Source organism: Flavisolibacter ginsengiterrae DSM 18136 (genome assembly GCF_059568575.1).
Genome location: NZ_JCANTR010000003.1, coordinates 1 through 57,671 on the forward strand (window position 1 = coordinate 1; position 57,671 = coordinate 57,671).

Genomic DNA, 57,671 nt, shown 5'->3' on the forward strand with positions numbered 1-57,671 from the left:
CCCCGCAGTTTGGAAGGCTGGATGCCAGCTATGGACATATTTTACTGGGCAATGGCAAGGGTGATTTTCAGTGGGTGGAACAAAGAAGTTCTGGCCTCAACATCAAAGGACAGATCAAGGATATCAAAGAGTTCCAAACCCCACAAAACCACCTGCTGCTTATCACCCAAAATGATGAAAAACCCGTACTGCTGAAAATTAATACAACCAAACCCACAGTAAAGTATGTTTTTAAATAGAGCAATTGTAACTGTTCTGGTATTATATACTTTCTTCTTATGCGGATGTTCGGCTAAGAAGAATGTAGACCATGCTTTATTTAAAGTGCTGGATAGTAAAACCACGGGTTTGAAATTTAGCAATGACCTTACTTATAACCAGCAATTCAATTTATTCAAGTATATCTATTTCTATAATGGCAGTGGTGTAGGTGCCGGCGACTTTAATAATGATGGGAAGACAGACCTTTTCTTTGGTTCTAACCAACATGAAAACAAACTATTCCTGAATAAGGGAAATCTGAAATTTAGTGATATAACTGTGCAGGCTAAAATTCCCCAGGATGGTGGCTGGACCACCGGAATAAGCGTCATTGATATCAATAACGATGGTTTACTGGACATTTATATCTGCAGGGTAGGCAATTACGAGATCCTGCATAGTAAAAATGAATTATTGATCAACCAGGGGGTTGACGCGGCCGGAATTCCTCATTTTACAGACAAGGCCCGGGAGTATGGTTTGGATTTTTCTGGCTTTAGCACCCAGGCAGCTTTCTTTGATTACGATAATGATGGTGATCTGGATATGTATTTGTTGAATCATTCTGTTCATGAAAATGGCACTTTCCGTCCGCGTAAGGATTTTATGAACACCTATCATGCGCTTTCAGGTGACCGTATTTTCCGGAATGATGGCAATCATTTTGTTGATGTTACAAGGGAAACAGGTATCAACAGTACCGCTATTGGTTATGGACTTGGAATATCAGTGGCTGACATCAACCTTGATGGTTATCCTGATATTTACATAGGCAACGACTTCCATGAAAATGATTATCTGTACATCAACCAGCGTAATGGAACATTTAAAGAAGTTGGTGAGCAGGCATTGATGCATACCAGCCAGTTCTCCATGGGTGTGGATGTTGCCGATGCCAACAATGATGGTTATCCTGAGATCGTTTCCATGGATATGCTTCCATCAGATCCCTATATTTTGAAACGCTCATTAGGAGAGGATGCTTATGATATTTTTAATTACAAGATCAGTGTTGGATACTCACATCAATATACCCGCAACAACCTGCAATTCAATAGGAAGAACGGATGCTTCAGCGAAGTGGGCTTGTATAGTGGCATAGCGGCTACAGATTGGTCATGGGCACCTTTATGGATGGATTTCGATAATGATGGATTAAAGGATCTTTTTATTTCCAATGGCATTCCCAAAAGAATGAATGATATAGATTATATCAACTTTATTTCCAATGGAGAGATCCAGCAAAAGATCAGGGAGAATGATATGAGCCAGAAGGATATGTCGCTGATCGATAAATTTCCAGAAATAAAACTACCAAACAAGTTTTATAAGAACCAGGGAAATCTTTCTTTCCTTGATGAAGAAAATAATATTGATGGCAATGTGCCTACTTTTTCCAACGGTGCTGTTTATGCCGATCTTGATAATGACGGTGACCTCGACATTGTAGTAAATAATACAGACCAGGAAGTTTTGCTGTATAGGAATACGAACAATGATTCTGCTTCACACAATTATGTTTCCCTTCAGTTAAAAGGTCCCAAAACCAATTTGAATGCTGTTGGCAGCCGGGTTATAGTCTTCGCCAATGACCAGGTAAGAACCTATGAAAAGTTTCCGGTCAAAGGATTTATGTCAAGCATGGAAGGACCTATGCTGGTAGGGCTAAAAAATACGAAACTGGATTCTGCTTTCCTGGTATGGCCTGACCAAACTTTTCAAAGGCTGGACTTCAATATTTCAAATCAAACAATTACCTATCAAAAAGGACTACCACGATTTGACTTTAGTATTTTCTCGAAAGATGATAAATCTGCTTTCAAAGTTGAAAACATTACCAGTTCCATTAAACTTGAATTTTTACACCAGGAAAATCATTTTGTGGAATTTGATCGCGAACCATTGATTCCTCATATGGTCTCAACAGAAGGTCCGGCTTTAGCTGTGGCAGATATCAATAAAGATGGATTGCAGGATGTATTTATTGGTGCTGCCCGTAATAAGGAAAGTGCTGTTTTTCTCCAGCAGCCAAATGGAAAGTTTATTAAAACTGTGCAACCCCAATTATACCAGGATAGTATCTATGAGGATGTGGATGCCTGTTGGGCAGACATTAATAATGATGGAAATCCGGACCTGGTAGTAGCCAGTGGCGGCAATGAATTTTATGGTAATGATCTCCACAATACACCTCGTGTCTATCTCAATGATGGAAAGGCACATTTGACAAAACTGGAAAACGCTTTTTCCAATCTTTTCCTTACTGCTTCCTGTGTTGTTCCTTATGATTTTAATGGTGATGGTTATACGGACCTGTTTATCGGAGGCCGTGCAGTTCCCTGGGAATATGGAAAGATTCCACAATCCTATTTATTGCTCAATAATAAAAAAGGCCAGTTCGTGGATGTTACCCGTCAGTATTCAAAAGACCTGGCAGAAGCAGGCTTTGTAACGAAGGCAATTTGGGTGGATATCGACAAAGATGGAGACAAGGATCTTTTATTGTCACTGGAATGGGGTCCTCTTACAGCGTATATGAACAATAACGGGTCTTTTGTAAAGAAAGAATTGACAAAGGAAAAAGGATGGTGGAACTTTCTCCTTCCTTGTGATATTGACAATGATGGAGACATGGACCTTGTTGCAGGTAACCTTGGTTTGAACAGCCGTTTACATGCAAGTGCGGAAAAGCCCGTTAGGCTTTATTACAATGATTTCGATGGCAATGGCAAAAAAGAGCAGGTATTGACCTATTATATTGGAGATAAGGAAATTCCATTTGCGAACAAAGCCGAATTGGAAAAACAGATACCCTTGCTTAAAAAGAAGTTCCTGTATGCAGGAGATTTTGCTAAAGCAACACTTGATGAATTGTTTAGTAAGGAAAAATTGTCCAATGCGTCTATCCTGACAGCAGATTATTTTTCAAATGCTGTCCTTATAAATGATGGTCACCAGAATTTTAAAATACAAGCCTTACCGTGGAATGCGCAATTGTCGCCATTGAAAGATGGAGTAGTGCTTGATGCTAACAAGGATGGTTTGCCAGACCTTTTTCTGGCCGGTAATTATTATGATAACAACATTGAGATGGGAAGGTATGATGCTGATTTTGGTAGTTTACTAATCAATAAAGGCAAAGGTGTTTTTGAACAACAGGTGTTGAAAGGAAATGAAATAAAAGGGCAGGTCCGTCATATCAGCCCTTTACAGATCAGGGGACGCCAGGCCTATATTCTTGCAAAAAACAGTGACAGTACCGAAGTCATTCAATTTGGAAATCACTAATTTACCGCACTAAGAGAATGGTGCCTTTCTGATTCATCTTATCACCGGATAAGCCGCGCAGTTGCAGGTAATAAATAAACACTCCAGCAGGTAATGGCTGATCATTTAATTTGCCATCCCATCCTTTATTGACGTCTCTAGAACTAAATACCAATTGACCCCAACGGTTAAAGATCTGAAGGGAAACGAAGCGGTTTTTATTTAGTGGGGGTAAGCGAAAAATATCATTACGTCCATCATTGCCCGGGCTAAAAGCATTAGGCATCAGGACAGGCAAATTGCAATCTTCAAAAACAGTTATAGTATCAGTTTTTTCACCACAACTATTTTGAACATTTACCCAATAATTACCAGGCCTTATTACTTTGAAAACACTATCAGTGGCCTGTGCCTGGTTCATCCACTTGTATGTATCATATCCACCTGTAGCTATCAGTGCCAGGCTGTCTTTGCTTTTTAAGCACTGGTCTTCACCGAGTGATAAATGGGATGGATTTTTAGTTACTTTAAGATCATAATACACAATACTGTCACACCCGGCTGGCAATTGATAATTTTCATAAAAAATGCCTGGCGTTGAAACCTGTGTTCCATCATGTAAAGTATAGTGTTCCCCTTCACAGATTTTTATGCTATTCATGCCAGGGTCTATAGTATTCTGGCAGCAGGAAATATTTTCCCGGCAATCAATGGTATGGCTCAGATCAAAGGCCCCATCTTCTATGGGAAAATCTGAAATAGCAAAACGGTTTGGATCCAGGTCTTTAGGATTGGTCTTTATAGTTTGTTGTTCTAAACTGAAAGAATCTATGGTAAGAAATGATGCAGTATTACCGCAGGGAATATATCCTTGTTCGGCTGTGAGTAATAATCGGGAATATAACGATTGAAAATCGCTCATGAAAACTGCATACCCGCTTCCCACGGATGTGAAACAGGTTGCAGGAAAGTTATTGACAGGATCCAAAAGACCCTGTTGCCAGCTTATATTTCCTCCTGGATCTAAACCTGCCAATGCGGCCATGTGATCATTTTTCAACAGGTAAACCTGTTCTCCCCCGGATAATGGTTGAACATCTATGATGGAGGTGTTTTCTGAAGGAAAGTTATAACTTACTGTTCTCACATGGTTTCCTGTCGAATTTAATTCAATTCGAACTGCTCTGTTTAATAGCAGTGGTTCAATTATCCCTTTGGTAACAATATTGCCAGTTAAAGCCAGGTTACCATTTTCCAATTCTTTAATGTTAACCAGGGATGCTGACCCCGCAGTTGGAAGAATAAAACTTTTTTCCCAATTTATTTCTCCCGATTCATTGATGGAAATTGTATGCAGGTACCTTGTAATCACAGGGTTGCCCGGCTGTTGGAGGTCTCTTTTGTACAATATTTCACTGAGGACAAGCGAGTGATCCCTTGTTTCAGTTAGTGCCCTGTTATCACTCAACTTTCCATCATATCCATTGGCAAGTAAAAAACTCCATTTCAATTGCCCGTCTTTGTTAAGGCAGACCAGTTTACCATAAGCATTATAGTTCTTTCCATAATCAGAAGATAAAAAAACCAGCAATTCTCCATTCGCCCGTTCCATAACATTTGTAATGCCCAGTTCAAATCCATTATTGTTTACACCATTCAAGCTTTCAAATTTCTTAGACCAAAGCACCCGGCCAAATTTGTCAATCTTAAAGAGAACACCCAAATTGTTTATATACTCAGACTGGTAGATATACTTATCCTGTATAACTGTTCCAGCAATAACCTGTAAGCCATCACTGGTGTTGATCACATCATTCAATAACAGGTTCTTAAAGTAGGTTGTGTTATTTTGATAAATTGGGTTGTACTGCCTGGAAAATAGTACTGATGCTTTGGAAGAAAGTCTTGTAATATAACCATGGTCATTCCTCGTATTTCCTACTGTTACAATTTCTTTACCTGTTGTAGCAACTGCCTTTACCGGAATATACCAGTTTGTTGCCTTGTAATGAGCGGATAAATACCGGCTGAGACATTGTTGTGCTAAAGTGGCATACGGTAAAATGAAAAGGACAATGAATGGACAGCAGTATTTATGTATTATCTTAATACTCATGGAAGGGTGAACATCCTAACTCTTCAGGCGTATCTTGTAATATACCACAATTCTGAAATATATACGTCTACATCACCGGGTAGTATAGTTTTGTTTTCCATTTAGTAGAGTCAGGTTCTTTCAGCCTGTCGGTTACCAATGATTGAAAGGAAATGGCAGGTGGAGTCCTGTTGTAATCACTAATATAATTCTCCACCTGGTGAATCGCATTATTAATGTTCCCGGGCCCTCCGTTTACTTCTGTTACCAGGATATTGCCGCCACCGAGCATCCACCTGTATTCAATTTTTCCTGAGGATGGCAGTTTTTTATCAACCGGCAGAGCAACCCTTGTAAGAAAATTGATACTATCCTGGGTGTATACATTCAACATGGGATAATCAGTTTGACTGGCATTGTGAGAATGGGCATAGTCCTTCAACTGATTGATCATACCATAGATAAATGAAGGGTCGGGATATCCTTTAGAATTGCCGCTTGTAGAGATCAGTGATGAATCTTTTACCAATGCTTTCACTATATGAATTCCGTAAATATGATCGTCATTGGAATAGTATTGCTTTATATGCCCGAGCAAATCGCCAAGATCATTATTGAGTGCTTTTAAATTGATATATGCCCTGATCCTGTCAATGGGCATAACAGGCAGATCTTCGTTTATATGTCCGCTTATGGTGACATGTGAATCGTCATGCGGGATATAATTGATAGAAGCCGTTGTGGAATAATTACCCTTCTGCACAGACAGGGTAGTGGTGGATAATTGCTTATCCGAAATGAAATAATGGTAGCCTTTATATTGAAAAATTGTCCTGCCATTGCTGTCAACCTTACTGCCTGGCCACCATTCTTTCCAGGTATTTTCATCAAGCAGACCTCTTTGAAGCGTTTTTAAATTGATCGTGGCTTCGGTTTTTTTATCAATAGTAATATTATGAGGTATAAAAAAGTAAACACAAACAATTAAAATCAGTAAGCATGCAACGATCCCGGCCAGCCATTTTATCATAAAAGAAATCTCTTAGGAAATTCAATTTTACGCAAATAAACCTAAATTCATCCATTACAAAACAACCTCGTTCATGAACCGTTGGCTTTTTATCCTTCTCTTTTGTTCGTTTACATCTATTTCTTTTAGCCAGGATCCCTGGAAAATAACAGCAGATTCTATCGATCCTTCACATTATTATGGGGTTACCGTAGCTAATGGAATGATCGGTATTGTCTCTTCTCCTGAACCCTTCAAAGTTAAAGATGTAGTGTTGGCCGGTGCCTATGATCTGTATGGAAGGGGAAGGGTAAGTAATTTCCTTCGCAGCTTCAACCTGCTGAATATGAACCTTGATATTGACGGAAGAAGAATAGGGGCAGGGTCTATCGCCCACATGAAGCAGGAACTGGATATGAAAGCAGCCAGCTTTACTACCTCTTTTGATTATGGTGATAAGGCCACAGTTAATTATACCTACTATTCTTTGAGGCACCTGCCTTTTACGGTCTTAATGGATGTTTCCATCACTGCGAAAAAAGATATCAGCATTACCGGTAGCAGCGTCATGGAAGCACCAGATGCCCTAAGGGATGTGCAGAATTATTATAACGAGATTGACAGGCCGCACGTGGTAATCAGCTTATTGACATCATCTGCCAAATCGCCTACAGGTAAATTATTGATGTGCGCCAGCAATACCTTCCTTTTTTCGGAGCCGCATGGAAAAGAACCCAGGGTGATACATGAAATGTGGGATAATAATATGCACCTGATGAAATTTACCAGGGCTATTAAGGCTGGGGAAACCTACAGGTTTTCTGTGGCGGGTACCTCAATGACCTCCGCCCACCATGATGATCCATTAAATGAAGCAGAAAGAATTACCATTTATGCCAAACTGGAGGGAAGGGATAGGCTCTTACAGTTTCATCAAAAGGCCTGGGACCAGCTTTGGCAGAGTGATATAGCCGTGGAAGGAGACCCGCAATCGCAACAGGATATACACAGCATGTTATACCACCTTTACAGTTTTGTTCGCGAAGGCACTGCTAATTCACCTTCACCCATGGGATTGAGTGGTTTGGGTTACAATGGCCATGTTTTCTGGGATGCCGAACTATGGATGTATCCTGCTATATTGGTCATGCATCCTGAACTGGCCAAAAGCATGGTTGAATACCGATTCCAAAGATTGGAGGCCGCCCGGAAGAATGCCTTCGCTAATGGTTTCAAGGGGGCTATGTTTCCATGGGAAAGCGCTGAATCAGGTGTTGAAGAAACCCCTGTATGGGCGCTTAGCGGACCATTTGAGCACCACATCACTGCTGATGTGGCCATTGCTGCCTGGAATTATTATGCAGTGACCCAGGACAAGCAATGGCTGAGGGAAAAGGGTTATCCCATTTTGTCGGCTACGGCAGAGTTCTGGAGTTCAAGGGTTGAAAGGAATGGCCCAGGCCATTATGATATAAAAAATGTGGTGGCGGCAGACGAATGGGCGGAAAATGTCGATAACAATGCTTTCACCAATGCAGCTGCTAAGGCCAATTTGCAATATGCTACACAGGCGGCTAAATTAGTGGGCATTACTCCTGATCCTGATTGGATGAACGTCGCGAATAATATTCCAATTTTAAAAATGGATGATGGCGTAACAAAGGAACATGCAGCATACAAAGGTGAAGGTATCAAGCAGGCCGACGTGAACCTGTTAGCTTACCCTCTAAAAGAAATTACTGATAAGGGCCAGGTGAAACGTGACCTGGAATACTATTCTTCCCGTGTTCCCAATGAAGGTACACCTGCTATGACCCAGGGGGTATTTGCCTTATTGTACGCACGCTTAGGCGATGCCGAAAAAGCCTACCATTGGTTCAAGGATGCCTATGTGCCCAACCTCAACCCTCCCTTCCGCGTCATTGCAGAAACCAAGGGCGGTACCAATCCTTATTTTGCTACTGGAGCCGGCGGCATTCTTCAATCAGTACTCATGGGTTTTGGAGGTCTGGAAATCACCCCACAGGGAATCAAACAGCTTCCTTCCGTTTTACCTTCCAGTTGGCATAACCTCACTATTAAAGGAGTGGGGCCTCAAAAGAAAACATTTGTGGTAAAATAAAATTTCTTATCTTTTTGTCTGATTTCTAACACTGCTTTATTCTTGAGACGACTTTCTGCTATACTGTTTCTTGCGGTCCTGCTATTCAATTTGTATGGATACAGGGTTATGTTGAATTACCTGCAGGCCAGGGATTCAGTCGTGTTTCAATCCCAACTTGATAAGGAGCAATACAGTGAAGAAGACCTTATCACCATTAAGACTCCACTAAATTTACCTTATTACAGCACATCCACTGATTTTGAAAGAGCATATGGGTCTGTAGAGGTCAATGGGATGGTTTATGAATATGTAAAAAGAAGGGTAAACCAGGATACGCTTGAACTTTTATGTATTCCCAATAAAACCAAAGCGCATTTACAATCCACGCAAAATGCGTTTGTCAAACTATCTGTCGATGGTTCCTCTTTTCCCAATGAAAAGAAATCTGCCGGTACTTTCAAAATTACCTTGCCAGATTACTTTCAGCAAGATTCAGAATACACACTCGCATCTACAATGCTGATCGGTCAGCATTTCTACATTTTCAATACAATAATGATCCATGAAGATCATTCTTCTGTTAAGGGTCAACCTCCGCGTTGTATTGCCTGATAACTCACTATTGCATTTAAAATTCGCATCTGATTTTTTGACCTGACTGTATATCTGTATGCAGATATACAGTGATATTAAATGGCATTAGCCAATTACTATTGAACTATGAAAAAGTTTGCTTACCTGGTAATATTAGCTTCTGTGTTATTTTCCTGCAAGGAAAAAGACTATACAAAATTCACTAACGACCCGCTGCTTTACTGTAAGACCGTAAAGAAATTGAATGATGTTGTATTGTATAACAACTTTTCCCCTGTAGTTGCTTCCCGCAATTATGCCTATGCCAACATTGCTGCCTATGAGTGCATGGTAGCCGGAGACAGCACTTATCAAACACTTAGTGGCCAGATCAAACACCTGCCTGCAATGCCAAAACCATTAGCTGGAGAAAAGATAGATTACCACCTGGCCTCCCTGTTGGCCTTCGTTAAGGTTGGTAACGCTGTTACATTTCCTGAAGGTGTGTTGATGGAGTATTATGATGATCTGAAACAAAAGGCCCGCAATGCCGGCATGCCGAAAGATGTATTGAATAATACGATAGCCTTCAGTGATACAGTCGCCGCTACAGTAATGAAATGGAGCAAAAAAGACAATTACGCCCAGACAAGAAGCTCTGAGAAATTTACAGTTACCCAGGAAGACGGCCGTTGGATACCTACACCACCTGCTTATTCACAGGCTATGGAACCTCATTGGTGCGACATCAGGCCATTGATGCTTGATTCTGCGGGTCAGTTCATGCCACCAGCGCCTCCTGTATATAATATGAAGGACACTAACTCTGCTTACTGCAGGGAAGTAATGGAAGTAAAAAGAACAGTGGATAACCTGACAGATGAACAAAAACATATCGCTGATTTTTTTGATGACAATCCTTTTAACCTTCATGTTACCGGGCATGTTATGTATGCTACCAAGAAGTTCTCGCCCCCTGGACATTGGATGAATATTGTGGGCATAGCTGCGGAGAAATCAAAAGCTGATTTTGATAAAACAGTGGCAGCTTACACAGAAACATCTATCGCCTTATTTGATGGATTCATCGCCTGCTGGAAATCGAAATTCAAGACGAATACCATTCGTCCTGAAACGGTGATCAATAAGTACATTGACCCGGCCTGGCAGCCCTACATCCAGACTCCACCATTTCCATCTTACATCAGCGGGCATTCAGTTATTTCAGCAGCATCAGCTGAAGTGATGTCCCATCATTTTGGTGATAACTTCGCTTATACTGATTCATCTGAAAAGGAATTCGGCATTCCTAACAGGTCATTTAAATCCTTCCGCGAAGCAGCCATTGAAGCCGGCTGGTCAAGGATGTATGGTGGCATACACTTCCGTTCCGACCTTGAACAGGGAACTATTGTAGGAAAGAACATCGGAGAATATATCGTACGCAAACTGCACCTCTTGCGCAAAGAAGACCAATTGTCATACAACTCAACAAAATAACAATGAAACATACACTGCTTATAGCTATAGCTTTTATTATAAATTATACTGCCCAATCGCAAGGTTGTGTAGCCATCCGAAACAATGGCAGCACCTGCACAATGATGGAATCACATGAAACGCAGGGACATTCAGGATGGGTATTTGCTTTAAATAACCGCTATTTTAAATCATATAAACACTTCGTAGGCACCGTAGAACAGAAAGAACGCGTTGAAAAGGGAACTGAGGTGATCAACCATGTATTTTCTACGGAAATGGCGCTGACCAAACAATTGAATGCACGCTGGTCCTTTGGTCTATTTGTTCCCGTCATAAGTAATGCCCGTTCTTCCATGTATGAGCATTATGGTAATACAAGCACCAGTCCCAATGCCCGTCGTTCCACTCATTCTTTTGGCATAGGGGATATGCGGTTTGCAGCCTATTACTGGTTGCTTGATCCTGCCACTGCTACCAGGAAAAATATACAACTTGGACTGGGCATCAAACTGCCTACTGGCGACTATCGTTACCAGGATTATTTTTATAAGAACGATTCTACAAAAGTGCTGGGACCTGTTGACCAGTCTATCCAGTTAGGCGATGGTGGCACCGGTATCACTTTAGAACTGAATAGCTTTTCTTCTTTATCCAAAGAACTTAGTTTGTATTTGAACGGCTTTTACTTGTCCAATCCAAGAGAACAGAATGCTGTATCCACTTCAAGAGGTGGTGCTGTATCAGCTACCAATATTGCTTATGGCACTGATGTCATGAGTGTGCCTGACCAGTACATGGCAAGAGCCGGGGCTAATTATAACCTGGAGCATTTTTCTTTTTCAGCAGGTATGCGTATTGAAGGTGTGCCAGCGGAAGACATCATTGGCGGTAGTAATGGTTTCAGAAGGCCCGGCTATGTGCTTTCTGCAGAACCTGTAGTTGCTTACAGGGTCAATAAAACACAGTTGTATGTATCAGTTCCGGTAGCCGTTGAAAGAAACCGCACACAAAGTGTTGCAGATAAATTAAGGACTACCAAAACAGGTACCTACACACAAGGAGATGCTGCCTTTGCTGATTACACCATCAATTTTGGAGTGTCATTCGCATTAAAATAGTTTATTCTTCAATCAGTCACATTGCCTTGGGGTAAATGTGCCTGATTGAATTAGCTGCCCGGGCAGATCCTGCTTTACAGGAAGCAAGGATACTGCTATTCCACCTGTGACATTATTATCACCTAAAATCTTATGTATGTGCAGTAAGAAATATAAATATGTATTCTTAATTGCCGTTTGCTTAATTGGTGTAGCAAGGGTAAATGCCCAGACAGATGTTGATGCCATCATGATGAACAAGTACCAATTCTGCAATGGATTCATGTATAGCCATTCTTCCTGGAATAATTACTGGGAAGGAACGCTGAAAAGAAGTAATGAAAACCTGGGTACTGTATCCACCCAGGCAGTTATGTATATGGGCGCTTATGGTTTTACAGATAAGTTGAATGTCATAATTGGCGCTCCCTATATCTGGACCAGGGCATCTGCCGGAACCTTTCATGGAATGAAAGGCATTCAGGATGCATCTGCATTCATTAAGTGGAAACCGGTTTCAAAATCTTTTGGAAACAATAAGATCTCGTTGTTTGTCCTGGGAGGTGTTTCTACGCCTTTATCCAACTATGTAATTGATTTTTTGCCTTTCTCTATTGGATTGGGTTCTACCCATGTAACAGCCAGGGGCATGGTAGATTACTGGTACAAAAGATGGACAGTGACAGGTTCTGCATCCTATATACGCCGTAGCAATGTCAAGTTGGACAGGGATGCATATTACGATACAGAATTACATGCTACCAACGAGGTGAAAATGCCTGATGCTGCGTTTTATCAGTTGCGGGCTGGTTATAGAGGAACTTACCTGATAGCTGAAGCTATTCTTTCGAATATGACCACGCTGGGAGGCTTTGATATTACCCGTAATAATATGCCTTTCCCCAGCAACAGGATGAATGCTACGACTGCCGGCGTGAATATTAAATACACGTTGAAGAATTTGAATAATCTTTCCCTACTGGCAGGTGCTAACACTACTTTAAGTGGAAGAAACATGGGCCAGTCGAAGGAATATACAGCAGGTATGTTTTATGCTTTTTATTTCAAAAACAGGAAGCCTGTTCAAACCAATAATTTAGACTAGTATGAAAAAGATTATAAATCTCACTTCCGCAGTAATAGGATGTGTATTATTATTTTCATCCTGCTCAAAAGATATTGCCGGAAGAACAGATGATCTGTCACCATTAACTCCAGCCAATATTGACCTGGATGCTGGTGCATGGAAACCTATTTTATTAGCGGCGCCTACTGAGTTTCCTGTAGCCGCACCCATAGCAACTACCTCACATGATTACATTGCCCAGGTCAACGAGATCAAGAGCTGGCAGGCAGGCATAACGCCTCAACAACAGCAAATGGTCAAATACTGGAGTGCAGGTGCGGTGCTTCGCTGGAACGAAATATTGCGGCAATTGGTAGCCAAACACAATTTGCCTCCCTATCAAAATGCAGATGGCACTTACCCTTTGCCAAATGCCAATAATCCCCTGGCATACCCTCAATTTCCATTTTCTAACCCGCCGTATGCCGCCAGGGCCTATGCCTATATTTCTGCAGCCCAGTATGATGCATTAGTAGCAGCATGGTATTATAAAAAGCAATATAATCGTCCTGCACCTTATACAATAGACCAGGGAATCAATGCCATGTTTTCTAAGACTGCACTTCCTTCTTATCCATCTGAAGATGCAGTAGTTGCCGGGGTAATGGTTGAAATGATGAAACTAATGTTTCCGGGTGACCAGGATTTTATTCAACAGAAAGCTGAAGAACATAAAAGAGCACGGATAATAGGAGGTGGTAATGTGCGCAGCGAAGTAGAAGCTGGTGAAGCATTAGGTAGGGCAGTGGCACAAAAATTTGTTGCGCGTGCCCGTGGTGACAGGGCCGGAGCCGCTGCAGGCAACGCCACCATTTGGGCCAAATTTGAATCTGATTGTGTGGCTAAAGGTGAAACTCCCTGGAAAAGTTTAGAGACACCAGCTCGTCCACCCATGCTGATGATGTTTGGAAAGGTAAAAGCATTTTTGTTTGATTCATTGACGACAGTATCACTTTGCCCCGGGCCGCCACCTTCTACTTCAGGTAGCCAAATGAAAAAGGAACTGGAGGAAGTTTATTCTTATACAAGTTCACCTACAAGAGAGAATATTGAAAAGGTCCATTTCTGGGCAGATGGTGTAGCTACAAGCACACCTCCGGGCCATTGGAATGATATAGCCGCGAACGATTTTATAAAAAAGAATTTCAGTGAAGTACGTTGGGCCCGCAACCTGGCTTTATTGAACATGGCAGAATTTGATGCTGCCATCATTACCTGGAACACCAAGATGATGTACTTTAATCCCAGACCTTCACAGCTTGATCCACGCATCAAGACCTTAACAGGTCTGCCTAATTTCCCTTCCTACATTTCAGGCCATTCCACTTTTAGTGCCGCAGCCGCTACCGTTTTGGGGCATATAATACCGGAGAGAAAATCAGCTTACGAGGCCATGGCCATGGAAGCAGCTATGTCCAGGCTATACGGAGGTATTCACTACCGTAGTGATTGCGAAGTTGGTCTGGTAGTAGGCAGGAATGTTGGAAATTATGCCGTGCAAAGGGCATTGACGGATGGTGCGGAATAATTAAAATTATTAATCACAAAAATATACACAAAATATGAGCGCATAAGCAGCACGTTTAAGAACGTAAAATTTAGAAGATTGATTGAATAGGAAGATGCCGGTTGTCTAGCCGGCATTCCTTTTTTATTCCGCTAGCTGTTCTTGCTACTGCATCATTGACTACAGATCTATTTTATTGTGTATCTTTTGATCCTCTTTTATCTATAAGATATAGCTGTATGAAGAATTCTATTTGCGTGTTTATTGCCTTTTTAACAATGATGGCTGTAGGTGCACAACCAGTTCAAACACCCGATCTGCTTTGGGGCGATCTTTTCAAGGAGGTTCAATTGAAAAGGGTCTTCAAGGATAATAAAACATTTGTTGATGCTGTTCCCAAATATTCAAGAGAACAGATATTAAAGGATTACCAGCTGCAAAAACTATCAGATACATTCAACCTGCTTTCTTTTGTCAACAATCATTTTAATGTACCTGTTGCCAGTTCTGCTAAGGTGGATGAAGGACTTCCCATAGCTGCGCATATTGAACAATTGTGGGATGTGCTGCAGCGAAAAGCTGATGTTAACAAAGCCAATAGTTCCTTATTGCCGCTTCCTGAATCCTATATAGTTCCGGGTGGCCGATTCAGGGAAGTCTATTATTGGGACAGTTATTTCACCATGCTGGGTTTAATGGAAAGTAAAAGATATGGGCTGGTGGAAAATATACTGGATAATTTTAAATACCTCATTGATCAATACGGGCATATTCCCAATGGTAACCGTAACTATTATTTAAGCCGCTCACAACCTCCTTTTTTTGCGCTAATGGTTGATCTGCTGGCGCAGAAAAAAGGGCCTGCTATATACAGGAAATATTATTCCGCATTGGAAAAAGAATATGCGTTTTGGATGCAGGGTGAAAATGACCTGAAGCCTGGCAATGCATTCCGCAGGGTGGTAAAGCTCGATGATGGCACTGTATTAAACCGTTACTGGGATGATAAAAAAGCGCCAAGGGAAGAATCCTATGCGGAAGATGTGGCCACTTTTGAAAAGACCAAAGATTCCATGACCTTCACTAACCTGCGTGCAGGGGCTGAAAGTGGGTGGGACTTTAGTAGCCGCTGGTTTGGTGATACTACACACCTGGTAACCGTGCAAACAACGGACATAATTCCTGTTGACCTGAATAGCCTGTTGTATGCCTATGAAAATATTCTATCCAAAGCTGCCGGAGTGAAAAAGCTACCAGCAAAGGTCAAATATTATAATGCACGAAGTGAAAAGCGGAAAGCGGCTATTCAAAAATATTGCTGGAACAATAAGGAACAGTATTATTTTGATTACAACTTCAAAGAGAAAAGAACCACAGACAAATATACAGCTGCAGGAGCCATGCCATTATTTGCCAATGTGGCTACGAAGGCACAGGCAGAAGGCATTCAGAAAAATATCAGGGAAAAGCTATTAAAGGATGGTGGAATTGCTACTACTGTTTACCACACGGGACAACAATGGGATGCACCTAATGGTTGGGCACCTTTGCAATATATCACAGTGAGGGGGTTACTGAATTATAAATATGATGCCCTGGCTAATACTATTGCGGAGAGATGGATGAATGTCAATGAGAAAGTTTTTGCCACCACAGGTAAGCTTCTTGAAAAATACAATGTAGAGAATACGAACCTGGAAAGTGGCGGTGGCGAATATCCAACGCAGGATGGCTTTGGGTGGACCAATGGTGTTTATCTGAAGTTTTCAGCCCTTTTTAAAGAACATAAGAATACGGCTAAGCCCATGAAGCCTTTTTAATTTTGATGTAAACTCTTATTAAGAATTCTTTTTTCAAGGCAGCATATGTAGCATTGAATTTTCTATTGTTGTTAATAACTGGCAGGTACTCATTTGCCAACCGGTTAAAATCTTTTCTATAACTTCCCCATCCAATTCTATTAATCAACAGACCATCTGTATTCTACATGGGAGATTTTCAAATTAAGGTACAGCCAAAAAATTATGATGTAATTATTGTTGGATCAGGAGCGGGAGGAGGTATGGCCGCTTATATGCTTGCCAATGCTGGGCTGAGTGTGGCATTGCTTGAGGCCGGGCCCAATTATGATCCTGCCAAAAATGTTACCCAGTTAAAATGGTCCTATGAATCGCCCAGGAGAGGTGCCAGTACTAAGTTTCGTCCTTTTGGTGATTTTGACGCTTCGTATTGGGGTTGGGAAATAGATGGAGAACCATATACTAAAGCAGAGGGAACTGAGTGGGACTGGTGGCGATCGCGCATGCTGGGAGGAAGAACCAATCACTGGGGTCGTATCTCGCTTCGGTTTGGACCCAAAGATTTTAAGCGGAAAAGCATTGATGGATTGGGCGATGACTGGCCTATTGGTTATAATGATGTCAAACCTTATTACGACAGGGTTGATAAACTGATCGGGGTATTTGGTACCAATGAAGGGCTGGAGAATGATCCTGATGGAATATTTCTACCACCTCCAAAGCCCCGCCTGCACGAATTATTTATAAAGAATGCAGCCACACAGGCAGGTGTGCGGGTGATTCCTTCAAGGCTTTCCATATTGACAAAGAAATTAAATGATCAGCGTGGATCCTGTTTCTTTTGTGGACAGTGTAACAGGGGCTGCCAGATCTATGCCGATTTCTCATCATCTTCTGTTTTGGTAAAGCCTGCCCTGGCCACCGGCAAAGTTGACCTGTATGCTAATGCCATGGCCCGGGAGGTATTGACCAACAATGAAGGCCTGGCTACAGGCGTTTCTTATATAAGCAAGGAAGATGGCAATGAATACCAGGTGAAGGGTAAAACAGTAATACTGGCGGCCAGTGCCTGTGAATCAGCCAGGCTTTTACTGAATTCCAAATCACCAAGACATCCAAACGGGCTGGCCAATTCCAGCTCCGTGGTTGGCAAATACCTGCACGATTCCACAGGTGCAGCCATAGGTGGTGTGCTTCCTAAATTGTTCGACCGCAAACGTTATAATGAAGATGGTGTTGGTGGCCTGCACGTTTATTCTCCATGGTGGCTGGATAATAAAAAACTCGATTTCCCACGGGGCTACCATATCGAATACTGGGGAGGTATGGGCATGCCGGCTTATGGATTTAGCTGGGGCATAGAAAACCTCAATGGTAAATACCTGGTGAAAGGACAACAGAAAGAGTCGGGAGGTTATGGCAAGTCCTTGAAAGAAGATTACAGGTTCTTCTATGGAGCCGGTGTGGGTATGGCAGGCAGAGGTGAGGCCATTGCCAGGGAAGATAATTATTGTGAAATTGACCCTTCAGTTGTTGATAAATACGGCATACCTGTTTTACGTTTTAATGTAAAATGGAGTGACCATGAAATAAAGCAGGCGAAGCATATGAAGGAGACTTTTAAAGAGATCATGCACAATATGGGAGCTGTAGTAACCTGGGGTGGAGATGATGATGAGAAGAATAATTATGGACTGGAAGTTCCCGGCAAGATCATTCACGAAGCAGGCACTGTGCGCATGGGTAATGACCCCAGGCGTTCTGCCTTGAATAGCTATAACCAGGCGCACGATTGTAAAAACCTGTTCGTGGTTGATGGCGGTGCTTTTGTTTCACAGGCTGATAAAAATATCACCTGGACCATCCTGGCACTTTCCATGAGGGCCTCGGAATACCTGGTGAATGAAATGAAAAAACAAAATATTTAATTGATCAATCGCTCTGTATTTAAATTGAAACTGCAATGGATAGAAGAGAATCCTTAAAGCTCATTGCCTGGAGCACCGTCTCCACCAGCCTGATTGTAGATGCATGTAAGACCAAGGACAAGGTGGTAGAAAAAGCGCCAGTAAAAGAGGCTGCCGCATCTACGGTAGACAGGATGGCGGAAGAAAAAGCGGAATACGAAAAGCTAACGTCGTATCAATTTTTCAATGCGCATGAATTGGCCACTATAGCAGTCCTGGCAGACATTATCATTCCTGCTGATGAAGTTTCAGGAAGTGCCACAGAAGCAAAGGTTCCCGACTTTATAGAATTCATGGTGAAAGATAAACCCGAATTCCAGACACCCATGCGTGGAGGGTTAAGATGGCTCGATGTACAGATGGCCAAACAATACAACAAGCCTTTTAAGGATTGCAGCCCACAGCAACAGATAGCTATGGTTGATGCTATTGCCTATCCTGCAAAGGCAAAACCGGATATGAAACAGGGCGTTAGCTTTTTTAACCTGATGCGCAATTTGACAGCCTCTGGTTTTTATACTTCCGAAATGGGTATTAAGGATGTTGGATATGCAGGCAATAAGCCCAATCAGTGGAATGGAGTGCCCGATGAAGTATTGAAACAGTACCAGCTTTCCTACTCAGATAAAGAGCTGCAAGAATGTGTCAGCTTTAATAAATAGAAACAAGTAATATAAATAGTATGAAACAACTCGTTCTTTCATTGGTGGGCCTTGCTGCTTTTGTAAGCTCCGTTAATGCACAACAAAAGCCAAAACCTGAAGACACCGAGGTATGGAAGCCTGTGCCCGCAGTGGTAACTCCGGGCAAAGCCAATACTGATGCCCCTTCCGATGCTGTCATCCTTTTCAATGGAAAAGATCTGTCTCAATGGGTCTCTACTTCCGATTCAACAAAACCCGCCGGGTGGCTGGTGCAAAAAGGTGTGATCACCGTTAACAAGAAAGCGGGAGATATACAGACGAAGGCCTCATTTACCGATTACCAGTTGCACCTGGAATGGAAGGTGCCTAAAAACATCACCGGTAAAGGACAGGCCCGTGGCAATAGCGGTGTATTCCTGGCTGCCCTGCCGGAGGGTGGATATGAGTTGCAGATCATGGATTCCTACCATAATGAAACCTATGTAAATGGACAGGCTGGAAGCCTGTACAAACAGCATCCACCCCTTGTTAATCCTATACGTCCCCCGGGTGAATGGCAGTTCTATGATGTCATCTGGACCGCTCCTACATTCAATGACGATGGTTCTATAAAAACGCCGGGTCGTGTGACGGCTTTATTTAATGGTGTACTGGTACAGAACAATGCTGAATTATGGGGAACTACTGAATATATTGGTAAGCCTACATATAAAGCACATGGCCCTTTGCCTATTCGCCTGCAAGCACATGGCGATCCCAGTGAACCTATCAGTTTCAGAAATATCTGGCTTCGTAAATTATAACATTAAAACCTGTCTAACGGTAAAGCAAAAGCGATCTGTATGGATTGCTTTTTGCTTTTGATCCCCTGGTAAGTCATAATGCATTCACCTTTATCTTTTCTATTTATATTAGAACCATAATTCCAACGCTATGTTCAAAAAGCTGATTTTATTTGGTTTGATCCATACCATTCTGTTACTGCATATTAATGCCCAACAGCCAGGGCCATTTTTCACTGATATGAAATACCGGATGATAGGGCCCCACCGGGGTGGAAGAACAGTGGGAGCAGTGGGCATACCTTCCCAGCCTAACGTATTTTATATAGGTGTTAATAATGGTGGTGTATGGAAGACAACTGATTATGGCCGGACATGGATACCAATTTTTGATGATCAGCCTACCGGTTCTATTGGTGATATTGCGATTTCACCTTCCAATCCGGATGTAATATATGTGGGTTCAGGTGAAGGATTGCAACGACCTGATCTTTCTGTTGGCAATGGAATCTATAAATCAACCGATGGAGGCCATAGTTGGATCAATACAGGGCTTAAAGAAGGACAACAGGTAGGTGGACTGGCCATTGACCCAACAAATGAAAATCGTGTATTTGCCGCGGTTCTGGGGCATCCATATGGCTCCAATAAAGAACGGGGTGTTTATAGAACCACTAATGGTGGCAAAACCTGGGAGCAGGTGCTGTATAAAGACGAGAATACGGGCGCCATACAAGTTACTATTGACCCGGTAAATCCAAATATCGTGTATGCTGATCTTTGGGCCGGCAGGCAGGGACCCTGGGAGAATGGCGCATGGGATGGACCTGAAAGCGGTTTGTTCAAATCTACTGATGGCGGAACCACATGGAAAAAATTAACTAAGGGATTGCCTGCTACCTCTGTTGGATTGGGCCGTATTGGGTTTACCATTGCGCCAAGTGATCCCAATCGTTTATACGCCACCGTTGATGCGGCGCAGGCCAGCGGCATTTACAGGAGTAATGATGCAGGAGAAAGCTGGGAAAAGATACAACTTGACCCGAGGCTTTGGGGAAGAGGTAGTGATTTTGCTGAGATCAAAGTGGATCCCAAAAATAAAGACATTGTTTACTGCGCTAATGTAATGACATGGAAGTCGGTGGATGCCGGTGCACACTGGTCAGCCTACAGGGGGGCACCCGGAGGCGATGATTACCACCGCATCTGGATCAATCCTAATAATACGGACATACTGCTTATTGCCAGCGACCAGGGCGCCATCATTACTGTCAACGGAGGACAAACTTTTTCATCCTGGTACAACCAGCCAACAGCCCAGTTCTACCATGTTAGCACTGATAATGATTTCCCTTATAATGTGTATGGCGCGCAGCAGGAAAGTGGTTCTGTGGGCATAGCTTCGCGTGGCAATGATGGCCAGATCACATTCAGGGAATGGCACCCGGTAGGTGTAGAAGAATATGGTTATGTAGCACCCGACCCACTTAATTCAAATATTATCTATGGAGGAAAGATCAGCCGCTATGATAAAAAGACAGGCCAGGTGCAAAACATTGCACCCGAAGCCTTACGTTCCGGTAAATACCGTTTCCTGAGAACTGCCCCTGTTGTATTTTCACCTGTAGATAACAAGACCCTGTTCTTTGCAGGTAATGTATTATTTAAAACCAGGGATGGTGGACATTCCTGGAAGGAGATCAGCCCTGATCTGACCCGGGAAAGTTGGGAGATACCGGCAAGCGTAGGTATTTACGCTACTGAATCTTTACAAAAAATGCCACGCCGTGGCGTGATCTATACTGTTGCTCCTTCATCAAAGGATAGTAATACTATCTGGTGCGGTACAGATGACGGTTTAATACAGGTAACCAGGAACGGTGGTAAGACATGGAAAAATGTTACGCCGCCTGCCATTACATCCTGGAGCAAGGTATCGCTGGTGGAAGCCAGTCATTTTGATGTGAATACGGCTTATGCTGCTGTCAACAGGATACGCCTCGATGATTTGCACCCCCATATCTATAAAACCACTGATGGCGGTTCCAGTTGGACTGAAATAATAAATGGCCTTCCTGCCGACCCAATCAATGCGGTCAGGGAAGATCCAAATACAAAAGGTTTATTGTTTGCCGGCTCTGAGACTGCTGTTCATGTTTCTTTTGATGATGGTACCCATTGGCAATCTTTACGATTGAACATGCCTGCCACTTCTATCAGGGACCTTGTTATCAAGGACAATGATCTCGTCATTGGCACTCATGGCAGAAGTTTCTGGATACTTGATGATATTGAGCCCTTGCGCCAGCAGTCAATTAAAAGAACAGCAGGAACATTTTTATACAGGCCGGCACCGGCATACAGGGTACGCTGGAATATGAATACCGATACACCGTTACCACAGGAGGAACCAGCTGGTCAAAATCCTCCTGATGGCGCAATTATAGATTATTTACTTGACCAGGATGCAAAAGGCGAAGTAGTGCTACAGGTGCTGGATAAAAACAATAATCCAGTGCGTACGTACAGCAGCAGGGATACTATGTACAGTATACCTCCCAATAATGTTCCGCCTTACTGGATCAGGCCACAGGAAATCCTTTCAGGCAAAGCAGGGTATCACAGGTTTGTCTGGGATCTGCATTACCAGCCCTTGCCGCAGGCACCATCATTCCCTATAGCAGCCATTTATCAAAATACAGCGCCAGAACCCAATGCTCCATTTGTTATGCCGGGAACCTATATTATTAAGTTTGTAACAGCTGGTAAAACATACACACAGCCTCTTGTGATCAAAATGGATCCAAGGGTCAAGATAACTGCACGTGACCTGGAGTTGCAGTATAAGCTTTCATTGCAGTTGTACCAGTTAAGAAAACAGGTGTTACAGGCAATGACAGATAAAAATGAACTGGAAAACAATTTGAAGGCAGGGACAGCTAATGCAGGTCAAATGCCGGCCTTACTGGAAAAGCTGGTACAGTTTGACAAGCCAGCCAATGGAAGAGAAAAAAACCTCTCACAGTTGGACAATGCACTGGGCAGTCTTGTCAACCTGTTGCAGGATGCTGATAGCGCGCCGACCTTACAGGCTATCACTGCCAGTGATGCGTTGCAAGCGGAAACGAAAAAGAAGTTAGCAGAATGGAATAAATTAAGATCAGCGATTCAGCAGGTACAGAAATGATCCTGCTGCCTGCTGAACCTTCCCGATGATTTTTTTAATAGATACTCTTCAATTTTTTAAACTCTAAAGATTGTAGTCTCAAATTACCTGGTGATTGTAGCCTTATCCTTGAGTAGATATTACCCGGAAAATAAATGGCAGTCATTACGCTGGTGCCACCGTCCGCAAACATTTCTATGGAAGCGTTGTCAATGACCAGTGTCATATCCATGTCTTTCTTGCCGGAAAGCCTGGGAGCTGTATGCCTGGCTGCAAATCCTTTTTCAAATTCTACCTTGCCTGAGGCAGTGCGGTCAATGAAATAGGTATTTGATTGCTGGTCAAAACCAACGATTACCTTTTGACCTATCTCGTTGGATAATTCAATAGAGAGATCTCCTATTTGAGCTGCTTTCAATTGTATTATGGATGGTCCATTGACCAGGCCTGTTTTCCCTGTCAGGTCAAAATTCCCGGCTTCAATATTATTCAACACAACAGGTTTTTCAGCCAATACATTCAATTCTGGAACAGGGTTGGAGGTAATGTAATAGCTTTCACCGATCTTTTGAATGCCCAGGTCGCGGGGCACGGTCATGGCGCTGCGCCATCTTAGGGTAGGCACCACCGTTGCATACTGCCAGTTACTCATCCAGCCCAGGAATATTTTCCGCTTGCCGGTATTTGACCAGGTTACACCTGCATATTCATCAGGTCCATAATCCAGCCATTTGGTTTCAGTGGAAAATGGTTTGAATGCTTTTCCATCAAAATCACCAAGGAAATATTGCGTGGCCGATCCACCGTTAGGCCCACCGGGATTCAGGTTTACGATGAGGGCCCAAATGTTCTGGCCATTATAATTGAGTTGAAAAAGATCAGGGCATTCCCATACGCCGCCATGTGCACCTACTTCTTTTCCGAATTCACTTTCCTTTTTCCATTGCTTCAGATCGGGCGAAGAATAAAATGTGATCCTGTCCAGTGTAGCCAGGGTCATGATCCATTCATTGCCTGGTTCATACCACATGACCTTTGGATCACGAAAATCCTTAATGCCCGGGTTTTTCAAAACAGGGTTGCCGGCATACTTTATCCATGTTTTGCCTTCATCAACGCTATAGGCAAGGCTTTGATTTTGATAATCATTCCTGCCGGAACTTTCTCCTTTAGGGTCGTGGTGGGTAAATATGGCAACCATGGCTGTTTTGCCATGCTTACCTAATCCTGAAGTATTTTTCTCATCTATTACAGCACTTCCTGAAAATATATATCCCAGGCTATCAGGATACAGCGCAATAGGCTGGTGCTCCCAATGCACAAGGTCCCTGCTGGTGGCATGTCCCCAATGCATAGGTCCCCATACTGTGCTATCGGGATAGTACTGGTAAAAAAGATGGTAGGTGCCATTATGATAAACCATGCCATTGGGGTCATTCATCCATTTTTCTTTGGGCGTAAAATGAACCAGGGGCCTGTGCAGATCATCGGCAGGAGCAAATTGGGATAATGAATTGCGGACCGTGGTACAGGAAATGATCAGCGTTAAAAATATAAGGTATTTACATTGGTTCATATAGCCATTGGTCATTTGATTAAAGTAATAATTACACCATTCAATAAATGATACAAAGCTTACGCTTTTACCAGTTTCTTTTCCAGGTCCTCCAGTGATACCCCCTTGGTTTCCGGGACCTTGGTAAATACCCATACCAGTTGCAATAACATCATAAAAGCAAAGAAGGCAAAAATGGGCCAGGGATTATCCTTGAAAATGCCATTGTCCTTATCCAGGAATACAGGCGTGATCAATGTGATCAATGCTGCAAATACCCAGTGAATACTGGCGCCAAAAGATTGACCAACCGCACGGACCTTATTGGGAAATATCTCGGAGATAAATACCCAGATCACAGCTCCCTGCCCGATGGCATGCGCTGCAATGAAAAGAAGCAGGAAAGCCATTAATACCGGTGCACTTGCGTGCGAATAAAAACACCACGCTACCATGCCCAGGCTAAGGATATAGCCAAAGGAGCCTATGGCCAATAATGTTTTTCTTCCCAGCCTGTCTATCAGGTATAAACCTACGAAAGTGAAAATAAGATTGGTGCCACCAATAGCTATGGAATTAAAAAGGGATTCCTTAGCGGCCAGGCCAGCTCTTTCCAGTATCTCCGGCGCATAGTACAGAATAAAATTGATACCGGAAACCTGGTTGAAAAAAGCCACCATAAATGCCAGCCAAAGAATGCTTTTGTATTTGGAGCTGAACAGCTTGGAGCTATGTCCTGCAGACGTTTCATGTTGATAGCTTTTTACAATAGATGCCGTTTCAGCATCAGGATCGGCGATCCCTAAATTGGATAGGATCTTCTTTGCCTTGCCTGTATCGTTTTTATTGGTGATCAGCCACCTGGGGCTTTCAGGTACACCTATCACTAAAGAAGAATAGATTAAAGAAGGTACTGCCAATGCACCCAGCATATACCTCCAGTCATTGGCGCCGCCAACGCCCTGTAAAAAATAATTGGACAGGAAGGCTACCAGGATACCAAACACAATGTTGAATTGATACAGCGCTACCAGCTTGCCCCTGTTTGCCGGTGTAGAGATCTCGGAGATATAGGTTGGGGCAGCCACAGAGGATACGCCAATACCAAGGCCACCAATAAAACGAAAGAAAGAAAATAGATAGGGATCTGGAGCCAGGGCTGTACCCAACGCAGAGGCACTAAAAAGAATACCTATCCAGACCAGCACTTTTTTCCGCCCCCATTTTTGTGTAGGTATGCCTCCGAAGATGGCTCCAACCACGGTGCCCCATAGTGCCATGGACATAATGAAGAATCCATGGAAAAGGGGCGAAGTGTGCCACAACTGTTTTATGGGCAGGTTGGCTCCCGAAATAACCACAGTATCAAAACCAAATATAAAACCCGCCAGGGCAGCTGTGAGCGATATGCGCAGCACATAGGCTGAGGTGTTCATTGGCTTTTGTCCACGTATAGCTGTTTCTACGGTTTTATTTGCTTCTATATACATACAGGTAATATTAAAAGGCGATGAATGGTAGAAGGTTTGTTTTTGGTTTTGGTCATTGTAGACAAGAATCGTAAAAGAAGGTCCGTTGAAATCGCATAGCTAGCTATTCAGTCCTTAAGTTATTAAAATCATCCCAATCTATCGTAAAAAAGAAACTAAGGGTTTGAATTATAATTTCTTAGCTCTTTGTTGTGTAAAAAGATAAACGATGATATGTGAAATTGTTCAACGAAATCCCGGTAAGTTGAAATAGTTGGTTGCTTGCAAATATCAAAAATCCTTTTTATGTTAGCAGCGGCTTATTGCTTAAGCCAGCCGACCGTATCCATTTCCTATAGCTTGATTGATCCATAATTTTTAAGGCCGGTAACCTTATATTCTCCCTGCCAGGGATGATCCAATCCATTTTCCTGTAACTACCAATCAACCGATCCATTTTCTTCTGGAAACCCTGATCAATGTATCCTTTGCAAGGCCGGTAACCCTATTTTCTAAATTAAACCGTCACCGGAATGAAAACTTTTCTACTCAAGCCACTATGCGTGGTTGCCTCACTGCTATTTGCTTCCTTCACTTATTCGCAAACCATTACTGTCAGCAAGTGTAATATGAATGGCTGGCATGCGTTGAAAAACAATGGTACCAATGATGCCTTCCTTGACCTGGATCCTAATTCGGCACCAGGTGCTCCCGGAAGCGGTCGATTGAAAGTTGGCAAAAATGGCGATACCTATGCCAGCTTTACCACTGGTAACAATTACAAACAAACACTTTTAAGTTCCATTACTGAATTGAAGTATTCCACGTTTGTGCAGCATAATGGTGGAAAGAACCTGGCACCATTTATCAGCATTGACGTTGATACTGATGGAGATGCTGCAGCAGAAGACACATGGATATTTGAACCTGCATCACAATCCACACCAGTAGTACTAAATACCTGGCAAACCTGGAATGCACTGTCAGGTAAATGGTATTCTGCCAAAGGATTATTAAGATCAGGTCCGGGTGCTAAAACCACTACTTTAGCAGCGCTGATCCAGGCAAAGCCTTCTGCACGTATGCTGAATGCGCACACCCTTAAATTCATGGCAGGTACTAAAAAGAATACCTGGGAAGACTTTGATGGTAACATTGACAATGTCATAATCGGTGTCAGTAACCAGAGCACTACCTTCGACCTGGTTTGCAACAACAGTGGTGTTCCTTCAATTGTTTGTCCTGCTGCTATAACAGCAAATACCCAGGGCTTTTGCGGGGCTAATTTAACTGTAACAGCGCCAACAGCTTCAGATGCTTGCGGTAATCCTATTACGGCTATTACAAGCCTACGCAGCGATGGGGCTCCGTTAACTGCTTCTTATACTAAAGGTGAAACCACTGTTACCTGGACAGCTACAGATGGTTCTGGTGCCACTATTAGCTGTACCCAAACCATAACCGTGGTAGATAATGAAGTTCCGGTTATAACCTGCCCGGCATTAGTTACTAACGAAAGAAATACAGACCCTGGCGTTTGTTCTTATACCATCGCAGGTACAGAAATGGACGCGCAGGCATCAGATAATTGCGGTGCTACGCTCACGTATGAATTGACAGGTGCCACAACAGGCAGCGGAGGCTCCACGCTTGCAGGTGTAGTGCTGAATAAAGGAACCACTACGATCACCTGGACGGCAACGGACGGTACAAATGCGCCAGTCACCTGTCATTTTGATATAACGGTTATAGACAACCAGCCTCCTTTATTTTCTGAAATATCCGCTACACCCAATATTTTATGGTCTCCCAACCACAAGATGGTGGATGTGTACCTGGATTATACGGTTACAGATAATTGCGGGGGTTTAATTGTCCCTGAGATATTTATGATCAGCAGTGATGAAGATGAAAATGGATTAGGCGATGGCAACACAGAGGCTGACTGGGAAGTGGTAGATGCCTATCATGTGCGTTTGCGTGCGGAACGTTCAGGCCTGGGCGATGGTAGGGTTTATACCATTAAGATCAGGGCACAGGATGATGGTGGCCTGGCAGCTTATGGTACAGTAACCGTATCAGTGCCGCATGACCATTCTTCGCCTGCACAGGAAACAAATCTGGAGGTGGTATATGCACCCAATCCTAGCAGCAATTCCTTTATCCTTAGTGTAAACAGTACCAATACTACCGACAAAGTTTCGATCACTGTTTCCAATTCAGCAGGCAATGTTGTGTACAGGAACACCAATTTTGCTGCCGGAGAAACGATCAATTTTGGATCATCCTTTCCCAAGGGCACTTATTATGGGGAAATAAAGCAGGCGGGAAAAACCAAACACGTGACCTTATTAAAACTTTGATTCGTTTAGGTTAACTATAGGTCTCCCTTAAAGATGGCAGCAATGCCATCTTTTTTTATTAGTGTTAGTATGGGCCTCTGGCTTACCATTAAAGTTGATCCACAGGCAGTCTTTAACCACTTCATCATTCGACATTTCTTTGTTCTCCTGTTCGATATTCCCTTCCTCCTCAATAATCCTCCTGATCTCATAAATCTTAGTTCTCTCTCTAACCCGTTGCTAACCAGTACTAAAACCCTTCATGACACATATATACCTAAGGTATAGCTACGCCCTACCAACCGCATAGTAAAAGTATGGATACTCCGTGCTTACACGGAGTATCCATACCGTTGGTAGGGAGTAAGTATGGCTTAGTTAGAGGTTAGCTATCAAGCTTTTATATAAGCCCATGGCTATTGTTAGGAGAAAACAGGCCTTAAACCCTTGGCTAAATGGAGAATATTTTTAATATTTATAGTTCAAACTGACCCTATGGCAAAGCAAACCAGTTCTATCATAGCAGTGGGAACTGTTGATAAACTGAACTTTTATAAAGAAAAAGGTGAATACCGTGCAAGAGCAAAAACAGGCGTGGATACTGAACGTTATCTCAACGATGCTGCCTTTGCCAATTCAAGGGCCAGTTCGGGGCGCTTTGGATGGAGCAGTATCTTAAATTCATTGGTATACCGTTATGTAATGCCTGGCTGCAAGAGTGGCACGCTCTCCAGTCTTTGCATGAAGAAAAGTTTTGCTCTTGTAAATGAAGGTATAGGTGATGAAGAGGTACTGCGCAGGCTTCATAGCTTTTTAGACTCGCTGCATTGCCTGGCGATCTGTGCGGAAGATTTTGAACAGTGCATACCCGCCTTGCTGAGGGAGGCTGAGGTCAGGGAACAAGACAAGCAGGCCAGGCGCAAAAAGAAGAAAAATGAAAAGATCACCTTCATCATCAGTGAGCCACCCACAGAGGAGGATAAGGAATTGTTTATGAATGATTCGGATGATTTTGACTGGCAGGTGGTGTTTGCAGGAGAGTTTCCGAAGGACTACGAGATACCCATGTGTTTTGCCGGACGTATAGTTGATGAATTCCGGGGACTTAGAACAGTGTTGCGACCCAGGGAGAAGATAAAGGAAGAATGGGTGCCGATTTAATAGTCAAATTAGTAAAGTTACCTTGGTATGCAACTATCAGCCCGCGGAATTGCATGAAATCCGAATATCGTATTTAACTAAGCTGCAACTAATATTACATCTGACATTTATGATTCCACATTATATGCAATGCTGCAGACGATGATCATTTAAAATTCTATTAAACAGTATAACTTTAGCCAGGCTGATAGTTCTAAACTACCACAAAACCGTAAAGCCTTTCGTGTATACTCAATCTATGAGGAAGTTGCTTTCAATAATTAGTTTGATAATATTGTTCGGTTTTGGTTCATACAGTTATGAGTGTTACTTAACAGGACACTAGTCAAACCAGCCAATTCAATTTATTTAAGTGTTAAAAAGATTGATGTATTTGTGACAGGTGATGACAAGCTACTTGGAAGGACAAAGACAGACAAGGAGGGCAACTTTAAGTTGTTCTTCCTGGTTGATAGAGAAAATGAGTTCAGATTTTATGCGGTACCTGTAAAAGGTGATACTGTCTTTTTGAAGTCTGTGACAAGGTTTGAAAATCAAGAACCAAGGATGGTTTTTTATCTGCCATCTAAAAAGTAATAGTAATAAAAGCGTATTACACTTGTTTGGTAAAATGACAGAAGTACTATATGACCCATTATCAAAGCGAAATAGTCAGGATTAGGAATATTTGTTATTCCAACAAAGCACAGATTGAAACTGTTATTGGAACAAGACATTATATCAATAATAATTTTGACAGGGAATTGAACTTAAACCTGCTTTCCCGTACCCGCTTTACATCTAAATTTCATTTGCTGCGGCTATTCAAAAAATATTATGGACAGACTCCCAAACAATACCTGACTGATAAACGAATTGAAAAGTCTAAAGATCTACTGAAGAATGGGAGATCTGTTTCCGAAACCTGTTTTGCTGTAGGATTTGAAAGCCAGAGTTCATTCTGCACCTTATTTAAAAAAAGGGTAGGACTTACACCTACTGAGATTCAAAAAAGAGCAACTTTCACAAAGTCCGAATCATTTCTTTTTTGATACTTGCAGCCTAAATCAAACATTAAAAAATGAAAGTAAAAGTTATAAGCGTTCCTGTGCTGGACCAGGAAAAAGCATTAAAGTTCTACACCGACAAGCTGGGCTTTATGAAAAAAGTTGACATTCCATTAAGTGAGGATAGCAGGTGGTTAACTGTTGTTAGTAGGGAAGATCAGGATGGTCCGGAAGTATTGCTGGAACCATCACCAAAACATTTTGAACCTGCTAAAACATATCAGCAAGCCCTGTATGAAGCAGGCATCCCCTACACGCAATTTAATATTGACAATGTCCAGCAGGAATACGAGCGACTGGTTAGTCTCGAAGTTGTTTTCAGCGTAAAACCAACAGAAATAGGGACAGTGAGAATTGCTGTTTTCGACGACACTTGCGGAAATAATATACAGATTGTAGAAATGTTATAGCAGAAAACAGATCCCGGCCTTTTGGGTTTCAGGTTTAATAAAAAGAAAACTTTCCTTATGTTGTCACCAGGGGCAGATTATTTTGTTCTAAAGTAAAATGAGGATGCATTTATTGACTACTCAGCAAGTAGGATGATATTTAGGAGAATAGGCATAGGAAACGAATCCAGTGAAAAGTATTGGCTCATAAAATATTTATGCTTTGCAGTAGGAGTTCTGAAAACTCTTGATCTATTATATGATTAGCCCCAATTTAAATATTAAACGTAAGCTTTTGATCTCCCTTTATTTATATCCACTTCTAATAAGAGTTTTGGTATTAATTGCAAAGTTTTCCTTTTGGCCTTCTGTGAATTGGTTTATTGTTCCGGCTATCCTGGGCAGCATTTTGATTGTTTCACTTATTGTTCAAAGACGCTATATCGTAGACTTGCAGGTAAATGCTGAAAAGATACAAGTAACCTATTTTACTCCATTACTTGTCAAATCAATTTGGGATATAGATCTGCAACAAGTAACTGATATTAAAATCTACAAAACAGTTTTAGGAGAATATGGTGAATTGGATATTATTACAAATGGAAAATGGCACTCATTCGATATTTACAGCAATTCAATGGCTAAGGATATTCATAATAAAATTAATTGCGCTTATATCAACTTTACACATAAGTCAGTTAAATAGTGTGAAATTTTCTGAAGGGAAAGACCCGAAGAGAATAATGCATTAAATACAATATATATGCGAAAACTGATTGCTGAGCTTATAAAGAAATGAGTGGTAGTATAAAATTCGATCTTCGAAACCATTGTCGTACGAACACATAAGAAATGCATTACTTCCGGAGAGGCTAATATTGAAAATGAAGGTTCTCAGCTAAACGTTCCCCGCAAGCAATTTCTCCTTTCTGTATCACTCAAAAAGCGTATTGTTTCTGCATCCCGCCAGGTTGATATTTGATTTGTAAAATCTTTAGAAACAATTAAAATATTAATTATGAAACAAGGATCAACTGTTCAGATCTTTTTAGTTGCCGGCTCAGGTTTGTATTTATTTATTTCAAAGCTGTTTTCGATCACCCTTTTTATGTTTTTGCCGGCATTTTTTCTCCTGCTTATTACAGGTTGCCAAAAGAATGAACTGCAGGCAAGCATAAAAAGAACGCTATGGCCAGCAGCGCAACCAACCGGGAGGGCAAGACCAGGTGCGTTCCATTCAAAGCCAGTTTTGTCACTATGGACGAGATGACCCAGGCGGCTACAGATGACAATCCTATTCAGAAAGACCACTTAAATGGAACGGGTGAAGGAACCGGGATGGGAAGTGCTACCATCGAGGTATTTGTAGAAGGAGATGTTACCTTACCGTTTCCTGCACTGATAACTTCAAGGACAACATTCACTGCTGCCAATGGAGATAAAATATTTTAGTCAGGTGAAGGCTACCTGCAGGAACCTGCTCCTGATGCAGTTCTTATTCATTTAACGGGCAAAGGGACTATAACAGGGGGCACGGGCAGGTTTGCGGGTGCAACAGGCAATTTGACGGCTGATGTTACCCAAAATATGTTTGATCCAAAAGGGACAGTTAGCTTTACTGGGACCATTTGTTATTAGGATATGCGGGATTGCAATAAAGTAATGCCGGTTATTATTAAAAATGCCGGCATTTTTTATAATTCGTATAGTAAAGTAATATGTTTTAAGAGAATTGAATTGATCAAAGGTGGATGATATTTTGTGCAAAAAATTGTACCTTTCTATTGCCTTATTTATACCCCCTCGATAGACTTTTCTTCTTTGATCTCAATCCCTGAAATTCATTGTTCACTCAAAATTTCAGGTCATGAAAAAGTTTGTTCTATTCGCCAGCCTGCTTGTTCTTTCCTTATTTGTTCAGGGCCAGATACTCAAGAAAATTGGAGACAAGGTCAAACAAAAAACAGAGAATAAAGTTGATGAAAAAGTCAATAAAAAAGTAGATAAAACCATTGGTGAAGGAACGGGTGATAATACAAACAATGAACAGGCGGCCGGCGGTAAAGACGCTAACGCACCGGTTTTTGCAGCTACTATCAAAACGTATAGCAAATATGATTTTGTGCCGGGTGAAAAAATCATGGTGTTTGAAGACTTTATGCAGGATGCTGTTGGTGATTTTCCTGCCAAATGGAATACGAATGCTGCAGGTGAAATCATGACCATAGAGGGCAAGCCAGGTCATTGGTTTGCAATGGGTAAGGCCGGTTTTTATATGCCTGAATTTATTGAAAGCCTACCGGATGATTTCACTTTTGAATATGATATGCTGTTAGATCAAACTGCACATTCATGGGGCATATTTACCAGTTTTGCTGAATTACAAGACCGCGATCAACCTGAAAATTGGCAATCCGCTCCCAACCGTTTTTCCTTAAACATTCTGCCGGGGACTTCAGATGGCGGGTCTTCCAGTTATGATAGAAGGAAGAATGGGGTTGGTGAAGCAGCAACAACCACTAAGATCACCCAGTTTGAAAATGCAACCAGGCCTGTACATGTTGCATTCTGGCGACAAAAGGAAAGAATGCGTGTTTACTTAAATGAGGAAAAGGTTTGGGATGTTCCAAAAGCTGTTCAGACTGGGGCTAAACTCAACTCATTGATCTTTTGGATACAAAATATTGGTGACTGGCATTACCTGGTTACAAATCTGCGCCTGGCAGTAGGGGCAGCAGATACGCGAAAAAAAATACTGGAACAAAAAAAATGGGTTACCCACGGAATTCTATTTGATGTTAATAGCGCGACCATAAAACCAGAGTCATATGGCACCTTGAAAGAAATGGCAACTGTGCTAAAAGAAAATCCTGATCTGAAAATTAAAATAGTTGGCCATACTGATGCCGATGGTAATGACGCCAGCAATCTTGATCTGTCAAAACAAAGAGCCGCTTCTGTAAAAGCTGAACTGGCAAAGGAATTCGGAATCGATGAAAGCCGTATGGAAACGGATGGTAAAGGTGAAACCGAACCAATAGATAAAAATGATACCCCTGCAGGTAAAGCCAATAACAGGAGGGTAGAGTTTATAAAAGTTTAATCAAGGTTTGGAATTCTTTCATCTTTTCTGATCTGATCCTTGTTAACATGATATTCTTATTCTTTTTTTCTTCATCATTAAAACCAATATTATGTTTGTCATTGCACATCACTTTATCCAGGAGCCTGAAGAGTTTTGGTCTTTAGCTCAGCAAGTAAATTCTTCTATTCCCAGTTCCCTTAAACTTCATTCCGTTTTTCCATCACGGGATTTAAAAACCGGTACCTGTATTTGGGAGGCAGCTAATGTAGGGGAAGTACAGACCTTTCTTGATAAAATGACTGGTAAAACAGCCAAAAATGTTTGTTACGAAGTAAGAGAGGAAATGGCTATCAACCTTCCGCAAAAAACAATAAAGGAAGCTGTAGCATAGGAATTCGTATATTTTTAAGCTTTATAAAACCAGCTAAACAAATATGGCTGGTTTTCTTTTTTATAAATATGAATAAAGGATAAGTATCAACAGTTATGAAGCAGTTTCTTTGAAATTGTTGCTTTTACGTTGGGGTTCCTAAAGTAAGAGCTACTGTGCCGGGTCGTTGATTCCATTTACCAGTTACGTTCCATGTTGCAGAAACCAGGATTATGGCACTTTCAAATACACGTAAACTAATTGTAATTTTAATTGCACTAAGACAGCCATCTTTGAAAAAGCAATTTCTAAAACGAAAGTTCTTATATACCCCAGGGTTTTTAGTTCAATGGTTTATTCTTATATGCTTTTTTAGTATTAGTGCCTGTAACCTACATTCTTCTTCACACACTACAAATGATACGGCTGAGAGATTACCCGCGATCATTGCTTCCAGGCATGCATCATTAATGGCTCCGAAGATTACCTACATCACTGCACTCAACAAGCCTATGGTTTTAAAAGCTGGTAAACCTTTAATTATAATAGATCCATCAAAAGGTGGTGCACCATTTATCACCAACTACGATATTGAACAGGGATTGCCTGTAAATAATATCATATGCAGCGCAACTGACAAATATGGAAATCTCTGGTTTGGTACGGGAGGTGGAGGTGTAAGCAGGTTCGATGGGAAAAGTTTTACCAACTATAGCATGGCCCAGGGATTAGCTGGTAACAATGTGCTATGTATTATGGAGGATAAAGAAGGAAATATATGGATAGGCACTACATCTGGTTTAAGCAAATATGATGGAAACCAATTTATCAATTTCAGAATGCCAAATGGTTTGGGGGGCAATTTTATTACAGCCATACTCCAGGATAGTAAGGGAAATATTTGGTTAGGAACACACGATGGAGGGATAAGTGAGTTTGATGGGAAAAGTTTTACGAATTATAGTATTGAGCAAGGCCTGGCTGACAATTATGTACGGTGCTTGTTGCAGGATCGGGAAGGGAATATTTGGTTAGGTACCGAAGCGGGTGGTGTTAGCAAATATGATGGCCATAATTTCAAAAATATTACCCAGGTACAGGGATTGGCGGGCAATTCGGTGAATTGTATAATACAGGATAATGAAAACAACCTTTGGTTTGGCACCAATGCAGGTCTGAGTAAATATAATGGGACCATGTTTACCAATTATACAACGAAAAAGGGTTTGGCTGATAATAATGTTACCTGCATGATGCTGGATAAAAACGGCATTCTCTGGCTGGGCTTTCAATCAAAAAATATAAGCAGGTATGATGGTGCCAGATTTACCAATTATTCCAGCACAGAAAAGCTGGAAGATTATAAAGTAAGAAGTATACTCCAGGACCATAATGGTAACGTTTGGATCAGTTCTCAGGGAGGCGGGGTTAGTAAATACGAGGGCAATAGCTTCAGGAATTATACAATGGCAAAAGGACTGCCAGCCAATTTGGTATTCTGGATCATCCAGGATAAAACAGGTAACATATGGATAGGTACCTATGATGGAGGCGTAAGTAAATATGATGGAAGGAGTTTTACCAAATTCACAAAAGCTCAGGGCCTGGCCGATAATAAAATATGGAGCATGATGTTGGATAAGGCTGGAAATTTATGGTTTGGCACCGACAGGGGATTGAGTAAATTTAATGGTACCAGTTTTACTAATTATACTACAAAGCAAGGCCTGGCCAATGATGCTGTAATTAGTATGATGGAAGATAAATCAGGTAACCTCTGGTTTGGAACACGTGCAAATGGTGTAAGCAAATTTGACGGCTTCAGCTTTACAAATTATACTGCTACCCAGGGATTGGCAGGTAATAATATATGGAATATCATACAAGATAAAGCTGGTAATATCTGGTTTGCATCACACGATGGTGGGGTAAGCAAATACGATGGGAGAAATTTTAATAATTACACCACAGCCGAAGGACTAACAGGAAATGCTGTAACTGCCATTCTCCAGGATAAAAATGGTATACTTTGGTTTGGCACGGATGGGAATGGCATAAGTAAATTTGATGGCAAATTATTTACTAATTATACCACGCAACAGGGGTTGGCTGACAATGGAGTTTCAAATATCAGGGAGGATACTTCCAGGAATATAATATGGTTTGGTACCAACAAGGGTTTATCGGGACTTAATGAAAATAAGTTACACAACAGAAGTAAGCTGGAAAATCAATTTCAAAATTTTAATAAGAGTACCGGGTATCCTCTAAAAGATGTGAGTACGGGTGCTCTTCTTGTGGATGATAAAGGTTTGGTATGGATGGGAAGCGGAGATGGGAAGTTGATAAGTTTTGATTATTCAAAAGTTAATGATCTTAATCCTTCACCTCTGACTTTGCAGATACAAGCTGTCAGGATAAATAATGAAACTATCTGCTGGAATGATCTGCTACATTCCCCGGAAGGATCAGATTCTATAGATAGCCTTACCCTGTTGAACGAGATGGTCTCTTCTTTTGGCAAAGTGCTGTCCAAAGAGACCTTGTTAAACATGAGGAAAAAATACAGGCAAATTCAACTGGATGGTATCAAACCGTTTTACCCTGTTCCCGTCAACCTTGTATTGCCGTATGATGACAATTCGATAACTATTGAATTTGCCGCTATAGAACCAGCATTGCCTAAATTGATTAAATACCAATATAAACTGGAAGGATATAACAATGACTGGAGTTCGCCTGGCAATAATTCAACAGCCGTTTTTGGGAATTTGAAAGCAGGAAATTATATATTCAGGCTTAAAGCACTAAGCTCATCTGGTGTGTGGAGTGAAACCAAATATACTTTCCAGGTCCTGCCACCCTGGTGGGCTACCTGGTGGGCTTATGCCTTGTATATATTCCTGGTTGGAAGTATAGGCTATACCCTGTATCAGATGCATATAGAAAGCCTGAAACGAAAACAGGCTGAAAAGCTTAAGGTGATGATTGCTACGCAGGAAGAAGAACGTAAAAGGATTTCCCGAGATCTGCATGACGATATTGGAGCAAAACTTACCAACATCAATATGCTCTCGGCACTGGGACAGAAAAAAGTAAACGGCCCCCAGGAGATGGCAGAATATTTACAACGCATTTCGGGGGAAATTCAGACTTCTGCCGAATCCCTTGATGATATCGTATGGAATATAGAAAGTAAGAACGATGCTATTGAGGAAATAACCGCCAGAATGCGAAGGTATGCAGCGCATGCTTTTGAAGGAACATCTGTAGTGTATACCATAGAAACAAATGAACAATCATTACCCGCAAAGCTTTCTACTGGAATGCGAAGGGATTTGTTTTTTGTATTCAAAGAAGCCATCAATAATATTCAAAAACATGCTATGGCAACGGAAGTGAATATAAACATTGAAGGGAAGGGGAATGAACTCTTTATGCAAGTGTCCGATAATGGCATAGGGTTTCAAACAGGCGAACCAACCCACCGCAACGGGTTAAAGATCATCCGGGAGCGCATGCAAAAATGGGGAGGCGTATGTTTGTTTGATTCCTCTCCAGGTAAAGGTGCCCTGTTGAAAATTACATTACCTGTAGAGGGGCCATCACTCAAAAAGGGGATGTGGGACTGGTTGAAAAGGAGCTAATTTTAAACTCGCCAATTTGGTAGAGGCCTCACAGGTAAATAAAGTCCATGACAACGATCATTATATTTGAAGATGACGACCAGTTGAGAGATTCCCTGGTGGCACTGATTGGTAACAGTAACAGCAATGACTATTCTGTAATTGGAAATTATTCCAATGCCATGGATGCGGCTACCATTGCTCGCCGTTATAAACCTGATATTGTCATTATGGATATTAACATGCCTGGCAAAACAGGCATCGAGGGAGTTAGAGAAATTAAAGAAGCCCACCCTCAAACATTCATTATCATGTACACGATGTTTGAAAATGACGAAAGCTTATTCAGTAGTTTATGTGCCGGCGCCAATGGATACATTCTAAAAAAAACATCTCCTTTTAAATTATTTGAAGCCATCAACGAGGTTATGGAAGGAGGAGCGCCCATGTCTCCATCTATTGCTAAACGCGTGTTGCAAAGCTTTGAAGTAAAATCATCACGGCGTGAGTATAATATAACCCCAAGGGAAAAAGAAATATTGCAATTATTGATCAAGGGTTATAGTATAAAGGCAATTGCTTCGGAATTAAAAATATCGTTTGACACGGCACGTACGCATCTTAAAAATATTTATCCTAAACTTCATGTAAACTGTGGCAAAGAAGCTATTGCCAAAGTGCTACGCGAAAGAATTATCTGATTGACCTGTTAAGTCATTTTTTTCTCTTCTAATCACTCAAAAAGGGTATTGTATCTGCAAGTTGCCCGGTTGATATTTGTTTCGTAAACTATATGGTAACAATTAAAATAGTAATAATGAAACAGGGATCAAACGCTCAGAAAACATTAGCTCCGGGTTTCAATCATTATTCAATTCCTTCAAAGAGGTTATTATCTAAATATAATGTTGTTTTGCCCGTAATTATTCTCCTGTTAATAGCTGGCTATACAAAAAATGAATCGAAACATGGTTCTCCAAACAGCAAAACGGTCGGTAGTGCCGCCAGGCCAGGAGGTAATTTTAGTTGGTTTGGTTTCATAGACAGCTTTAAAGCAGTGGGCAAGTTGACACAGCCAGGAATAAATACTGATCCTATGCAAAAAGATGCTGTTATTCAAAGATCTTCGATGGAATTATATGCAGAAGGTAACATGGCGAAGCATATTGCTGGCAACCTAACAACATTCACTGCTTCCAATGGTGATAGAATAGTTGAGATTGCATATAGCTACATGCAGCATACAAAGAATTCCAGGGTTATCATTTATTTGTTATAATCATTCGCCTAATTATACCTTGAGTAAACCGGCAAAGGTGTTTTTTATGAGGCAAGGTTGATTTGACATCAAGTGATGTGTATTAAAGCATTTTTTATGAAGATGCATGGTAGCTTTCTTAGTGCTATTTTTTATTAACATAACAAGCTCGATAAAAGAGGATTAATATTTGTAATGAACCAGGGTTTTGATGTCTTGCTTATTGCTAGTAAATCCCTGCACATGGTCCATAATTTACTACATACCACGAGTAGTTAAAAGCCCCAGGCAATCAATCGATGCAGGTTTGGAGACGGATGATAAGAAATATGAAGCGCCTCAGCAGCAAGGGCATTACTTCATTTTTTATCTATTATGCAATGGGTCAATATCTTCAGTAATTTCACTTATGCGCCAACTTGCTGCAATAATGTTTTCCGACATGTTTGGATATACGGCTCTTATGCAGCAAAACGAGCAATTGGCCCTGGGCAAACGGCGAAGACTAAATGAAGTTCTGGAAAATTCTGTAGCCAGCCATCATGGTAAAATCCTTCAATATTATGGAGATGGAGCTTTAAGCATTTTTAACAGCGCCATTAATGGCGTTCATTGCGCTGTGGAAATTCAACAAATACTGCAACAGGAACCAAGGGTAGAGTTGAGGATCGGTATTCATACAGGTGATATTACAATAGATAATCAAAACATTTATGGAGATGGCGTTAATCTCGCGTCAAGGATCGAATCCCTGGCTGTTCCGGGTTCCATTTTTATTTCAGAAAAAGTATATGACGAAATAAAAAACCAACAAAATATCTCAGCCCGCGAAATGGGTTATTTTGAATTTAAAAACGTACTAACTCCCATGCGTGTTTTTGCAATAGATAATTATGGTCTTGTAGTTCCCACGCGTGAGGCTTTAAAAGGGAAAACCAAACAGCCTAAGAATCGGCTGGCAGTGTTGCCTTTTGTAAATATAAGTGCTGATGCAGACAATGAATACTTCAGTGATGGTATTACCGAGGAGTTGCTAAATGCCCTTACTAAAGTAGATGGCCTCCAGGTTATCTCAAGAACATCTGCCTTTGCTTTTAAAGGAAAAAATACGGATATACGTGACATTGGCATACAACTGAACGTAGACAGAGTATTGGAAGGAAGTGTGCGGAAGGCAGGAAGCATTGTGCGTATTACAGCGCAATTAATCAATGCGGCCGATGGATATCATATCTGGAGCGAAACCTACGATCGAAACCTTACTAATATATTTGAGGTGCAGGATGAGATTAGTGTTATTATCGCCAATAAATTACGCGAAAATTTAACTGATAATGAGCAGAGGCCGGCACTGGTAAAAGTGCCAACTCAAAATATCGAAGCTTATACGCTTTTTTTAAGAGGCCTGCATTTTCATAATAAGATAACACCCGTCGATGCTAAAAAAGCAATAGAGTGTTTTGAAAAGGCACTCTTATTGGAACCCAATTATGCTCACGCTTATGCTATGGCCGCAGTTGACTATACATTTCTTGGCGCCACAGGACAAATGCAACCTGGGGAAGCTTTTGAGATTGTTCATAGGTATAGTGATAAGGCATTGCAACTGGATGGTTCACTGGCGGAAGGATACGTGGCAAAGGGCTCGGCCTATTTATTTTATGACTGGAAATGGGACCAGGCTTACCAATCTTTAAAAAAAGCTATAGAATTAAATCCTGCTGCCACTGTAGCGCATCACTTGCTTTCGGTTTATTACATGATCACCGGGCGCAGGCAGGAAGCGGTTGATATTATGGAAAAAGCCTTAAAGGTCGATCCACTATCCCCGATTGTTATTCACTTCCTTGCGCAGGTTTACCAGAATGCGGGAAGGACAGATGATGCTTTACGCCAGGTGGAATCGTTATTAGACATGCATCCCCACATGCTTGTCGCAATGGAAATGAAGGGCTGGTGCATTGGTGTAAAGGGAGATTGGAAGAAGGCTTTGGAAATATTTAAAGAGTTTCATAGTTTAATGAACCATCCACTAAAAGGACTTGCCCCGTTAGGTTTTGCCTATGCGAGATTAGGGGCAACTGAAAAAGCATTGGAATGCATTCGTAAAATAGAACAATGGCAAAATGAAGAGCCGGGCAAAGTATTGGATGCTGATTTAGCGATGATATGGTGGTCTTTAGGAGATAAAGACAAATTTTTCTATCATTTATTTCAATGTGTTGAAAAAAGAATGGGACCCGTGGCTATTCTTATTGAACATCCAATGTTTAAAGGAGCATCTGATGACCCCAGGTTCCAATTATTAAAAAAGAAGTTGAACCTTTTTGAAAATAATTAGCTTATTTGCCATTGAAGGGATTTATTAGCAAAATAAGATGATACAAAAAATGAACAATCTATATAACCCATCTGATGTATCCGAAATTATAGTACGGATAGATAAACTAACTCCAAAATCCCAGGGGCAATGGGGAAAGATGAATGTGGCCCAAATGTTAGCTCATTGCAATGTCTCCATGGAAACTGCAATGGGGCAGAATAATATGCCAAGGGTCTTAATAGGAAGGATTTTAGCTCCTTTTCTTAGAAAACAAGTTTTGGGAGATAAGCCATTTAGTAAAAATTCTCCCACTGACAAAAGCTATATCTTTCCCGTTGATCTTGATTTTGATGAACAGAAAACAAAGGCAAAGGCATCAATTAAAAAGTTTGGCGAGGGAGGTACATCAAAATGCACTACTTACCCTCATCCCTTTTTTGGTAATTTTTCCCCTGAAGAATGGGCAAGATTCCAATGGAAACATATTGACCACCATTTAAGGCAGTTTGGCGTATAAGTAACTGCTAAATGGTATTTATATGAGGTGATAGTGTGTATTAATACAAAGGGTTAGTATGATAGTTCAGTTTCATTATTTATTGTATGAATTGTAAATGCATATTCATGAGGAAATATCGGTTGGCGGTTTTGAGTGGTTTATTGAGCTTTTTGTTTTCGAATGAAATACTTGCCCAGGCTAAACCAGATTTTTCAGTGATCGCTTATTATGCCGGTAAACGGCTGACAGAAATAGATAGTATCCCTGCAGAAAAATTAACCCATATCATATTCAGTTTTTGTCATTTAAGTGGTGCACAGCTTCATGTGTCTAATGCTGTAGATTCAGCCGTCATTCAAAAGCTTGTCGGTTTAAAACAGAGAAATCAACAAATAAAAGTGCTATTGTCATTGGGAGGCTGGGGTGGTTGTGCAACCTGTTCTGATATTTTCTCTACAAAACGCAATAGAAAACTATTTGCTGCATCCGTTAAAGAACTTACTGATTTTTTTCAAACAGATGGAATTGATCTGGATTGGGAATATCCAGCTATTACGGGGTTTCCTGGTCATAAGTATCAGTCTGCGGACAAACATAATTTTACCCAGCTTCTCAGGCAGCTACGGAAATCCCTGGGCAAAGATCATGTGATCAGTTTTGCAGCCGGAGGATTCAATCAATACATCAATGAAGCTGTGGAATGGAAAAAGGTCATGAAAAAAGTTGACATGGTCAACCTGATGACCTATGATTTGGTTGGCGGATATTCAGTGACTACCGGCCATCATACAGCTCTTTATTCATCGCCACAACAGCCGGAATCCATAGATAATGCTGTGCAAAAATTGCTTCAATTACAATTGCCCAGGCAGAAGCTTATCATAGGCGCTGCATTTTATGGAAGGGTATGGGAGGCGGTTCCCGATACTAATTCGGGATTATACCAGCCGGGCAGATTTAAAACTGGTGTAGATTTTAAAAACGTTGCTTCACAATATTCAGTTGACAGCGGCTTTACGTACCATTGGGATGAGACGGTAATGGCCCCCTATTTATATAATTCAGCACAATCCCTTTTTGTGACCTATGATGACAAACGTTCCATAGAATTGAAGCTAAAGTATGCTATGGGAAAAGGCCTGGGAGGAATCATGTTTTGGGAATTGTCTAATGATCAACATGAAGACGGCCTGCTGGATGTTATCAACAAGGTAAAAAGCAGCTATAGGAAGCAATAAATAATACGAGCAAAGGAACCATAAGTTTGCGGATGGCTTTCAAGGCCAGGCAAAGGAGGTTGCGCGTTGCCTGGTAATTCATCTGCATGATCTCACTTACTTCCTCATAGCTCAATCCTTTATAAATTTTCAGATAGATTATTTCCTTTTGCCGGGGGGACAACCCCTTTAAAGCATCCAGTATCCTATTTGATCGCTCGTGATGATCAAGGGAATTGATCATAAAAGTTTCATGACTTATTTCAAATGGTTCATTTTGTATTTGTTCTATTTCCAGGTCAGGCCTTCCGGCTCTATAATACTTATACAATTTGAATTTTAGTGCCTGTAATAAATAAGCTTTTACAGATCGGACAGCTATTTCTGGTCTTTTATTCCAAAGGTCAATAAATAGTTCCTGAATTGTGTCTTCAACGGTCACCGGATCGTTACAGATCTTACTCCCATATTGAAATAATAATTTATAGTGACGGTGAAAAAGTCCGCCAAATGCATGATGGTCACCTTTTATGGCAGCATCCCATAATTCAATATCAGTATCCGAAGAAAGCAAAAAAGCAGTGTTAGTAAGACAATACCAAGTTAGGGAATATTAAGACCTTCTTCTAATATAATATAGGAATCACACATATAATATAAGCAATATACAACGTCATAAAAATATTTGAAAATGATAGTTACAGAAAGGTAAATGACGGTACATATAATAAACAACACTGTTGACGAACCGAGAATTTAAAGCCATTGAAGAGGTTATAGCTGATGAGCTTTTCCAGGCCTGGTATTTTAAAACTGATGACTTGCGCGCGAGGCAATGGACTGAATGGTTGAAGGAAAATCCGCAATATGGCGACCTGGTTACTGAAAGTATTGCAATTATGGACGACCTGGTAATGCAAGAAAAGGAAATATCCAGTGAACAAACAGAAAAAGCATTCCTGAGATTACAAAAAAGTATAATTGGTAAGAGAAATGTTGGTTCATACTCCAAAATGAAAGGCTGGTGGCTACCTGCTGCCGCTGCTATTATATTGTTGCTGGTAGGATTAACATTCTGGAGTGCCACGAATAAAAAAAAGGCTTTGGAATCTGCCTATGGAAGGGTTATGAATTACAGCCTTCCTGATGGCTCAGAAGTTACACTGAATTCCAATAGTAAGGTCCTTATAAATAAAGAGTGGAAAAATACAGACAGGGAAATATGGTTGCAGGGCGAGGCTTTCTTTAAGGTTCAAAAATTGCCTTCCAAAAACAAATTTGTTGTCCATACCCAAAACATGGACATCATTGTTACAGGAACCCAATTCAATGTCATTAGCCGGGAAGAAGAGACAAGTATCTTGTTGACTGAAGGAAGTGTGACCATTCTAACAAAAGATGGCAAGAAGGTAAATATGAAGCCCGGGGAATTTGTAAAGATTGAAAATAACAAGCCTGCAAAGGAAACTATCGACCAGGAATCTGTACTCGCCTGGAAACAGCTTAAGATCAGTTTTGAAAATACCCCTATGAATCAGGTAGCAAAGATCATTTCAACACATTACGGAGTAAAAGTGCAATTATCTGATGAAGCGATTGGCCAGAAAAAGATATCTGGCATTATGCCTAACGACAACCTGGATATTCTTATCAATGCACTGGAAGCAACGGGTGAGTTCAAGATCAGCAAAACAACCAACGGGATATTGATTTCTGAACCATAATACATTCATATTAAAACTGCAGTATGAGAAATAGCTTACGCTTCGTCATGCTCATTATGTATTGCGCAATGTTGCAACTGTTTTGTACTCTTCAAGGAGAGGCTCAAACCGGTTATGCTTTTGCAAAACACAATGTGCACCTACCAAAACAGGCTTATACTAATAATGGGGCATATTCGCAGTCCCTTTATTCAGTATTAAAAGAACTCAATCAAAGCAAGGGCGTATATTTTCTCTTTTCTGATATGGGCCTGGGTGAAATAAAAGTGAACCCGGTGTGGGATAATATGGTTGGTATAGAAATGATACTGGACCAGGTACTCCAAAAAACCGGATTAAAATATAAAAAAGTTTCTTCCAATACATTTGTGATATTGTCTTTAAAGGAAAATGGAAAAGATAATAAGGGGTGGAGTTCGCAACCGGGTATTGGGTCAGAACAAAACCTCGTAAAAATTTCAGAAGGCGCATTTGATATTATAACTGGCAAAGTAACAGGATCTGATAATAAGCCACTGGCCGGAGTAAGTGTAACGGTAAAAGGAACCACCAAGGGAACATTAACGAATGCTGCAGGAGAATTTTCCATTGAGGCCAACAGGGGAGATGTACTCGTATTTTCATCAGTTGGGTTTGAGCCTTATGAAATCACTGTAACTGATACACATCTTCCTGTGACTTTGCGCGAGAGTCAAAGCCAGCTAAATGAAGTTGTTGTAACTGCGCTTGGCATTCAAAGAAAATCCAAAAGCCTTACCTATTCCACACAGCGTCTAAGCGGAGCAGAGGTCTCCACAGTAAAAGATGCAAATGTGATCAATGGACTGGCAGGTAAAGCAGCCGGCGTGCAGATTACCCGTAGTGCTTCGGGCATTGGGGGATCTGCAAGGGTAGTGGTGCGGGGAAACAAATCTACAAGGGAAAACCAACCTTTATATGTGATCGATGGTATTCCCATGCCGAACTTTTCACCAGAACAACCTACCGATGTCTGGGGACAGTCTTCGGGCTCGGGTTCCGGAGGCAGGGATGCAGGTGATGGCATTTCAAACCTGAATTCAGAAGATATAGAAAGTGTGACAATATTGAAAGGTGCATCTGCTGCAGCCTTGTATGGTAGCCAGGCAGCTAATGGAGCTATACTCATTACAACAAAAAAGGGAAAGACGGGTCAAACGCGTGTAGATTTCTCCAGCAACTTTACCATGGATAAGGTTTTTGTAAAGCCTGAATTGCAATACAGGTATGGACAAACAACTGCACCTACTTCCACTACTACCGGAACTGCGGAAAGCTGGGGTGCCAAAACAAATGTTCCTGATCATGTGAGTGATTTTTTTCAGACGGGTAACACCTGGATCAATTCCATTTCATTAAGCGGAGGTAATCAACTGGCACAATCATATTTCTCCTATTCCAATACGTATAACAAGGGCATCATTCCAACAAGTACCTTTAAACGTAATACACTCAATTTTCGTGAAACGCTTAAATTGTTCAACGATAAACTGTCTTTAGACGGTAGCGTTACTGCTATAGCTCAGAATGCCCATAACCGTGCCGTTTCAGGCTTGTATAATAATCCACTTACCGGCTTATATCTTTTTCCCAGGGGCTTGAATTTTGCTGATTATAAGAACAATTTCGAATATTTATCTCCTTCAAGAAATACGTTACTACAAAACTGGTGGAATATTAATAATGACAAAGGCTGGGTTGGAGATGATAACCAGCAAAACCCTTACTGGGCTTTGTACAGGAATATCAGGGAAGATAGCCGTCAGCGTGGCCTTGCTTCCCTTTCAGCTAAATACCAGTTCCTGGACTGGTTTTCTGTCCAGGCAAGGGGGAGTTTTGATAAGTCCTATGATCAATATGAACTGATGTCCTATGCGGGGACCCAAAGTGTGCTGGCGGCAGCCAACGGCCGTTATACCCTGGAAAAAACTTTTAATACACAATTGTATGGCGACGTAATCGCTACCGCTTCGAGAAACCTTGGTACGGATATTTCCCTTACAGCCAACCTGGGAGCCAGTATACTGGACCTAAAGGGTAACGATAGGGTATTCTTTGATACAGATCCTAATGAAGGCCAGGGACTGGAATATGCCAATAAGTTTATTGTAACCAATATCCGGCCAACAGCATTGATTGCTAATGGAGGTATTGACCGCAAACAAACACAGTCTGCATTTGCCAGTGCACAATTGGGTTTAAAGGATTATTTATTCCTTGATCTTACCGGGCGTAATGATTGGTCCAGCACTTTTGCTTTTACTCCCACCAAGGGTAAGGGTTATTTTTATTATTCGGCAGGATTGACTGGTGTGATCAGTGAAATGGCCAGGATGCCAGAGGCAATTTCATTTGCAAAACTAAGAGTATCTTATGCCAGGGTGGGTAACGATATCCCATCTTACATATCCAACCCTGCACCTTACAGGTTAAGTACCACCAATGGAACGGTACAGTTAATTAAAAATACCAAGGTGCCTCTACCTGGTGTTTTTCTGAAGCCGGAGGATAACCGTTCTTTTGAAGCAGGTACTGAAATCCGCTTCCTGCAAAACAAGTTGGGAATAGATTTTACATGGTACCGAAATAATAATTATGATCAGTATATAGAGATACCAGCACCCTTAGGCAGCGGCTATTCCAGCTATTATCTTAACCTGGGTAATATTCAAAATACCGGCATTGAAGCTATGGTGACTATAGTGCCCTATACTTCAAAAAACCTGGAATGGACGAGTACTTTCAACGTGTCTTCCAATAAAAACAGGGTCATTCGTTTAAGCGATCCAAATGTGCCGGGAGCGGAAGCCGGTACCAGCTTTGTTTTAACAGGCTTTGGAGTGAACATGTTTGGATCCTACATCAAAGAAGGTGGATCATGGGGCGATATTTATGGCAATAAGATCTTTGTCAAAGACACCAAAGGATCAATCGTAGTGGATGCAGATGGAGTTCCTACCACTACTAATTCTGCCGGTGAGTTCCTTGGTAATCCTAATCCCAAATGGAATGTTGGCTGGAACAACAACTTTACTTTCAATAAGCTGAATCTAAGTTTTCTTGTCGATGGAAGATTTGGTGGGAAGGTAATGAGTGTGACCCAGGCGGTTTTGGATCGTGCCGGTGTAAGCGAGGCTTCGGCTGCAGCACGTGACAATGGGGGTGTGCAGGTAACAGGTGTGACAGCCAGTGGCCAGAACTTTTCAGGTATGGTGGATGCACAAAAATATTATAGCGCAATAGGCGGTCGTGCCGGACTGGGAGCAGCGTACATATATGATGCAACGAATATCCGCTTAAGGGAAGTAGCTCTTGGATATCGTCTTCCCTTCACAGGCAAATCTGTGAAGGAGGCAAGAATCAGCCTGATTGGACGCAATTTGTTCTTCTTTAAAAAGGAAGCGCCTTTCGATCCCGAATTAAGTATGAGTACCGGCAACGGATTACAAGGGGTTGATGTATTTGGCTTACCTGCAACAAGGAGCATGGGTGTTAACCTCAAATTTGTTTTTTAATTGAAACTCCAAAACCAACAAAAATGAGAACAAAATTGTATTCCATATACCAATTAATAGCACTAAGTTTTAGTGCTGTATTCTTCCTCAATAGCTGCACCAAGAAGTTTGATGAATTTAATACCAATCCCTATGGTGTAACAGAGAATGATCTTAAGGTAGATTTTCGCACCGTTGGGGATCCTTTTAAACAGGCGCAGCTTAATATCTATTCTTCACAGCCTGCCTGGCTGACCCAACTGCAACAAAACCTTATTGGAGATATATATTCCGGCTATATGATGACACCAACTCCCTTTATAGGTAACAGTAATAACACCACCTATGATCTTGTAGATGGATGGAATGGTACACCATGGAGCACAGCTTACGACCAGGTGATGGCTCCTATGGCAGATGTACAAAAAAAGGCAAAAACGGAGTTTACTGATTTTTATGCCTGGTCGCAAATTATAAAGGTGGAAGCGATGCATCGCATCAGTGATATTTACGGCCCAATAATTTATACAAAATACGGGCAGGTGAACAGCGATGGCAGCGTTGATTATGACTCGCAACAGGATGCCTACAGTGCATTTTTTAATGATCTCGACGCTGCGATTGATACCTTAACACGTTATGCCAATTCAGCCGGGCCAGCTCAATTTCAGCGATTCGACCTTGTATATAGCGGTGACTATAAAAAATGGGTAAAACTGGCCAATACATTGCGGTTGCGGCTGGCACTGCGAATTGTAAAAGCAGATCCGGCAAAAGCAAAAACCGAAGGTGAAAAATCCCTAACGCATCCTTTAGGTTTATTATCCGATCCTTCTGAAAACTTTAATGTTAGTATTGGCTCTACTACACATCCACTGAATGTAATGAATAACTCCTGGGGTGATATACGGATGGGGGCTCCCATGGAAACATTCCTTGTAGGCTATACAGACCCAAGGGCTGACAAATATTTTGTGAAGTCTGAAGAATTCCCCACCACATTTAAAGGGATAAGGGAAGGTATCGATATAACGGATAAAAGTCAGTATGTAAAATTCTCACTGCTGGCTACCTTACCTGGATATATTCAATTGATGACAGCTGCTGAAGCCTGGTTTTTAAAAGCCGAAGCCGCTATACGTGGATGGAACGGTTCGGGAAGTGTGCAGGAAGATTATGAGAATGGGGTCAAAGCATCATTTGCACAATATGGTTTTGATGCAGCTAGCTATTTATTAAATGGATCCAGCAAACCAGCTCCCTATGTTGATCCAAAAAATGCTGCTAATAATGTTCCCGCAGGTGATCCGAATTTAAGTACCATCACTATTAAATGGGATAATGCAGGAAGCTTTGATCAAAAGCTGGAACGGATTATCACACAGAAATGGCTGGCCATGTATCCTGATGGACAAGAGGCATGGAGTGAATTCAGGAGAACAGGTTATCCTAAGTTATTTCCTGTGATTTTAAATAAAAGCCAGGGAAAAATTCCAGCAGGCCAGTTTATTAAACGAATCAATTTCCCGGCCAGTGAATATTCTACCAATTCAAAAGGAGTGCAGGCAGCTATTACAAAATTAGGCGGTCCTGATAATGGAGGCACACGTTTGTGGTGGGATAAACCTTAAAGTTATGTCTCTCACAATAGTCCAAATCAAGGCTGTTCAAAGGAACAGCCTCTCTTTTTTTGTAAATTGTACTGCCCATGAAGAATTGCCTGCTAATATGTTGCATCCTCCTTCTTCAGTCCTGTAGGAATAAGTTGCCAGCAAAGCTTTTTACTGAATTATCTGAAAAAGAAACAGGTATCAATTTTCGCAACCTGATCAAAGAAGACAATCCTGATTTCAATATTGCACTGTATCCTTACTTCTACAATGGAAGCGGTGTGGCTATTGGAGATATCAATAATGATGGTCTGCCGGATATTTGTTTCACAGGAAATATGGTAAAGAACCGCCTGTATATAAACAAGGGAAATATGCATTTTGAAGATATTACGGAGCGGTCAGGTATTGCCACTAAAGAAGGATGGTGCACCGGGGTTACCATGGTGGATATTAATGAGGACGGGAATCTGGATATTTATATATGCCGTTCAGGGTTAAAGAATGAATCTTACAGGAAGAACCTGTTATTTATTAATAATGGTGATCTCAGCTTTAGCGAACAGGCTGCTGCTTATGGTATTGATGATCCGGGTTATTCTACACAGGCTTCTTTTTTCGATTATGATAAGGATGGTGATTTGGATATGTTCCTTATCAACCAGTCTGATCCCAAATATTCCATGGGTAAAATTGAATTCGTACAGCTGCGCGGGCAAAAGGGAGATCCCTCCAGGGGTAATAAACTTTTCAGGAATGACCAGGGGCATTTTACAAATGTTACAAAAGAGGCCGGCATAAGTTCCAATGTTCTTTCTTTCAGCCTTGGACTGAGTACAGCTGATATTAATAACGACGGATGGCCGGACATATATGTGGGTAATGATTTTAAAGAACCTGATTATCTATACATTAATAATCATAACGGCACATTTATAGATAGCCTGGGCTCTATGATGGACCACACTTCGCTATATTCTATGGGCATTGACGTGAATGACTTTAATAACGACCTGCTGCCGGACCTTGTAGTGTTGGATATGCTGCCTGAAGGAAACCATGCGCAAAAAATGCATATGGGTGCCGATAATTTTGATCAATACAATCTTCTGTTCCGTAATGGCATGTTTTACCAATACATGAAAAACTCCCTTCAAATAAATAATGGAGATGGTACTTTTAGTGAGATCGGCCAACAGGCGGGGGTATCCAATACAGACTGGAGCTGGTCGCCGTTGTTTGCTGATCTTGATAATGATGGCTTGAAAGACCTGTTTGTGACAAATGGTTATAAAAGAGATAACACGGACATACAGTTTATAAAGTATTCCTATGATCAATCCCGGCGAATGCAGAATGGTGAACCTGCGGTAAGTGTAGAAGAATATATTTCGCATATGCCCGGTATTAATGTGTCAAACTATGCTTATCAAAATCAAGGTAATTCCTTTGTCAATAAAGCAGGAGAATGGGGGTTGGCTAAAAACTCATTTTCAGGTGGTGCCGCCTATGCCGACCTTGATAATGATGGAGACCTTGACCTTGTGATCAGTAACATCGACGATTATGCGGGGATATATAAAAATAACAGCGAAACAATATCAAAAAATCATTACCTGGAGGTGAAACTGGAAGGAAGTGTTAAGAATCCTGCTGGCATAGGTTCCAGGGTTTATGTTTATTCCGGTAATGATAAGTGGATGCAGGAACAATTGCCGGTGCGGGGTTTTCAATCTTCCGTTGATGAAGTGCTGCATTTTGGACTTGGCAAACATACGCAACTGGATTCTGTAGTTATCAATTGGCCAGAGGGGAAAAAACAATTATTCACAAAGGTTGGCGTGAACCAGGTATTGAAAGCAGATATTCAACATGCAAGCGAATTTCATCCTTTACCTGCTTTACACAACCAGTATTTTGATTCGGTTGTCAACCTCGTTGATTATAAACATATCGAAAACGAATTCAATGACTTTACAGTTCAGTCATTGTTGCCACATTATTATTCCCGTTCAGGGCCTTGTATGGCAAAAGCTGATGTTAATGGTGATGGTAAGGAAGACCTTTTCATTGGAGGAGCTAAAGGGCAGGCATCTGCTTTGTTCATCAATAACGGGGAAGGCTTTAGCCGCAAAACGGTTCCTGCTTTTGTGAAAGATGCAGGCAGTGAAGATGTGGCCGCTCTGTTTTTTGATGCGGATGGAGATGGTGATAATGACTTGTATGTGGGTTCGGGAGGTTATGAGTTTAATGCAAATGATAGTTTGCTGATCGATCGTATCTATATAAATGATGGAAAGGGTGGGTTTACCCAAAACAAATCAGCCTTGCCTTTACCGGCGTTCAGCACTTCCTGTGTAAAGTCTGCCGATATTGATGGTGATGGTGACATGGATCTGTTTGTAGGCGGACGTGTGGTACCCGGTAGATTTCCATATTCTCCTGGAAGTAAAATCTTAAGAAACGATGGCAAAGGCAATTTTACTGATGTGACAGAGTTTATTTGTGCTCCGCTTCAAAATAGTGGTATGGTTACGGATGCTGTATGGACAGATGTTAATGGTGATAGAATTCCGGATCTTATCACAGTAGGCGAATGGGCTCCCGTGAAGGTTTATCTCAATATAAAAGGTAAACTCCAGGATGCATCAAGCCAGTATATAAAATTTGCATCTGGTGGATGGTGGAATTCTATTCTTGCTGAGGATTTTGATGGTGACGGGGATAAAGACCTTGTTCTTGGTAACCAGGGCTTGAATAACCAATTTAAGGTTTCTGAAAGAGAACCTATTGAATTGTACTATAAAGACTTTGACCAAAATGGCTCCATTGACCCTATACTTTGTTATTATATCCAGGGCAAGTCCTATCCGGCGTATTCAAGGGATGATATCACAGACCAACTTCCCTACCTTAAAAAGAAATATCTCTATTACACAAACTATGCAGATGAAACACTGAACGATATATTTTCACCCAAGGAACGAAATGGGATGCAATATTTAAGTGCACACATTATGGCTTCCGTCTACCTGCAAAACAATGGTGCCGCCGGATTTACCATGAAAACACTTCCTGTGGAAGCTCAATATGCTCCTGTATATGCAATGGTGGCGGGAGATTTTAATCATGATGGATATAAGGACCTGGTCATTGGCGGTAATAATACATTTACACGCATCAAGTTTAGCCGCTATGATGCCAGTCATGGCATGTTGTTTTCTGGCGATGGAAAAGGGAATTTTAACTATGTACCTGCCTATCAATCAGGTTTATGCATACATGGTGATGTGAGATCCTCAGTTGTAATTGGTGATTTCCTGATTTGGGGTGTAAACAATAAACATGTTGTAAGTTATCGAAGAAAGTGAAAGTAAATGTGCTTGTCAAAATTCATATAATAAGATATGATAAGATATTAAAATAATAGTATTTTGTCAGCCAATCCAGAATATGAAACATTCCTTACTGCTGCTGTTGGTAACTTTGTCAATAATCACTTCCCGGGCACAAAAATCAGAGGCATTTTTTGATTTTTCATTCAGACCTTCAGAATATGCACGGTATTATTATGTGGTAACAGAGAAAAAGGATTCTTTATGGCATCGGGAAGCCTATTATGTTTCCCAAAGATCATTAGCCATGGAAGGTTGGTTTAAAGATGATAGTTGCCAGGTACCCCATGGAAAGGTCAACTGGTATCATACAACAAAATTTCCCAAATCAACAGGAACTTACAACAATGGGAAAAAAACCGGTACATGGCTTGAGTATGATGAACAAGGTCACATGACCGATTCTTCGCAATATGTAAATGGACGATTAAAGGGTGATGCATACAAATGGTACCCTGACGGAATGCTTTCTGATTCATTGCAATTTGATGGTGAAGGAAATGGTGTTCAATTAAGCTGGTACAATTCAGGCAAACTGAGTTCGGCTGGTTTTTGGACCCAGGATACCGTTAAAAAAGGGCGTTGGAAATATTTTGACGAGGAAGGTGCTGTTTGGGCTACAGAAGATTATGTGGATGGAAAAATGATGGGCTGCTCTTGTTTTGATGAAACAGGGAAGAAACTGGATTCTGCAGATTGTATCGAGAAAGAAGCATCTCCAGCCGGAGGCATAAATGGATGGCGACGTTTTATGGAAAAAAACCTGATGCCTATTGTAGAATCAAAGGCAAGGGCAGGCGTGAAGTCTGGACAGTATAATGTAGTTATACGGTTTGTAGTGGATAAGGATGGTAATTTGGGAGATTTTAAAGCGATGACTAAATATGGACAGGGAATGGAAGAAGATGTGATCAACATGTTGAAGAAGGCTCCAAAATGGGTGCCTGGAAAACTTCATGGGCGCCCGGTAAAATCCTATCATACACAACCCATTTCGTTTATTATCAGCAGTTAGTGGGCTTCATTACTGGTGTTGCCTCACCAATAATGATTATTTTGAGAAAAAAAGGCTTGAAAAAATTACCTGTAATACTTTTATTATTCTATGGAAATTGGTTGTTTGCTCAAACTTCGGTATCCCGGCTTTTATGCGAGCATTTATCAGCCCCAATTGGTATAGATGTACCGTCACCCAGACTTTCGTGGCAACTTAATTCATTTACCCGGGGAGTCAGTCAACGGTCTTACCAGCTAAATATTGGCACAGATTCTTTAGGTGTTGTTCATATGAAGGGAAATTGCTGGTCAATAAAGAAAATCTCTGATGAGCAATTGATCAGTTACAAAGGCAAAGACCTTCAACCCTTTACAAAATACTTCTGGTCTATTACCATACTTGATAATAAGGGCAGCAAAGCATCTGCCACAAGTAGTTTTGAAACAGGTATGATGAACCAGCTAAATTGGGAGGGTTCATGGATCAGTGATACAAGAGATAGTAAGTTGAAACCGGCAGGACTTTTCAGGAAATCTTTTGTAATTAGTAAGAAGATCGCTTCTGCCAGGGCTTATATTACCGTTGCCGGGCTTTATGAACTTTATGTAAATGGTCAGCATATCGGAAACCACAGGCTGGACCCTATATACACTCGTTTTGATCGCCGTAATTTATATGTTACCTATGATGTGACTACCAGCTTACGGGTAGGTAATAATGTTGTTGGGGTGATGTTGGGAAATGGATGGTACAATCACCAGTCCACTGCAGTCTGGGATTTTGATAAAGCTCCCTGGCGCAACAGACCTTCGTTCTGTATGGACCTGCGCATTACCTTCACCGATAAAACACAGCAAACTGTAAGCACTGACAGGGGCTGGAAAACTACCCTGGGCCCCCTGCTTTTTAACAGCATTTATACGGGGGAACATTATGATGCTAACAGGGAGCTCGCTGATTGGAATAATGCAAAGGGAATGGATACTGGCTGGAAACAGGTTATTTACGTTGCAGCCCCTTCTGCACAAATAGTAGCGCAAAGCCTGGTACCTATAGTTGATGCAGAATTGATACCAGCAAAACAAATGAAAAGATTCTCTGACTCTTCCTATGTATTTGACCTGGGTAGAAATATTGCAGGTATTAGCGAAATTACATTAACAGGTGAAAGAGGAACTATTATTCGTTTGAAACATGGAGAACGTTTATACGCGAATGGACATGTAGATCAATCCAATATAGATGTGCATTACCGCCCTATAGATGATAGTGATCCGTTTGCAACAGACATTTATACACTTAAAGGAGAAGGGGAAGAAACTTTTCGCCCCCGTTTTAACTATAAAGGATTTCAATATGTAGAAATAACCTCCAGCAAACCTGTGATATTGACCAGGGAAAGTTTACAGGGTTATTTTATGCATTCAGATGTAAATCCGGTAGGGAGTATCCAAACTTCCGATTCTATTATCAATAAAATCTGGTCAGCTACTAATAATTCGTATCTATCCAATTTATTCGGATACCCCACAGATTGTCCTCAACGGGAAAAAAATGGGTGGACAGGTGATGCTGCGATTGCAGTAGAAACAGGACTCTACAATTTTGATGGTATTACGGTATATGAAAAATGGATGACAGACCACAGGGACGAACAACAACCCAATGGAGTGCTGCCTTCTATTATTCCTACAGGTGGATGGGGATATGAATGGGGTAATGGACCCGACTGGACAAGCACTATCGCCATCATTCCATGGAATCTATACCTGTTTTATGGGGACAATAAGGCGTTGGCAGATAATTACGATCATGTAAAAAGATACGTGGATCATATCAATGAACTTTATCCATCCGGACTGGTAAGTTGGGGGCTTGGAGATTGGGTACCCGTAAAATCTGTATCGCCGGTGGAACTTACATCAACCTGTTATTATTATGCGGATGTGATGATACTGGCCAGGGCTGCCCGGATGTTTGGCAAAGGAAAGGACCTGGCTTTCTATTCTGCACTTGCTTTAAGAATTAAAAATGCGTTTACCAATAAATACCTGGATACAACTAGCAAAGTGTATGGAAGGGGCACGCAAACTGAAATGGCAGTGCCTTTATATTGGGGCATCGTGCCCGAGCGATGGAAAGCTGTAATTGCGGCTAACCTTGTTAAAAGGGTGGAAAAAGACAGTTTGCGACTGGATGTCGGGCTGTTGGGAACAAAAGCCCTTCTTAATGCACTCAGTGAAAATGGGTATGCAGATATAGCATTCAGGCTGGCTTCCAGCAGAGCTTATCCCTCATGGGGGTGGTGGATGGTAAATGGTGCCAGTACGCTTTATGAGAACTGGAAGATCAATGCTTCCAATGACATTTCCTTAAATCATATCATGTTTGGGGAGATAGGTGCCTGGTTCTATAAAGCATTGGGAGGCATCAGGCCAGATCCTGCACAACCCGGGTTTAAAAACATTTTATTGGAACCGTATTTTGTTAAAGGTCTGGACAGCATTTCCTGTTATCATGATGGTCCCTTTGGCCGAATCGTTTCATCATGGAAGCGTATCAATAATACAATTAAGTACCAAATAATAATTCCAGCCAATTCAACAGCTACCCTGGTAGTACATGACAAAAAACAAAACCTGTCTTCCGGGCCTATCATTTTTCACTTAGTGATAAATATGAAATAATTCCCTGATAAAATTTGGAAATAACAAAAGACGTAAATTAATAATATGCGGGAACGGGAATTAGTATCCAGTTAAGGCAAGCAGGCTTAAGCTATTTCCTAATAGCAATTTTGCTTATTTTTTAGAATTGATTTTAGGCGGTTTGGACTGTAATGTTAATTTTGCCTCGTATATGAGACCAGGTGCTATAATATTTTTCCTGTTTATATGCTTCCAGGCGGTAAGCGGAAAAAGTTATGTTCCTCTAAGCGTCAAGGATCGCTTGTTGTATTCAGAAGGCATAAAATTATCGCAACAACTTAAAAATATTCAGACAACAAATGAGAACCCCATATGCAAAAATGACGACTTACCAGACGAAACACACCTGATAGGCGTTGAAGACGATGACGAAGATTTCATCAACAGGAAGCATTTACTGTTTTCCAGGTATGTAGTAGCTTTCTCAGACGTATTCATTTTACTGCACCATGATCATGTTTTACCAGGGCGTCCTGAATTCTTCCATCCCTGCGTTTTCTATGGTT

The 57,671-nt window shown here is 41.3% G+C and carries 39 protein-coding genes (1 of these 39 running past the window's edge); 34 read left to right on the plus strand and 5 right to left on the minus strand.

The window, feature by feature from the left end:
- Together BP74_RS03860 and BP74_RS03865 are read left to right on the plus strand one after the other, a co-directional pair.
- A partial coding sequence (locus BP74_RS03860) for a hypothetical protein (protein ID WP_496371250.1) occupies positions 1-239 on the plus strand: 239 nt, incomplete at its 5' end.
- The gene (locus BP74_RS03865; RefSeq protein ID WP_496371252.1) at positions 226-3,549 is read left to right on the plus strand and encodes a VCBS repeat-containing protein; all 3,324 of its coding nucleotides are present in this window, start codon (positions 226-228) and stop codon (positions 3,547-3,549) included. The genes BP74_RS03860 and BP74_RS03865, both read left to right, overlap by 14 nt.
- 1 nt (position 3,550) lies before the next feature.
- On the opposite strand, the gene BP74_RS03870 is transcribed toward BP74_RS03865, so the two are convergent.
- A complete protein-coding gene (locus BP74_RS03870; RefSeq protein WP_496371254.1) occupies positions 3,551-5,644 on the minus strand; it encodes a T9SS type B sorting domain-containing protein in 2,094 nt (697 codons plus the stop codon).
- Between the two features lie 67 nt (positions 5,645-5,711).
- Positions 5,712-6,653: a hypothetical protein gene (locus tag BP74_RS03875; protein WP_496371256.1), complete on the minus strand. Its 942-nt coding sequence runs from the start codon at positions 6,651-6,653 to the stop codon at positions 5,712-5,714.
- Positions 6,654-6,726: 73 nt separating this feature from the next.
- Between BP74_RS03875 and BP74_RS03880 the strand changes: the two genes are divergently transcribed.
- From BP74_RS03880 to BP74_RS03930, 11 genes are all read left to right on the plus strand, one after another.
- Complete coding sequence (locus BP74_RS03880; RefSeq protein WP_496371258.1) at positions 6,727-8,754, plus strand: kojibiose hydrolase; 2,028 nt, start codon at positions 6,727-6,729, stop codon at positions 8,752-8,754.
- 42 nt (positions 8,755-8,796) lie between these two features.
- Positions 8,797-9,348 (plus strand): hypothetical protein, encoded by a 552-nt coding sequence (locus BP74_RS03885; RefSeq protein WP_496371260.1) that lies wholly within the window; start codon positions 8,797-8,799, stop codon positions 9,346-9,348.
- Between the two features lie 108 nt (positions 9,349-9,456).
- A complete protein-coding gene (locus tag BP74_RS03890; protein ID WP_496371262.1) occupies positions 9,457-10,809 on the plus strand; it encodes a vanadium-dependent haloperoxidase in 1,353 nt (450 codons plus the stop codon).
- A gap of 2 nt (positions 10,810-10,811) precedes the next feature.
- On the plus strand, positions 10,812-11,909 hold the full coding sequence (locus tag BP74_RS03895) for a hypothetical protein (protein WP_496371264.1): 1,098 nt from the start codon (positions 10,812-10,814) through the stop codon (positions 11,907-11,909).
- A gap of 136 nt (positions 11,910-12,045) precedes the next feature.
- Positions 12,046-12,993, plus strand: a complete 948-nt coding sequence (locus BP74_RS03900) for a hypothetical protein (protein WP_496371266.1) — start codon at positions 12,046-12,048, stop codon at positions 12,991-12,993.
- Between the two features lies 1 nt (position 12,994).
- Positions 12,995-14,542: a vanadium-dependent haloperoxidase gene (locus BP74_RS03905; protein ID WP_496371268.1), complete on the plus strand. Its 1,548-nt coding sequence runs from the start codon at positions 12,995-12,997 to the stop codon at positions 14,540-14,542.
- A gap of 218 nt (positions 14,543-14,760) precedes the next feature.
- Positions 14,761-16,341 carry an alpha,alpha-trehalase TreA gene (treA, locus tag BP74_RS03910; protein ID WP_496371270.1) on the plus strand — a complete coding sequence of 527 codons (1,581 nt, stop codon included), beginning with the start codon at positions 14,761-14,763 and terminating at the stop codon, positions 16,339-16,341.
- Positions 16,342-16,508: 167 nt separating this feature from the next.
- A complete protein-coding gene (locus BP74_RS03915) occupies positions 16,509-18,248 on the plus strand; it encodes a GMC family oxidoreductase (RefSeq protein ID WP_496371272.1) in 1,740 nt (579 codons plus the stop codon).
- A 35-nt stretch (positions 18,249-18,283) separates the two neighbouring features.
- A complete protein-coding gene (locus BP74_RS03920; protein ID WP_496371274.1) occupies positions 18,284-18,949 on the plus strand; it encodes a gluconate 2-dehydrogenase subunit 3 family protein in 666 nt (221 codons plus the stop codon).
- Positions 18,950-18,969: 20 nt separating this feature from the next.
- On the plus strand, positions 18,970-19,734 hold the full coding sequence (locus BP74_RS03925) for a 3-keto-disaccharide hydrolase (protein WP_496371276.1): 765 nt from the start codon (positions 18,970-18,972) through the stop codon (positions 19,732-19,734).
- Between the two features lie 130 nt (positions 19,735-19,864).
- Positions 19,865-22,900 carry a WD40/YVTN/BNR-like repeat-containing protein gene (locus BP74_RS03930; protein WP_496371278.1) on the plus strand — a complete coding sequence of 1,012 codons (3,036 nt, stop codon included), beginning with the start codon at positions 19,865-19,867 and terminating at the stop codon, positions 22,898-22,900.
- A gap of 34 nt (positions 22,901-22,934) precedes the next feature.
- Here the strand turns inward: BP74_RS03930 and BP74_RS03935 are convergent, their stop codons facing one another.
- Together BP74_RS03935 and BP74_RS03940 are read right to left on the minus strand one after the other, a co-directional pair.
- Complete coding sequence (locus BP74_RS03935) at positions 22,935-24,590, minus strand: glycoside hydrolase family 32 protein (RefSeq protein ID WP_496371280.1); 1,656 nt, start codon at positions 24,588-24,590, stop codon at positions 22,935-22,937.
- Positions 24,515-25,924, minus strand: coding sequence for a sugar porter family MFS transporter (locus BP74_RS03940; RefSeq protein WP_496371282.1), 1,410 nt, complete (start codon positions 25,922-25,924; stop codon positions 24,515-24,517). Before BP74_RS03940 ends, BP74_RS03935 begins: the two co-directional genes overlap by 76 nt.
- 512 nt (positions 25,925-26,436) lie before the next feature.
- On the opposite strand from BP74_RS03940, the gene BP74_RS03945 reads away from it, so the two are divergent.
- From BP74_RS03945 to BP74_RS04010, 14 genes are all read left to right on the plus strand, one after another.
- On the plus strand, positions 26,437-28,266 hold the full coding sequence (locus tag BP74_RS03945; protein WP_496371284.1) for an HYR domain-containing protein: 1,830 nt from the start codon (positions 26,437-26,439) through the stop codon (positions 28,264-28,266).
- A 474-nt stretch (positions 28,267-28,740) separates the two neighbouring features.
- Positions 28,741-29,406 (plus strand): hypothetical protein, encoded by a 666-nt coding sequence (locus BP74_RS03950; protein ID WP_496371286.1) that lies wholly within the window; start codon positions 28,741-28,743, stop codon positions 29,404-29,406.
- Between the two features lie 626 nt (positions 29,407-30,032).
- A complete protein-coding gene (locus tag BP74_RS03955) occupies positions 30,033-30,437 on the plus strand; it encodes a helix-turn-helix domain-containing protein (protein WP_496371288.1) in 405 nt (134 codons plus the stop codon).
- A gap of 29 nt (positions 30,438-30,466) precedes the next feature.
- Positions 30,467-30,862 carry a VOC family protein gene (locus BP74_RS03960; RefSeq protein ID WP_496371290.1) on the plus strand — a complete coding sequence of 132 codons (396 nt, stop codon included), beginning with the start codon at positions 30,467-30,469 and terminating at the stop codon, positions 30,860-30,862.
- Positions 30,863-31,211: 349 nt separating this feature from the next.
- Positions 31,212-31,547, plus strand: coding sequence for a hypothetical protein (locus BP74_RS03965; protein WP_496371292.1), 336 nt, complete (start codon positions 31,212-31,214; stop codon positions 31,545-31,547).
- 482 nt (positions 31,548-32,029) lie between these two features.
- Positions 32,030-32,293 carry a hypothetical protein gene (locus BP74_RS03970; RefSeq protein WP_496371294.1) on the plus strand — a complete coding sequence of 88 codons (264 nt, stop codon included), beginning with the start codon at positions 32,030-32,032 and terminating at the stop codon, positions 32,291-32,293.
- Positions 32,294-32,708: 415 nt separating this feature from the next.
- Positions 32,709-33,944 carry an OmpA family protein gene (locus BP74_RS03975; RefSeq protein ID WP_496371296.1) on the plus strand — a complete coding sequence of 412 codons (1,236 nt, stop codon included), beginning with the start codon at positions 32,709-32,711 and terminating at the stop codon, positions 33,942-33,944.
- Between the two features lie 91 nt (positions 33,945-34,035).
- Complete coding sequence (locus tag BP74_RS03980) at positions 34,036-34,317, plus strand: hypothetical protein (protein ID WP_496371298.1); 282 nt, start codon at positions 34,036-34,038, stop codon at positions 34,315-34,317.
- 212 nt (positions 34,318-34,529) lie between these two features.
- On the plus strand, positions 34,530-37,943 hold the full coding sequence (locus tag BP74_RS03985) for a ligand-binding sensor domain-containing protein (RefSeq protein WP_496371300.1): 3,414 nt from the start codon (positions 34,530-34,532) through the stop codon (positions 37,941-37,943).
- A 47-nt stretch (positions 37,944-37,990) separates the two neighbouring features.
- The gene (locus BP74_RS03990; RefSeq protein WP_496371302.1) at positions 37,991-38,623 is read left to right on the plus strand and encodes a response regulator; all 633 of its coding nucleotides are present in this window, start codon (positions 37,991-37,993) and stop codon (positions 38,621-38,623) included.
- A 116-nt stretch (positions 38,624-38,739) separates the two neighbouring features.
- On the plus strand, positions 38,740-39,201 hold the full coding sequence (locus BP74_RS03995) for a hypothetical protein (RefSeq protein ID WP_496371304.1): 462 nt from the start codon (positions 38,740-38,742) through the stop codon (positions 39,199-39,201).
- A 388-nt stretch (positions 39,202-39,589) separates the two neighbouring features.
- Positions 39,590-41,521 (plus strand): tetratricopeptide repeat protein, encoded by a 1,932-nt coding sequence (locus tag BP74_RS04000; RefSeq protein ID WP_496371306.1) that lies wholly within the window; start codon positions 39,590-39,592, stop codon positions 41,519-41,521.
- A gap of 49 nt (positions 41,522-41,570) precedes the next feature.
- Positions 41,571-42,020: a DUF1569 domain-containing protein gene (locus tag BP74_RS04005; protein ID WP_496371308.1), complete on the plus strand. Its 450-nt coding sequence runs from the start codon at positions 41,571-41,573 to the stop codon at positions 42,018-42,020.
- Positions 42,021-42,127: 107 nt separating this feature from the next.
- A complete protein-coding gene (locus tag BP74_RS04010) occupies positions 42,128-43,240 on the plus strand; it encodes a glycoside hydrolase family 18 protein (protein WP_496371310.1) in 1,113 nt (370 codons plus the stop codon).
- On the opposite strand, the gene BP74_RS04015 is transcribed toward BP74_RS04010, so the two are convergent.
- Positions 43,206-43,793 (minus strand): RNA polymerase sigma factor, encoded by a 588-nt coding sequence (locus BP74_RS04015; RefSeq protein ID WP_496371312.1) that lies wholly within the window; start codon positions 43,791-43,793, stop codon positions 43,206-43,208. The genes BP74_RS04010 and BP74_RS04015 overlap by 35 nt on opposite strands.
- A gap of 166 nt (positions 43,794-43,959) precedes the next feature.
- Between BP74_RS04015 and BP74_RS04020 the strand changes: the two genes are divergently transcribed.
- The 7 genes from BP74_RS04020 to BP74_RS04050 form a co-directional block, all read left to right on the plus strand.
- Entirely contained in the window at positions 43,960-44,943 is a 984-nt protein-coding gene (locus BP74_RS04020; RefSeq protein ID WP_496371314.1) for a FecR family protein, read from the plus strand.
- A 23-nt stretch (positions 44,944-44,966) separates the two neighbouring features.
- Positions 44,967-48,476, plus strand: a complete 3,510-nt coding sequence (locus tag BP74_RS04025) for a SusC/RagA family TonB-linked outer membrane protein (protein ID WP_496371316.1) — start codon at positions 44,967-44,969, stop codon at positions 48,474-48,476.
- Positions 48,477-48,499: 23 nt separating this feature from the next.
- Positions 48,500-50,086, plus strand: a complete 1,587-nt coding sequence (locus BP74_RS04030) for a RagB/SusD family nutrient uptake outer membrane protein (protein ID WP_496371318.1) — start codon at positions 48,500-48,502, stop codon at positions 50,084-50,086.
- A 134-nt stretch (positions 50,087-50,220) separates the two neighbouring features.
- Complete coding sequence (locus BP74_RS04035) at positions 50,221-53,436, plus strand: VCBS repeat-containing protein (RefSeq protein ID WP_496371320.1); 3,216 nt, start codon at positions 50,221-50,223, stop codon at positions 53,434-53,436.
- An 82-nt stretch (positions 53,437-53,518) separates the two neighbouring features.
- Positions 53,519-54,475, plus strand: coding sequence for an energy transducer TonB (locus BP74_RS04040; protein WP_496371322.1), 957 nt, complete (start codon positions 53,519-53,521; stop codon positions 54,473-54,475).
- Between the two features lie 41 nt (positions 54,476-54,516).
- Positions 54,517-57,144 (plus strand): alpha-L-rhamnosidase, encoded by a 2,628-nt coding sequence (locus BP74_RS04045; RefSeq protein WP_496371324.1) that lies wholly within the window; start codon positions 54,517-54,519, stop codon positions 57,142-57,144.
- Between the two features lie 172 nt (positions 57,145-57,316).
- Positions 57,317-57,671, plus strand: partial view of a hypothetical protein gene (locus BP74_RS04050; protein WP_496371326.1) — the 5' portion only. It continues 38 nt past the right edge of the window; 355 of the gene's 393 nt are visible here — the first part of the coding sequence; the start codon lies at positions 57,317-57,319; the stop codon falls past the right edge of the window.

What these genes read in the sequence shown, in the direction of transcription:
- BP74_RS03865 (WP_496371252.1), top strand. Translation starts at nt 226, where the DNA reads ATGTTTTTAAATAGAGCAATTGTAACTGTTCTGGTATTATATACTTTC.
- BP74_RS03870 (WP_496371254.1), bottom strand. Translation starts at nt 5,644, where the DNA reads ATGAGTATTAAGATAATACATAAATACTGCTGTCCATTCATTGTCCTT.
- BP74_RS03875 (WP_496371256.1), bottom strand. Translation starts at nt 6,653, where the DNA reads ATGATAAAATGGCTGGCCGGGATCGTTGCATGCTTACTGATTTTAATT.
- BP74_RS03880 (WP_496371258.1), top strand. Translation starts at nt 6,727, where the DNA reads ATGAACCGTTGGCTTTTTATCCTTCTCTTTTGTTCGTTTACATCTATT.
- BP74_RS03890 (WP_496371262.1), top strand. Translation starts at nt 9,457, where the DNA reads ATGAAAAAGTTTGCTTACCTGGTAATATTAGCTTCTGTGTTATTTTCC.
- BP74_RS03895 (WP_496371264.1), top strand. Translation starts at nt 10,812, where the DNA reads ATGAAACATACACTGCTTATAGCTATAGCTTTTATTATAAATTATACT.
- BP74_RS03900 (WP_496371266.1), top strand. Translation starts at nt 12,046, where the DNA reads ATGTGCAGTAAGAAATATAAATATGTATTCTTAATTGCCGTTTGCTTA.
- BP74_RS03905 (WP_496371268.1), top strand. Translation starts at nt 12,995, where the DNA reads ATGAAAAAGATTATAAATCTCACTTCCGCAGTAATAGGATGTGTATTA.
- treA (WP_496371270.1), top strand. Translation starts at nt 14,761, where the DNA reads ATGAAGAATTCTATTTGCGTGTTTATTGCCTTTTTAACAATGATGGCT.
- BP74_RS03915 (WP_496371272.1), top strand. Translation starts at nt 16,509, where the DNA reads ATGGGAGATTTTCAAATTAAGGTACAGCCAAAAAATTATGATGTAATT.
- BP74_RS03920 (WP_496371274.1), top strand. Translation starts at nt 18,284, where the DNA reads ATGGATAGAAGAGAATCCTTAAAGCTCATTGCCTGGAGCACCGTCTCC.
- BP74_RS03925 (WP_496371276.1), top strand. Translation starts at nt 18,970, where the DNA reads ATGAAACAACTCGTTCTTTCATTGGTGGGCCTTGCTGCTTTTGTAAGC.
- BP74_RS03930 (WP_496371278.1), top strand. Translation starts at nt 19,865, where the DNA reads ATGTTCAAAAAGCTGATTTTATTTGGTTTGATCCATACCATTCTGTTA.
- BP74_RS03935 (WP_496371280.1), bottom strand. Translation starts at nt 24,590, where the DNA reads ATGGGTATTTACCAAGGTCCCGGAAACCAAGGGGGTATCACTGGAGGA.
- BP74_RS03940 (WP_496371282.1), bottom strand. Translation starts at nt 25,924, where the DNA reads ATGTATATAGAAGCAAATAAAACCGTAGAAACAGCTATACGTGGACAA.
- BP74_RS03945 (WP_496371284.1), top strand. Translation starts at nt 26,437, where the DNA reads ATGAAAACTTTTCTACTCAAGCCACTATGCGTGGTTGCCTCACTGCTA.
- BP74_RS03950 (WP_496371286.1), top strand. Translation starts at nt 28,741, where the DNA reads ATGGCAAAGCAAACCAGTTCTATCATAGCAGTGGGAACTGTTGATAAA.
- BP74_RS03955 (WP_496371288.1), top strand. Translation starts at nt 30,033, where the DNA reads ATGACCCATTATCAAAGCGAAATAGTCAGGATTAGGAATATTTGTTAT.
- BP74_RS03960 (WP_496371290.1), top strand. Translation starts at nt 30,467, where the DNA reads ATGAAAGTAAAAGTTATAAGCGTTCCTGTGCTGGACCAGGAAAAAGCA.
- BP74_RS03970 (WP_496371294.1), top strand. Translation starts at nt 32,030, where the DNA reads ATGGCCAGCAGCGCAACCAACCGGGAGGGCAAGACCAGGTGCGTTCCA.
- BP74_RS03975 (WP_496371296.1), top strand. Translation starts at nt 32,709, where the DNA reads ATGAAAAAGTTTGTTCTATTCGCCAGCCTGCTTGTTCTTTCCTTATTT.
- BP74_RS03980 (WP_496371298.1), top strand. Translation starts at nt 34,036, where the DNA reads ATGTTTGTCATTGCACATCACTTTATCCAGGAGCCTGAAGAGTTTTGG.
- BP74_RS03985 (WP_496371300.1), top strand. Translation starts at nt 34,530, where the DNA reads ATGGCACTTTCAAATACACGTAAACTAATTGTAATTTTAATTGCACTA.
- BP74_RS03990 (WP_496371302.1), top strand. Translation starts at nt 37,991, where the DNA reads ATGACAACGATCATTATATTTGAAGATGACGACCAGTTGAGAGATTCC.
- BP74_RS03995 (WP_496371304.1), top strand. Translation starts at nt 38,740, where the DNA reads ATGAAACAGGGATCAAACGCTCAGAAAACATTAGCTCCGGGTTTCAAT.
- BP74_RS04000 (WP_496371306.1), top strand. Translation starts at nt 39,590, where the DNA reads ATGCGCCAACTTGCTGCAATAATGTTTTCCGACATGTTTGGATATACG.
- BP74_RS04005 (WP_496371308.1), top strand. Translation starts at nt 41,571, where the DNA reads ATGAACAATCTATATAACCCATCTGATGTATCCGAAATTATAGTACGG.
- BP74_RS04010 (WP_496371310.1), top strand. Translation starts at nt 42,128, where the DNA reads ATGAGGAAATATCGGTTGGCGGTTTTGAGTGGTTTATTGAGCTTTTTG.
- BP74_RS04025 (WP_496371316.1), top strand. Translation starts at nt 44,967, where the DNA reads ATGAGAAATAGCTTACGCTTCGTCATGCTCATTATGTATTGCGCAATG.
- BP74_RS04030 (WP_496371318.1), top strand. Translation starts at nt 48,500, where the DNA reads ATGAGAACAAAATTGTATTCCATATACCAATTAATAGCACTAAGTTTT.
- BP74_RS04040 (WP_496371322.1), top strand. Translation starts at nt 53,519, where the DNA reads ATGAAACATTCCTTACTGCTGCTGTTGGTAACTTTGTCAATAATCACT.